Below are 57,671 nucleotides of genomic sequence, written 5' to 3'. Positions count from 1 at the left end.
TGCAGCTTTCATAAATGTGGCATTCAAATTATTATAATGCTGCTGCAGTAACACAATTAAGCCTGTGATTGCGGGAGCGGCCATTGAAGTACCACTTAACGTTTCATAGGTATTATCATTTGGTCCGTTGCACGAATATACTCCTACTCCTTTAGCACTGATGTCTGGCTTTATCCTGCCATCATCAGTAGGGCCGTAATTACTAAACGAACTCATTGTCACGCTCCCTGGACCTGTATAATTTAAAACTGAATTAACAGCCGCAACGACAATTGTATTTTTAGATATGGTGGCTCCTGTAAGCATATCGAAACCACCTTTAGCATTTATTTGTGGGTGGTCACTATTTCGCGAATTACCTGCTGCAACAACAATTTGATAGTACGGAAAAACCTCTGAAATTTTATCAAAATCAGACGAGGTTTGATCATAATAACCAAATCTGGCACTTGCGAAAGAATTTGAAATACTATAACCATATGAGTGATTTGAGACTAAATACCCCTCACCACCAAAACTTGTCATTTCTTCAACATCACTATCCCAAAAAAAAGTTTTTGCTTTTGCTTGATATGCTAGACCTCTAGCTCTAGCAACAACACCTGATCCAATTATGGTACCAGTCACATGCGTAGAATGAGCGCTAGGAGATACTGCTCCGTCACCAAAAGAAACCTTTGACCCAGACAACTCCTGATGTGTTCCCCTAACTTTCCCGCCATCCCAAACTCCAGCAGTAATGCCATTACCAGTTAAATTAAGACCTAAAACACCGTTAGGTTGCAATGAATTTGCTCGAATGGTAGCAGCAGAAGCGTCATTTTCAATTGTGTAAAAAATAGGTACACCATCATAAATACGCTGGAGCGAACTTGTTTCCGAACCTAGCAACCTATACTGAAGCTTATAATTGTGAACTTTTCTTTTTTGCTCCTTTTGTGCTTCTGATAATTTAACAATAAAACTATTGATTTTTTCATTGTCATAGGACTGTGTAATTTTCTTTCGTTCTTCTATGGTCTGTGCAATAGAAATTTGAAAAATCAGTATGCAAAATAATATTTTTTTCATTTATAAAAATTAAGTATTGACTTTAGTATACTATTATTTATTAAAAAACTTGAAACAAAAAACCTCCCAAATGGTTAAAAAAGGGAGGTTGTTTGAAAATACTAGATTTATAAATTAGTATCCAGGATTTTGCTGTAAATTACTATTCAAATCTCTTTGAAATTGGGGAATAGGAAGTTGCCATTTAAAACTACCTGCCGGAATTGTTAGAGCAGTAGCTTCAACTTTAGTTCCGAGACCACTAGCATAATCACCCTCCACAGCATTTCTCACCATTGCTGAACCTAATCTTTTCAATGTAAAGAAACGATCCATTTCAAAAGCTAGCTCTAATCTGCGTTCCAACAAAATAGAATTTAATAACGCAGCTCCAGATTCATTTCCAGAAACGAAAGCCGAATATCTTTGTGCTCTTACTGCATCAAGGAATGCTAAACCTCCACCATTGATTCGGTACTGAGCCTCAGCCATATTTAAATACACTTCCTCTACACGCAACACTTTTATATCAACAATAGCTGGATTACCAGTTAAACGACTAAGATATTTAATAACATGATTATAAGGTATCCCATTAAAAGGACTTGTAGAGATGTATGCAGCCTTTCTAATATCGGTTGTTTGGAACAAATCAGAAAAACTCTTAGGCACAACAAACTCAGAACGAACACCACTTGCAACTGTCTGGTTATATACAACACCAGGAGTTACGCCATCGACTTGATCAATTCTAAGTTTAAACAAAACACCGGAAGAGTTTACATCTTTCCACAAATTTACAAAATTAGCTCTTGGACAAACTGTATTTCCCGCTATAGCAAGATTTCCATATTGAATAACCTTAGGAAAATCACCTAAATAAAGATACACTCGAGATAACAAAGCATAGACAGCCGACTTTGATGCTTTTCCAGAAGCAATCGCATTAGTTGTACCAATTTTATCAGCAGCTATAAGTAAATCATCTACTACTTTTTTATAAGTAGCTTCTACAGTTGGCCTTGATGGTTTAGAAAAAGGTTCAACAACATCTAAGTAATACATCCCTAAAGAAGCGTTAGCATCAGGTGCCTGAGTAGGAATTTTAGAATAAATCCTAACCAAATCAAAATTATTTAATGCTCTAATAAAACGAGCCTGTCCTTCTATATTATCTCTAGCAGCATTTTGAGGAATGATATTAATATTATCAATCACTCTAGTTGCAGTTTCGGCAGCTCTGTAGGCACTAATATAATAATTAAAATGAGAACTATTTGGCACTGAAAGCAATCTGAAACCATCTGCATTAGACTGACGTCCTTCTACTTTAAGGATTAGATTATCAGTCATCACTTCAGAATCGATAACAAACTCAGAGCCGTAACCTCCGTCACCTCCATTTTTTATCATGTAGCTGTAAGCTCCGGTTAACATATTCTCAAAATCAGCAGCGTTACGTAAAACAATGGACTCACTGATGGCATTGTAAGGTGCGAATGTGATATCTTCATCGTCGCATGAATTTAATGCGAAAGACAAAGCAACAAGGTAAATTATTTTTTTCATAATTATTTTAATTATAAATTAATTGATACTCCAAAAAGGAATGTTTGAACATTAGGATAAGAATACAATGCAAATTGTCCAGGTACTAATAAAGTTGTTTGATTCTCCGCACTACCTATTCCTACTTCAGGATCTCCATTGAACTTAGACCAAGTGAATAAATTTTGCATCTGAGTGTAAATTCTAAACTCATCTAATGGTAAATTAGGGAACGCTTTCTTTGTGAATTTATAGCCAATATTTAGATTTCTAAATCTAATATAACTTGCATCCTCAAGAAAACGATCTGATTCAAGATTAGAATTTATACCTGACAATTGTCTTGGTGCAGGTAAAGAAGCTGTAGTATTAGTTGCAGTCCAATAATCAAAAGCAGCAACAGCCTGATTTCTATTTGGTGCAGCACCATCAGCAACCATATTTTGCCACATGTAATTATACGTGTAGTTACCTTGTTTAAATACAAAGTCAGTTGAGATGTCAAAACCTTTGTAGGCAAATTGCATCCCAAAACCACCTTCATATTTTGCATAAGGGGTTTTACCAGTAAAAGCTCTGTCACCAGCACTATAAACGTCCGTTACAGTACCATCTAACTTTGTATACGTTGCACGACCATTTGTAGGATTGACACCTGCATAAGGTACAAGAAAGAAATCATCTGGTGAACGACCCACTTTATTCCATGTTAAACCTCTTGAAAGTTGATTATTAGGATCACCAGGACGGTTTAGCTCATTAATTTTTCTATCAAAAACAGCTGCATTAACATAAAAAGACAAAGTTGTATTTTCGTTTTTGATAGCAAATGCTTTCAATTCAACTTCGGCTCCTTTTGAAGTCCAGTCCCCTGCATTAATAAGTGTTGAAAATGCTGTCCCTACAGTCGTATTATCGCTGTAGATGAAATCATTTCTTTTATCTTGAAATATTGAGCTTGAGAATGTCAACCAATTATTAAAAGCAGCAGCTTCAATACCAACTTCATATTTCTCTGCTTTTTCAAACTTTAAATTATTATTTCCAACTGTACTTCCTGTTAAAACAGTTCCTATATTACCTCCATATTGACTGGTACTAAATAAACTTTGAGCTGTATAACTTCCTATACCATTAGTTGAATTTAGCTCTCCGTAAGAGGCTCTCAATTTTAAATTGTTTAGCCAAGTAACATTACTCATGAATGATTCTCTAGTAACATTCCATCCTACAGAAGCTCCTTTTGCAAATTCATATTTATTGTTACTTCCCAGTACAGATGAACCATCTCGTCTACCATACAACGAAACTAAATACTTACCATCAAAATCATAATCAACATTTGCAAACATACTTACTGTAGCATTTTCAGTTCTTCCAGTGAAAGGAACGCCAACTACTGCAGTACCTGCTGTAGGCAAATCTCCGTTTACATATCCTTTTCTAGTTAATGAGTATGACCTAAAATTTGACTTAAAATACTCATACATTACAGTAGACTCAAAGTTATGCTTATTATTGATACTGTATTTGTAACTCAAACTATTTGTCAACTGATATTCTAATGAATCCCAACCGTTATCAGTTTTTTGACCTCTAGCTGTAGGATCACCCACAATTAAATCTAAGAATGACGAAGGCTTAATAAAAGATTCACGTTGGTATCTTTCATAATTCATATTCATCTGAGTCTTGAATTTTAAATCTTTTATAATTCCTAATTCAACATACGGACGACCATACAACCTAAAGAAACGACGTTGCTCAGTATTATTAACTATTGCTTCTTGAATAGGAAAACCAGCAAGTAAACTTGTATTGTAAACCGGGTTTCCTAAAATATCATTAACTACATTTCCATTAACATCTCTGGCAAAAAAAGGCTCGTAAGGATTGTAATCATACATTGCTCTAATAGGGCTTTGTGCATTATTACGGTCTCTTGAATCATTAAATTTCTCATAAGAACCACCAATATTAAAACCAATTTTAACATTAGGATTTGCAGTATATTCACTATTATACCTTGCGGTAATTCTATTAAAACCCTTCAGTTTATCAATAATTCCTGAATCTTCAGTGTAACCAACAGACATAAAATTAGTAAACTGTTCATTACCACCTGAGTAAGAAATATTACTATTTTGAATAAATCCTTTTCTTAGCAAATCATCTTGCCAATTGTGATCGTATGACCTTAGTAATGCCACTTGAGCAGGTGTTTTACCAATAGACCCTCCTTGACCAATTAATCCTTCATATCGGATTTTTTCATCTGCATTCATCATGTCAAATGGATCCGCGATTTTTTGAGTAAAACCAAGAGAATTATTAAATTGGAATTTAGCTTTTGCATTTTTACCTTTCTTAGTAGTAATTACAACAACTCCATTTCCACCACGAACTCCATAGATAGCAGCAGAAGCACCATCTTTCAGAATCGAAACAGATTCAACGTCATTTGAACTTAAAGCGGAAGCTTCAGCCCCACTCACAAAAGCACCATCCACTACATAAATAGCCTCAGCTGTACCACCTGTAATACTGACAGCTCCACGCACAGTTACAAAGGCAGCAGCACCCGGTTTTCCATTAGCGGCAGTTACTTGTACTCCAGCTGCTTGACCTTGCAAGGCATTTTGAATAGTTAAGGCAGGAGACTGCTTAGCAATTTCGTCTGCTGAAACCGTTGAAATAGAAGATGATAATTTTCTTGAATCTCTAGAATAATATCCTAAATTTGTTTGAACAATTACCTCATTCAAACTTACTCCATCTTGCATAGCAACATTTAAATTGTTTGACGAACCAACTGTTTTTGAAGTTTCAGTCATTCCAACAAAAGAAAAAACTAATACGTCTCCAGTTTTTGCTCTGATAGAATATTTTCCATCTAAATCTGTTTGAACTCCTGCCTTGGAACCTTTTACCGAAACATTCACACCAGGTAAAGGGCCCGTTGCATCAGAAACTACTCCAGATACCGTTTTCTCCTGAGCAAACGATAACTGCATCGATAACGCTAAAAATAGCGTGATAATCCATTTGTACTTTGATCTCATATTAATTTATTAAATTAGTTATTCGACAAAAATCATAATAATTTCTTAAAGAAACAAATTTATTTTACAAATAACGAAACGAACATTTGTTAAAGTTTCTACTCAAAATAATAGATTACCTCATTATTTTTTGACATTTACTACATATCATGTGCTTATAAGACTTCTCAAAGCTATATTTTTGTCAAAATTAATTTAATGTTAAGCCCCTTCTTTTTAACACCACATTTAGAAACAGGAACTGACGAAGCTGGTCGAGGTTGCCTTGCTGGGCCTGTTACTGCAGCCGCCGTAATATTACCATCTGATTTCCAAAATGAGTTTTTAAATGACAGCAAGCAGTTATCTGAAAAAGTTAGAGAAAAATTAAGACCTATTATAGAACAGCAGTGCATTTCATTTGCGGTAACACATTTAGAGCCTTTAATTATTGATGAAATCAATATTTTAAACGCATCTATAAAAGCGATGCAAGAAAGCATTTTAAAATTAGATCCAAAACCTGTTCATATTATAGTCGACGGAAACAGTCCATTCATACCCAAAGGAGGAATTAAAAACCGTGGAGGGAAAATTTTCACTGATGCGGAAATTGAAATTCTAAATTCAATTCCTAATACCAGTATCATAAAGGGAGATTCAAAATTTATGAGTATTGCTGCCGCTTCCGTATTAGCTAAGACTTACAGAGATGAGTATATGAACCGGATACATGAAGAATTCCCGATGTATAATTGGAAACAAAACAAAGGATATCCCACCAAAGAACACCGTGAAGCAATTCGGAAATTTGGGACCACTAAATACCACCGAATGACATTTCGATTGATACCAGAACAATTAAAATTAGAAATTTAGATTTTTAATTGCTGTTTAACGATTTCAGATTTCTCAAAAGTCGCTTCAAAAAGAATGGAGAAATGTTTCAGGATTTTTTCTTTCACTTCTGTTTCATTTACTCTTTCAACGCCAAGTTCTACGTTTAAAGAGGTTACGGCTTTGCCACGAATCCCGCACGGAATAATATTGTCAAAATAACCCAAATCAGCATTCACGTTTAGCGCAAATCCATGCATCGTTACCCAACGGGACGCGCGAACGCCCATAGCGCAAATTTTTCTGGCAAATGGAGTTCCTGCACCCAACCAGACTCCGGTTTCGCCTTCACTTCTGCCGCAAACTATTCCATATTCCTGAAGGGTAAGAATAATAGCTTCTTCCAGAAAACGCAAGTATTTATGAATATCAGTAAAGAAATTTTCTAAGTCAATAATTGGATAACCTACAATTTGTCCTGGCCCGTGGTAGGTAATATCACCGCCACGATTGATTTTATAGAAAGTCGCTCCTTTGGCTTCGAGTTGTTTTTCAGATAAGAGCAAATTGCTTAAATCTCCACTTTTCCCCAAAGTATAAACATGAGGGTGCTCCACAAAAAGAAAGTAATTGGGCGTTTCCAAATTAGTTTCTTCTCTCCTATTTTTAATTTTTAAGTCAACGATTCCTTTAAACAATTCTTCTTGGTATTCCCAAGTTTCTTTATAATCTTTACTTCTTAAATCTTTAAGTTGGATGATTTTGTTCATTTTTTTTTTGAGATGCCAAAGGTTTTAAGAAACAAAGGTACAAAGGTTTGAAATATGAATTTTGAAAAGTAGATCACAATTTATATGACAAGAACAATAAATGGATATTAATAACCTATTTTCATAGAACTATTAATATCCATTTATTACTCCATGGAATCGAGCAAAAAGGTGTTAGGACTTCCTTTCCAGTTTGTACTTACTGCAATAAACAATTAAATAATTTATAATTTTTTACCCATAACCATCTCTGGTTTAAGGATCACTTTTGTCCATCCATTGTCACGGGCATCAAAATGTTTGTATGCATCAGGAGCCTCGTCTAATGAAAGTTCATGCGAAACAATTAATGATGGTTTTGCTTTACCCACAGAAATCAATGTAGAAAGTTGGCGGTTATACGATTTTACATTCGCCTGTCCCGTGGCAATTTTTTGCCCTTTCATCCAAAACTGACCAAAGTCAAAATCCATGTGTCCTTCTTTTTGTAACTCTTCTTTAGATTTCGGGTCTTTTGGCACAAAAACCCCTACGACTCCGATACAACCTGTTGCTTTTACGGCTTGGACGAGTTCGTTCATCGTTATATTAGAATGCTCCGTACCATGTTTGTCACAACATTGATAACCGACACATTCGCAACCTTTATCCGCACCCATTCCTTTGGTTAGTTCCAGCACTTGTTCCACAGCAGAACCTTTCGAAAAATCAATTGCAATAGCACCCAGTTCTTCAGCAAGTTTCAACCGGTCAGGATGATTATCAACCACCATTATTTGGCTAGCGCCTTTTATACTTGCTGAATGTGCCGCCATAAGTCCTACTGGACCTGCGCCATAGATAACTACTGAATCACCAGGTTGTACACATGCCAATTCCGTGGCGTGATATCCAGTAGGGAAAATATCCGATAACATTACATAGTCATTTTCCTTTTCAACAGCGTCTTCCGGTAATTTGAGACAATTAAAATCGCCATGAGGAACGCGCAAATATTCAGCCTGCCCGCCACTAAAAGGCCCCATTCCGGCAAAACCATAAGCAGCACCTGCAAATCCTGGGTTCATTGTAAGGCAATAACCTGTTAAACCACTTTCGCAATTGCGGCAATGACCGCATCCAATATTAAATGGAAGACAAACCATATCCCCAATTTTAATTTGAGTTACGGCTTTGCCCACTTCCACAACTCTACCCATGTTCTCATGTCCAAATATCCTTCCGGATTCCATATCGGTGCGGCCTTGGTACATGTGCAAATCCGACCCACAAATATTAGTTGCGGTTATTTTTACCAATACATCCGTCGGTTGCTCAATTACGGCATCCGGCATTTCTGTGACCCTTACATCGAGCGGGCCGTAATAAACAATTGCTTTCATACTATCTATATTTAAATCGTTATACTTATTGATTAAGGTATTTATTCCTTTTCATTTCAATACATTTTTGGAATTTAATAAAAATTTAAAGATATAGTTATTTTTTTAAGTTATTGTAAATCAATTAGTTAATATAGTGTTATAGTTTTAGGAAGCGAAAATATGAGTGAAAATAAATGGGATCTTTTAATGGTTCCTTTTTTATAAGAAAGTACAGTACTAATATTACTCTAAAAGCACCTCTAACGAAGTGATTTCAGGATTTTGTAAACAATCAGTTAAAGAAAATTGTAGTTCCAAGGATTTGCGGTCTTCACTAATATTTGCTTTTGAATTTGAAACCGATTTTATTTTTTTTGGAAAATAATATTTTAAAACATAGTCTTGCGTAATTTTGAATTTAGAAACTTGCGATTTATAATTTTCAATCTTGCCTTGCTGTTTTTTTAATTCAATTCCATCTGTAATTTTGACTATCCTATTAAAAACACTTCCGTTAAAAGTGTAGTTCACACTGTAATAATGCTCCTCGGCAACCAATGCATAATTATTTTCTATATCATCTGCGTATTCTTCGGTTTTGTGTAAATCGGCAACCTCCTCTATTTTAGTAAAATTCTGAGTGATTGTTGTGCGAAATTCTTTCTCAAAAGAACTTTTCTTGACATGCACTTTTACAGTATTAAATTTTTCAAAAATGGCTTTTTCAAAAGCTGGCAATCTGGAAAACGTTTCGGAATGTTTTGTTATCAAATCCTTAAAAACATAAGTAGTATCCTTAAAAACATCTTCTTTGGAATATTCCTCTCCCACCAATTGCATGTAACTTTGTTCCTCACGCAGTTTGCTAATTTCTATATTCCCGGTTCCGTCCTGGTTTAAATGCATGGTTTCTGTGACTTGGCAATTTGTTAAGAATACTGATAATAATAATGTGATGTATTTTTTCATTGGATTTTTGCGAAATGATTTGATTTCAAATATACATGATTTGTACTATTTTTCATGTTTTTTTGAAAAATAAAAGTCGTTGCATAGCCCCGATAACAGCGGCATCCTTTTTTTCTTGTTTTTTTCGAACAAGAAAAAAAGATAGAGCGAATAGCGGGACAAATCGTCTTGAAAAAACGAAATATTGTGCTTCAAAAAACGATACATTTTAAACTTTAAATTTAAAAACTTATATAGTATCTTTGCGCTCTTAAAATCAGAATAAAATGGCATTATCCGAACAAGAAATATTACGTAGAGAAGCACTTACCGAATTACGCAATTTAGGCATTGAGCCTTATCCGGCAGCTGAATTCATTACAACTGCCTATTCCAGCGAAATCTTAGCCAATTTCGAAAAGTACGAGGGAAAAGAAGTTGTTTTAGCAGGACGTTTGATGGGGAAGCGTATCATGGGAAAGGCGTCATTTGCGGAATTGAAAGATGCTGAAGGACGTATTCAAATCTATGTTTCGAGAGATGACATTTCGACTGATGAAGAGAAGACAATGTACAATGTAGTTTTCAAAAAACTATTAGATATTGGTGATTTTATTGGGATTCGCGGAACGGTTTTCAAAACACAAGTTGGTGAAATCTCAGTTCATGTTTATGGATTGACGGTTTTGGCAAAAGCCTTAAAACCACTTCCTGTGGTAAAAACGGATGCTGATGGGAAAACGTACGATGCTTTTGCTGATCCCGAACAAAGATACCGTCGTCGTTACGTGGATTTAACCGTAAACGATTACGTGAAGGAAACGTTTATCAAAAGAACTAAATTGTTCAATGCAATGCGTTCTTTCTTTAATGACAAAGGATATCTTGAGGTAGAAACGCCTGTTTTACAACCAATTCCTGGTGGTGCTGCGGCGCGTCCATTTATCACGCACCACAACGCGCTTGACATGCCTCTGTACATGCGTATTGCCAATGAATTATACTTAAAAAGATTGATTGTTGGTGGTTTTGATGGAGTGTATGAGTTTTCGAAAAACTTCCGTAACGAAGGAATGGACCGAACTCATAACCCAGAGTTTACCGCCATGGAAATATATGTAGCTTACAAAGACTACAACTGGATGATGAAATTCACTGAAAACTTGTTGGAACATTGCGCCATAAGTGTAAACGGAACTTCAGAAGCGACTTTTGGGGAACACACTGTGAACTTCAAAGCGCCTTATGCTAGAGTTACAATGACTGATTCTATCAAACAATTTACTGGTTTTGATATTTCAGGAAAAAGTGAAGTTGAATTATTTGATGCAGCAACAGGAATGGGTATTATTGTGGATGCAACCATGGGTAAAGGGAAATTGATTGATGAAATCTTCGGTGCTAAATGCGAAGGAAATTATATTCAACCAACTTTTATTACTGATTATCCAAAAGAAATGTCTCCGCTGTGCAAACAACACCGTGATAATCCGGAATTAACGGAACGTTTTGAATTAATGGTTTGTGGTAAAGAAGTAGCGAACGCTTATTCTGAATTGAATGACCCGATTGACCAAAGAGAACGTTTTGAAGAGCAGATGAGATTATCTGAAAAAGGAGATGATGAAGCTACTGGAATTATCGATGAAGATTTCTTGAGAGCGTTAGAATATGGAATGCCACCAACTTCCGGATTAGGAATTGGAATGGACCGTTTGATGATGTTCCTGACCAATAATGCTTCTATTCAAGAAGTATTGTTGTTTCCACAAATGCGACCAGAGAAAAAACAGGTGAAAATTGAATTGGAAGAGGATGAAAAATTAATTGTCACGCTGTTACAAGAAAATGAAAACCAAATGGAGTTCGGTCTGCTAAAAATCAAATCAGAATTAAGTGGTAAAAAATGGGACAAAGCCATGAAAAATTTATCTTCTTTAGGATTGACCGAAGTTGTCGTAAATGGTGATGTAAAAGCTTGTAGATTGAAAGAATAAGTTTATTCGAAAAATATATTTGTAAAAAGGAGCTTCAACTGGAGCTCCTTTTTTTTATAGAATATTATCTTTATATTTGAGTAAAATTAATCGAGATGGAAAATCTAATTTCACGAATTACAATAAACCCCGATGTTTGCCACGGAAAGCCAACCGTAAGAAATATGAGATGGCCCGTGGAAGTAATATTAGATATGTTAGGTTCTGGTATGGAAACCAGTGAAATCTTAGACGATCATCCTGAATTAGAGAGAGAAGATATTTTAGCATCGTTATATTATGCGAAATTATCGATTTCAGGAGATATTCTAAAAGAAGTAAGTTAATGAAATTTCTATGTGATGTACATATTTCAATTAAACTTACAAAACACATCAACAATCAAGGATTTGAATGCACTCATATCAATACTATTTTAGATAAATGGTTTACAACAGATAGTACTATTGCTAAATTTTCCGACCTAAACGATTTTATATTAATCACGAAAGATTTTGATTTTAAAAACTCGTTCCTAGTACAAAAAAGTCCAAAAAAATTAATAAAGATAAATTTAGGCAATATCTCAAATGCTCAATTAATTAAGGTCTTTGATAATTTTATCAGTGAAATAGAAACGATTAACAAAACCCATAATCAATACATGATTGAAATTGACAGCCATTTTATCAAGGTGACCACTATTTAATAAACTGATGCAAAACTTAAAAAATTGTCTAATTTGAACTTTTTGTAGTTTTTTTGAAATTTGGTTTGATAGTTTGGTGATTCATTCTTAAAAAAAACACGAAAAAAGGAGCTTCAATTGAAGCTCCTTTTTTGTTCCAAACTATAAATCTGATACTTTCTAAAACCCAAAACTAATATTCAAAAAGAAACTCCTTCCTTTACGAGGAATATTGTTCCAATCTGAAAAAGTAGAATAATATGTATCTAAAACATTCTCTACTCCTGCTTTTACATTCCATTTGCATTTATCAATCTGAAATGAATAACTCGATGCAAAATTTAAAATAGCATAATCCGGCGTTCTGTCTTCTCCGTAAAAAGGACTAAATTGTGTTTGAACTGCATTTCCCTGAACCGCGATTTCAGAAGAGAATTTATTTAGTCTATAGATCAAAGTTGACGAATACCGCAACGGGCTTATAAAAGGTAAATTCTCTTTTTTATAATCCTGTCCATAGCTGTAAACCAATTGCCCTGACCACTTAAGGTTCGTGTCAAATTGGTATTCAATATTCAAATCAGTATTAAAAATAGTAGCATAATCCAGTGCTGTGTAGATTTTTATTCCGCTTGCGCCAATAGTCATCGGAATCAAATTCTCAGCTGGTTTACCAACAATATAATTTGAGATGTGAAAATAGGAAGACGAGATTTTAGTGCTGATTTTTTTGGTTTTGTAACCAAAAAAAGCATTCGCTTCTGCTGATTTTTCGTTACTTAATTCCGGGTTTCCAATATAATCGTATCTATCAAAACTATTGAATAAATAAAATCCATAGCCCTCAGAAACAGATGGAGCACGCTCACCATAAGCAAGTCCAAATCCGTATTGATATCCATTTTTATCGTATGCATAATTTGAAGAAATGCTTTTTAAAATTCTATTTTTACCTTCTTTCATATTTGGATAAAAAATCTGCAAACTTTCCAGTCCCAACACATCGGCAACTTTATTAAAATGATTCGCAACGCTAGCTGAAAACCTCAAACTGGATTGACTGTTCAAAATTACATTATCTTCCAGAAACACCGCATTATAAAGTGTTCGCACATCCGGCCAGGTAAACATAAACATCAAACTTTCTTTTGGATCGCTCGGATACATCGTCATTTCAGCAATGGAACGGTTGTAAAACGAATTTAAATCGACCAGAAAATGATGGCTTTTAAAAACTCCTTTAACTTTTGAATAGAATCCGTACGTATCGCTCCAACCCGGCATATCCATGCGAATTGGTACAAAAGGTCGTTTGGTGTCATCCATTATGTGTGTAATCGTGTTGTAATAAATTTTGGTTTCCCAATTTTCAATTTTTGATGACTTTGGTACATATTCAAATTTCAATGAAGTGATTAAAGCTTCCGCCAAAGAAACATCCATCGGAAGTGCCGGATACCCCACATCAGTTGCTTTATCATAGATTAATGAAGCTTCCAACATTTTATTTCCATCAAAAGAAAAACCAGAAGTGGCAGAAATATTATATTTTCTAAACTGTGAATACAAAACTTCTTGATTGTTTCCTGCTGAATAATTTTCGGCATCGCGATACATGAAATCAGTATCAATATAAAAACGATTGTTTGCGTAATTGACTGCCGATCCAATAATTTTTTGATTGCCGTTACTTTCAAAACCGGAATGCAATGAAACATCCCAACCGGAATTCATAAATCTGCTGCGATTTCTTTTTAAATCAATAGCTCCGCCAATGGTTGCTCCATGACAACCGCCCAGCTGTCCCGATGTGATTGTGGCTTCCGATAAATTGGAAACCTCAACATAAGACGTTATCGGGTCCATTTTGTCCGTACAAGCCCCAAAAACGCGCATTCCGTCGATAGTAATCAACGTTCTTTCGGTAGCCATACTATTAATAATTGGCTCCCATGCGTAACCGCCTCTTTTAATCATTCCAACTTTTCCAGACTGTTGCAAATACTCCTCCACCGTAGCCAGAGGTTTGGTTTGTTTTTGATATAATTGGGTTTTTTTTCCAATGACAATCACTTCATTTAGTTTTTTTGCAACGACCGTATCTGTAACTTGGTCTTGTGCATAGAGAGTTATCGAAGTGAAACATAAGAGTACAAAACCGTATAATTTCTTTTTCATCATAGAAAAATTAAAAAAAAGGCCAAAAGAACAGCTGTAATTACATTTGGTTTTTTTGACCCTTTTTAGTTAAAAAAATGGAATAGAATTAAAATTCTATCTCAAAGTAAATACTGCTTGCTGGAACTAAATCCGTAATGGTTTCGCCTTTCAAAACAACGTCAGATGCGGTCAAAAGCTGCAAGTCAATTTTCCATAAACCGGTCATGGTCAATGATAATTTTCCATGATATAATTTGTCCAAAGTAGACTGCGTTAAATCAACATTGTTTGGAGAACCATGATTCCCCATGCTTGGCATTCTTGGATCAATTTTAACTTTAAAATTATCAACTACTGGAAAACTCATCATCGATTCCATTTTATAAACACCAACGGTAATATCGTTCAGCGCCACTTTTGGATGATGTGGTTCAATGTAAGCCACAATATATTTTACATTATCAGAACCTGTAAAAGTAGTCACTCTTTGTTTAGCAGAAGCCGGAACATCAATTACTGAAGTTGCCGTATAAGCGGCTCCATTAATCGTATAATCAATTTTTAAATCCCAATATTCCGTGGCGTTTTGAGGCATTTGAAAAACAATATTTCCTTTGTATAAAGTTCCATCAGCCGTTATTTTTTCCACTCCCGATTTTGGACAAGAATGCGTCATCATAGTCATGTGCATCAATGGAATCCAACTAACAGTCGCATTTTTTTCATAATTGCCACTTGTTTTGTCTTTAATTCTTAAACTGATTTCGTTATAACCTTGTTCTAAAGCTCCCGAATGAGCGTACAATTCGATAGTATGGGTCGTGTTTGTTATTTCTTTGAATTTGGTCAGTTCTGCCAATTCATTTACGGCCGGAGTTTCGCTGTCTGAAGAACAGGAGGGAAAAGCAAGTATTACAGCCATTACAGCCAGTATATTTTTTAATTGAAATTTCATTTCTTTAGATTTTATTTTAAATATTAGGTATTGATTTGCAGGCCATTTTTGGATTATTTATTTCCAAAAAAAGCAAGCAGAATCTCATCCGTTGCGGAAAACGGATTAATAAAAGCACATTACATGCCTAAAAAATTTAAGAAATGAAAGTGGGTGGGTGAAATACAGAAGCAATATTCAAGTAAAAGTATAAATTAGAATAGTACTGGTTTGTTTTTTCTTTGGTACCAAAACAAACGGGTACAATTTCGAAAGATTTGATTTCCTCAAAAATGAGTACATCAAGTATTGGAGTAGTTCCTTTTTTATCTGAAGAAAGCGGTTTTTTACCATCAGAAGCCTTAGCCAATTCTTTCATCAAATGACATTTCCCGTTACATTGCATTTTAGGTTTATCCCTGTTGATACAAAGTACTTTTGAAATATATTCATAATTGACAACATACTCTAAAACCGGAAGAATCGGCTTTACAAGCATGATTAATACAATTATGAATATGCTTTTTTTCACAGTGCAAAAGTAATATGTTTTTTAAATTCTACAGCGATTAAACAAATCAGTTACAAAAGAATATTTTTAGAATTTATTTTTAAAAATCTCTGATTATTTATATGCTTACCCAGAGGAAATACACATTATAATCCTTAGTTGCTTATTCACCAAAATTCATGAAAACTTATACCTAAGAACACGAAACGAGATAACTAATTCTCGTTTTAATCGCGATATCAGCATTATTTTAAACTAAATAATCTAGGACTAAATGAGACCATTACCCAAGCCCAATTATTGGTATTGGCGGCATCAGTAACATTTTTTAATCTTTCTAAAGTTCCAGAACCAAACATTTGAGAGTATCCCGCTGAAGCCACAATATCCTTCTGAATGATGTAACTGGCAGTAAAATCGAGTTCTGTTCCTAAATAGCTGTCCATTTCATTATTGGAAGCATCCAAAACAGTATTCGGCGCGTTAAAAACATGTGGCATCAACGTAAATTGCCATTTATTTGACATATAATTTAACTTTAAATAGGCATCTTGCAATCCCACACTATTTTGATGATTTCCTACATAAAAATAATCCATGAAGCCATTAAAACCATGATTGGTTCCAAAAATTGGGTTAAACGATTTTATGTCGGAACTGTTATCGTTTTGGTTTTTACCCGAAAGATATTCATATCCTAATCCCGCTTTGAATGTATTGGTCACCGCATAACCAACAAACGCTCCTGCATACCAGGCGTTAACCTTTTTACCGGCGCTTTTTCCAGTTTGTCCGTAAGCACCAAAATTAGTATCCCATTTTTTTTCCTTGAAAGAAAGATACGTACCAAAAGTTTGTTTGTAATCTGTTTCTAAATTGCCAATGGATTTTTCAAATTGATATCCGGTATTTAACAGCAGCAAACTCAAATTTAATTTGCTAAACTGGGTATGATACCATGCATATTGCAAGTTTTTGTAGTTCGTCGTGTAAGCGATTTTCGGCTCCAATAAATTTTCTGCATTGGCATTCAAAGCAAAACCTAAATCCAATTGATGATTCTTAGGATGAAATGTAATTACTGCAGCATCATGACTTTGTCCTTGTTGCGCCCAATCGATTTCTCCAAAAATACGCTGATTGTCATACGAAATCACTTGGCGGCCTATACGTGCATTCCATTTGGTATCAAAATCATATTGCGCCCAAGCTTCAAATAAAGCAATTCCGTTTTTATCAACCGATGTTGTTGTCGCCACATCTCCCCAGGTACGAATGTTCTGAAAAGTCAATTTGGTTTTTAATTTTTCTTGCTTGTAATTAAAATTTAATCGGGAACGTTGCGATACAAATGAGGTTGCTATTTCGCCGTTTGGCATAGGGCTTTTAAAACCGTTTCGGTATTCATAACGCGGTCTCAGTTGCAGATTTACATCCAACTCTTGGGCATAAGTTCCCATGCTTACCATTCCTAAAAATGACAAACCAATTATTTTAAATAGTTTCATGTTTAATTTATTTTTTGAGCTTCCTCAGTAATGTTTTGAATGGTTTGGTCTGAATTGACACCTAAACCTTCTTGCTGATAGGCTAATTCGCCGTCAGCATTGAATACAGTTATGATATTGGAATGGGAGAATTCCAATGGCGCTATTTTTTTATAATTCACAGCTAAAACTGCTGCAAATTCTCTTGTATTTTCTTCTGATGAGCGCAAGAAAACCCATTGTGGGCCGTCCATTTTATTTTCAATTGCAAATGCTTTCAAACGTTTGGGCGTATCTACAGCTGGATCGATACTCACTAAAACCAATGTCACATTATCCTTTAGGTTATTCGGCAATTTTTGTTCAATGTTACGCATGTCAGCCACTAATCTTGGGCAAGCAGACTTACAAGAAGTGTAAATCATTACCATAACCAGCACTTTTCCTTTCAAATTTTTCATTTCTAGATTTTCACCTTCTTCATTGGTCCATTTTGAAGGAAGATTATAAATGGATAAATCCGAAATAGGTTTGTCTATTGTTTCTACTTTTGATTTATTTACACAGGATTGAAGTGATAAAAGAATTAAAACCAATCCTAAAAAAAGCGTTTTACAAGTATTTTTTTTAATTTTCATTTTTGAAAGATTTACCTATTCTGATAAGCTGGGGTTATGACTATTTGATTTCATTTCTGTTGTCATTTGAGTTGATATTGAGCGCTACTTTTTATCTATCGCACATCGAAAACCGAGGTTTTTAGTAGTAAATCGTGCTTTAAGACTTCCTCTAAAAGCATAACGCATAAAAGCGGCATAATTCATTAAATCTGTTGCGTTGACAGAACCGCTTCCGCAAAATAGATTCCGATCCGTATCCTTATCTTTTCTGGATTCCCCGGAAAGAAAAACACTGTTGAAATCGGCTGTCCACTCCCAAACTAATCCATGCATATCATAAACGCCCCAATAATTTTTGAAAGTACGACCTACCGGATTTGCATAGGTTTTTGGCTTTTCATACCACGACAAAATGTAATTATTAAAGTTTTCTTTGGTACGTGCGTCAATTCTTTTCTCATCGGCCATGGCAACATATTCCCATTCGTCCATAGTCGGTAATCGTTTTCCTTGACACTCACAATATTTTTTGGCTGTAAACCAAGAAATATTCGTTACCGGAGCAGTACTTAAATTGGCAGAGCCATAATTAAAATCACTTTCCCAATGCGACAAATAGCTTTTATCGGCAAAAACACCTTTCATTCTGGAGCGACTGTTTTCTGGATATTTCTTTAAAAATTCCAAAAACTGGGCATTGGTCACCGGATAAATGTCAAGTTTAAAAGCTTCAACTTGCACTGGTTTTTTACTTGTAGCTCCATAAAGAGGGACAAAAGTCCCTCTTTCAATAGAAGCCATTTTAACAACTTGAGACGATAGCGATGCTGTAATAAGAAACAAAAATAGTGGCAAAAATTTTTTCAAATTTAACATGGCTAATTTCTTTTAAGTTGTACGAATTATTTTCTTTGGGCTTTTACCATTGCTGGTGTAACCTTGGTTTTATTATTTCCCCAACTGGCGTAAACATACGTCATGGCATCTGCTATCTGTTGATCGCTTAATGCTTGTGCGGGCATGGCGCTATTAAATTTTTTACCATTTACAGTAATCGGTCCCTTTAATCCTTTTACGACTCCTTTTATGGCGCGATTCACATCTTTATTTAAGTAATCTGATTTCGCTAAAGGAGGGAAAGCACCCGGAATTCCTTGCCCGGCAGCTTGGTGACAAGCGATACACGTTTTCGCATAGATTCCTTTTCCTTTATCAGCGCTTTGACTGTATCCTTGTAAAGCCAGTCCCATCATTCCGATGCATAAAATATACTTTTTCATTTTATTGTAATTAAAGTTAAATACTTATTTCAATTTGGATTAATTCCCATTTTTATTCATGAATATCTTTTACTTTTGGCGCCACTTTTCCTCTCAATGTTTTAACCATTGCCGGCGTTACAACCGTTTTATTATTTCCCCAACTATCGTAGACATAAGTCAACACACTAGCTACTTCATCGTCGGTCAAATTTTGACTGGTCATAACATTATTGAATTTTTTACCATTTACAGTAACTTCTCCGCTCAGTCCGTGTAAAACCGCATTTATTGCTCTATCAGAATTAGCGTTTAAGAAATCTGATTTGGCTAAAGGAGGAAACGCGTTCGGAATTCCTTGCCCTTCTGATTGGTGACAGGCGAGACAGGTTCTTCCGTATAATTGTTTCCCTGCTTTTATATGTTCGGCTACAGTTTTTACCGCAACACTTTTAGTTGCTCCTTTTACTTTTGGCATATTTTGTATCGTACCACCCTCTGGTAAATAAATTCCTTCTTGAGTAGTTCCGGAATAGACGTTTTTAGTATCATCTCCTTCTACTTTTAACATTCCTAACGCCCCTTTGTTGAAAGCTCTAAAAATAGAGTGATCTACCAGAATAAATGTACCGGGAACTTCAACTTTAAATTCAACTATTGCAGCGCCACCGGCTGGTATCAAAGTTGTTTGGACATTTTTGTTAATCAAATCCCCACCTTCTACATGAACTTTGTCAAATATTTCACCAATTGCATGAAACGAAGAGACTAAGTTAGGTCCACCGTTACCCATATAAATACGTACTGTTTCCCCTTTTTTGGCTGTTAAGGCTTTATCTCCTGTTAATGCCCCTACTTTTCCATTAAACACAACGTAATCAGGTTGTTCTTTAATCGCTTTATTCATATCAAATGGTTGAGAGCCTTGTTCTCCATAATTTCCTTTGGTATAAAAATCGCCTTGCATGATGTAGTATTCTTTGTCAACTGGAGGCAAACCACCTTCAGGTTCCACTAAAATCAAACCATACATACCGTTTGCAATGTGCATTCCAACGGGAGCTGTGGCACAATGGTAGACATACAAGCCAGGATTCAACGTTTTGAAATTGAATACTTTTTCATGTCCCGGTGCCACTAATGAAGATGTTGCTCCTCCACCTGGTCCAGTTACCGCATGTAAATCAATATTATGTGGCATTTTATTATCGGGGTGATTTTTTAAATGAAATTCTACCTCATCACCAACTCGAGTTCTTATAAAACTTCCAGGAACTGATCCTCCAAACGTCCAATAGGTATATTTAACACCATCTACCATTTCGCCCTCTTGTTCTTTAATTTCCATGTTCACAACCAATTTCGTAGCGGCACGATCGCCCACTGGTTTAGGAACAAAAGGAGGTGCCGTCAGTTCTGCTGTCTTTTGACCATCTATCGTAATACTTTCATAATATTTTGAGTCTTTTTCCTCATTTTTAGAACAAGAATACAGACCAAGGGCTACAAAAAAAGCAATGGCCAATACCCTACTCTGTTTGTTGAAATTAAATGTAATTTCCATAATAATTTAGGTGTTAAATTAAGCGTTATTTTATAGTGTAAAAATAAAAGATAACTTTATCCTTTATCATGACATTTGTCATGTATTTAACTTTTATTTAAGAAATGTTTCTACAAAATAATACCTAAAACAATCAATCCTAAAACTGAAATTAAACTCACTTTCCAAAAAGCATTTGCCTTTTTAAGTTCCATGAATTTGAAAGAAATCAAGAGAAATTTCACTGCTGATAAGCCTATAATTAAAATAATAGTAAGGCGAGAAACAGACATTGAATTCGAAATCAAAGCGGTCGAAGCCGTCAATAAGATCAGTAACCCATACGTGATAAAAAGTGTTTTTTTCATTTTCTAAAAAATTAAGTAGAGAACAGGAAACAAAAGAAGCCAGATTAAATCGCACATGTGCCAGAAAGCGGCGCAAGCCTCGATGTCTTCAACTCCTGTATCCGATTTTTTTTTCATCATTCCATAGTTGGTCCAGATTAAAATAACCAAACCCATAATTACATGAATAAGATGAAAAGCGGTTAGCAACCAATAAAAAGTAAAAAAAACGTTGGTTTCCGGTGTAATATCAGCTTCAATTTTATGGTAATACTCAACGCTTTTTAGTATTAAAAATAACAGTCCGCCAAGCATGGTTAATTTAAAATATAAAGAGGACTTTTTTAAGTTATTCTCTTTAAACTCATGAACAGCATTGGCCATAAAAAAACCACTTGTAAACAAAAAAACAGTATTAATTGCTCCTAAAGTACTGTTGAGTTGCAACCGTGACTGATGAAACAATTCAGGTTGCTCTTTTCCATAATAAACAAATACCACAAGTGCCATCCCGAAGGTAAGAAGTTCCAGAAAAATAATAATCCACATCAAAATACCTCCTGGAGGGTAGTAGATGTTTTTGTAATCAATTTTGTGTGTGTTCATTTTAATCTGTATTTAAATATAATTTAATCCCAGTCCAACAATCGTTTTTCGCCTTCTATTTTCTTGATATCAGTAATATCCTGTGACATTTCGATAACGCCTTTATAATTTTTATCAGCATCCCTTACCGCGAAATAGTTAATGTAAATAAGACGTTCTTTATAATTAATCCAAAATGAGGATTCGTTTTTTGTTCCTTTTCTAAATTCGTCCAGAATTTTAAGAACGGTTCCTACACTTTTTGGTGGATGGCAAAACTTGACTTCACGACCAATAATACCGGCACTTCTTGGAAATACGCGTTCTTCTCCCCGATTATAGAAAATCACTTTGTCGTTTTCATCAACATAAGTCAAATCTAACGGCATCGTTTTAAAAAGTAAATTCACCTGCTCCACCGTCATATATCCTTCATCGTAATGAGCCGTATTTTCGAGCGAAAAAGACATTTCTCTTTTGGTATAATCTTCACTTGGGTGAATGTATTCTTGTTTTGGATAAGGAGCAGGAGCTTCTGGCAGCATCCAGCCAATTTCTTCTTCGCCTTTGCGCATTTCAATCCAGTCGGCTTCAGTAAGCAGTTCTAAGGCATTTGGAAACAAAACCGCTTCTTCCATTTGCATCAATCGGTCGATTCCATTCACCAAAAAGGGAGTATTGATACTAATTTTTTCTGGATTATTCATTTTAAGATAGTACTGAATTAAACGGAATTGCTCTCTTAAATTATCATGAAAGGACCACATTCCCTGAGAAGGACCGTTCCATTCTTTTTTTTCTAAAAACGGAAAAAGCTGATTTTCCTTACGGGCAAATCGTTTCTCGATGGTATGAAGCTGATTGAATATATTAGTATATTTCTGCAAATCATCCTCAGGATTTACAGCTGATAATTCTTCTAAAAGTGCCTGAATAATTTCCTTTTCCTGAAAGTAAATCTGAACCGGATGTCCTTCGGGAAGTATTGTGGTATTTGAAATATCGTTCATTATAGTATTTATTTTTGATGTTTAATTTTTTCGTACAATTGCACTAAGGATCGCAATAGTTCTACTGGTGTAGTTAGAATTTGATAATGATTTTGCCCGAACATTTGCGGCAGATAATATTTTGCCTGAGCTTCAATAGCCAAAGCATAGGAATTAATATTCCTGTTGTTGAGTTCCCGAAGTGCTTGTTTCACATCATTGATGCCGTATTTTCCTTCGTATTTATCGTAATCATTGGGTTTTCCGTCAGAAATCAGGATGACCCATTTATTTTTTGTGTTTCTTTTATCAAGTCTTGCGCCGGCGTGACGTAAAGCGGCTCCAATTCTGGTGTAGCCATTCGGTTCCATCGCTCCAATTTTATGTTTGGCGATGTTCCAGTTTTCATCAAAATCCTTTACCGTTAAATAGGTCGAAAAATTGCGGGTTTTGGAGTAAAAACTGTCAATGGAAAAATCGATATTGAACTCGTTTAAGATTTCTCCAAAAAGAATAGAAACTTCTTTCTCCACATCAATCACACGATTTCCTGCGGCATATCCATCACTGGAAAGACTGATATCCAAAAGGATTAATATCGATAAATCTTTTTCTTTTTTTCGATTTGAAATGTATATATTTTCCGAAGGTGTCCGTTTCGAATGAACATCAATATACAAATCCGTAATGGCATCAATATCAAATTCATCTCCTTGTGTCTGGCGTTTTTGCTGCTGCATTCTGTTATTGACATTGGTCAGCATTTTTCGCAAACCCAATAAAGTCGAAGCATTTTTTGCAATGGTCTTTTTATAGTAATTAGGATCCGTTTTCTGTTGTGATTTCGGATATACTTTACAGAAATTCTCCTTATAAATACGCTTGCTAAAATCCCATTCGTTATACGTAAGATGGAATCCTTTAGCATCAATTTCGGCACTTTCGGAGATAGAAGTATTCTCAATAAAATCAGATTGATATACGGAATGTGCCGTATCATCTACCCGAACCGTGTATTTCATATTCAACTCTTCCAATGCTTCCTGATGCTCTTCCAATTCGTCAGAACCATCAAAGTCACGCCAGGTTCCATTGAATTCTTCGGCAGTTTCCACTTTTTCGAAATTGTGAAGCAGAACATAATCTTCCTGTTGTTTTTTATCGATCTCAACAGTAATCACTTCTTCTACCGCTTTTGTTTTTAAAGTAGTTAAAGCCTGATTTTCATTTGCTTTTTTAGTTTTATAGGAGAAATTTTCGAGAGTGGAATTGCTGTTTTTTTCTATTTCATTTTGCATCCATTTGCCATACAGCCAAGAAAAATCAGGAGCATTTTTTCCATTTTCCTTTTGAATTAAATGCAGTTTTGTTTCGGTATGAAATTTTTTATCGATAGAATATTCTTCAAACAAAATGGCTAAAATAGCTTCTGATGTTTCAAATGCTTTTTGTTGAGAAAGTGCTAATGGCTGGTCTTTTTCTTCAAAAGTCCAATTCAAATTCAACCGCTGCTGTACGCTCAGGTATAAAATTCTAAAAAGATAAAAAGTAAGGTTCTCTTTTTTTGTTGACAATTTGGAAAAAGAAATAGGAAGAAAAAAATTATTATTTTTATATCCTCCTTCTCTTTCGGCAGGGAAAATTTCGATTGGTTTCCCCGTCAAAGCACGAGCCAAAATAGTCAGTCGAGGTTTTATTTCATTAAGCGTTACAGTTCTTGCAATAATTTCGGGATGAATCTTTTTACTTTTTTTTAAGTGTCTGAATAACTTCCCAACTATATATTCGTCTATTTCGAAACCCATCTTTTCTTAGTGTTCAGTGATCAGTTTTTAGTGATCAGTTATATTAGTGAACCATAATTAAATCGTCAGTACTCAGTAATAGTATTCATTTTTAGTCTTTATTTTCATTTTGATTAAAGTAAAAGCAGCTTTCTCATCAATGGAACACTTATTTAATCATTTATGCAACTGAACATTAAAAAACTGAACACTGACCTCTTTTTTCTATATCATTAGATCACACAAATCTTTCAATGCTTCGACCGTTTGTAAATCATCTGTTAACGGTTCTACAATCGCCACATGAACCGACAATCGTTTTGGAAGACCAGAATGAATAATTTTGGCGGCATCCACTAAAAGTCGGGTCGAAACGGTTTCTGTCAACCCCAATTCGGTTAAGTTTCTGATTTTGTTTCCAATGGCTACCAGTTTTTTGGCAACATCAGGATCCACATTCGATTCTTTTACCAAAATTTCAGTTTCAATTTTCGTTTCCGGATATTCAAAAGAAACGGCAATAAATCGCTGCCGAGTCGATGGTTTTAGTTCTTTAAAACCTCTTTGATAACCGGGATTAAAAGAAGCAACCAACATAAAATCGTCATGCGCTTTTACGGTTTCGCCTAATTTGTCTATGAATAATTCCCTTCTGTGATCCGTCAGGGAGTGAATGGCTACAATAACATCTGGTCGCGCTTCGGCGATTTCATCCAAATAAATAATCGCTCCTTCTTTTACGGCAGTGGTCAATGGTCCATCCAGCCAAACTGTTTCGGCACCTTTAATGATAAATCGTCCAATTAAATCCGTTGATGACGTTTCTTCGTGACAACTAATCGTGATGATTTTTTTATCCAATTGATGTGCCATGTATTCCACAAAACGAGATTTTCCGGTTCCGGTTGGTCCTTTCAACAGGAAAGGAATTTTGTTTTTATAGGCGTGTTCAAAGACCTCTTTTTCTTTGCCTACCGCGTGATAATATGGGATATTTACTAACATTTTTATTATTTTAGAAAAAAACCAGAACACGATAACTATTGTTTTTTTCGGAAATGCAATTCTAAAAAACGGTGGTTAAAGCATTCTGGAAATTTTATTTTAAGTATTCCGTTACACAAAAAAGGTTTCAGTTTTAAATCACTGTTTTTCCTTTTTTCTCACTTGTTCCTGTTAGATTTTCAATTATATGACCATCGATTTTATATCCATCTACTTTATGCCCTTGATTGTCTGCTTCAAGAGCTTCATCTGTAGGTCTTCCGTATTTAATAAAATCAAAAATAAATAGACCAATTCCTATTGTAAACATGGTAGCACAAATAAGAAGCACTACAAAATGGATGCTGATTTCGCTTTGAACAACCATGAAATCCATTTTCATTTTTCGTTCCATATACACTTGAGCAACTCCGGCAACACCAAAGGCTACGGTCATTCCCAAGATTCCAATGTTAGACAGCCAAAAAGCCATCATCCCTTGCGAACTTTCGTAACGTTTACGTCCCGTAAGATTGGGTAAAGCATAACTAATCATCGCAAGAACAATCATAGCATAAGCGCCCCAGAATGCATAATGAGCGTGCATTGCTGTTACTAAAGTTCCATGAGTATACAAGTTTGTTTGTGGCAAAGTATGTGCAAAACCAAGTAATCCCGCACCCACAAAAGAAACAATAGCCGAACCGATCGTCCAAAATAAAGCAATTTTGTTCGGATGGCTTTTTTCCCCTTTTCTGTACATGTTCACGGCAAATAATGCCATCGCTAAGAAAGCTAAAGGTTCCAAGGCAGAGAAAATACCACCAACGATCAACCAAATTTTATTTACTCCAATGTAGTAGTAGTGATGCCCAGTTCCCAAAACTCCAGAAAGAAACGTAAGACCAACAATTACATACAACCATTTTTCGATAACTTCTCTGTCCACTCCAGTCAACTTAATCAATAAGAAAGATAAAATACCTCCCATAATTAATTCCCAAACACCTTCAACCCACAAGTGAACCACCCACCAACGGAAAAAAGAGTCCATTACCTGGCTGTCAAACCAAATCATTCCGGGTATGTAAAGCAGGGCTGCAAAAAACAATCCCATTGTTAGTACCAAAGCCGTGGTAGTTTGTCGTTTTCCTTTATAAAGTGTACCCAAAATTATGAATAAGAACAACAGTACATTTATGACTACCAAATAGTCTAATTCTCTTGGAATTTCAAGAAATTTTCTTCCTTCCCAATGGTTGAAATGAAAACCAATTATAGTAACAACGCCAACAATAGCTAAGGAAATCAGTTGTACATAAGCCCATTTCACGCTTATTAATTCACGTTGCGCTTCTTCGGGAATAATGTAATATGCCGCACCCATAAAACCGGTTAACAACCATACCACCAACAAATTAGTATGCACCGCTCGTGCCACGTTAAAAGGAATAATTTCATGCAATCCTTGAATTCCTATTCGGTCAAAGCCCATGATAAAGCCATAGACAATTTGCAGCGAGAATAAAAGCATGCACAATGCAAAAAACCAGTAGGCTACTTTCTGTGATTTATATTTCATTTTTAAAAATTTTAATTATTTTCTTTAGCTAAAGGGGAAACGATGCGGTCGAAACCATTTAAATCTAATTTTCCAATCCATTCGAAATAGGCAACCATAGCATTGGCATCCGCTTCATTCATTTTATAAGCCACCATTTTCCGCCCGTTTGGTGCCCAAGGAATTGGCGACATCAAAACCGCTTTGATGTACCCTTCGCCGCGACGCTCCACTACTTTTGTTAACTCGGGAGCATAATAGCCTCCTTCGCCCATAATAGTATGACAGCCCATACAATTGTTGGTCTCCCAAAGTTCTTTTCCTCTCACTACTTCTTTAGTAATCTTACTGTAGTTTGTTTGATCATTCCTTGGCATGAACGAATAAATAGTCAGTCCTATAAAGATTAAAAAGGTGACTAATGTTCCTCCTAAAAAAAATGCTCTTGCCTGTGATTTTGAAAGCATAAGTATTTGTTTTTATTTGTTAATAAATTTACTCTAATTCTAATAAAAGACAAAAGTGTCTTTTATTTGTTTGTTGCAAATTAATAACTTTAAAAAAAGCTAAAACATGATATAAATCATCTTTTTATTATTTTTTAAATTATAACATTAATATTCATTAAAAATGATTTTTAAAAAATACATACGCCTTATAATTAACACTTTATAAATAAAATTACATTAAAAAATTAATTAAGGATAAATTTGTCTTTTATTAAAAATAATGATTATTTTTGTATAAATAAATTTTAATCGAAAACAGATCTCATGGAAACTTTAGAGAAAATAACAATTGGAGAATACGTTGCAAAAGATTTTAGAACCGCAGCAATATTTTCAAAATACGGAATAGATTTCTGTTGCAAAGGCAATAGAACAATCGAGGAAGCTTGCGAAAAAAAAGGCGTCGATACGGATCAATTAATGGACCAGATAAATACGGTTTTGGCAACCAAAAATGACAGTGCCATTGATTTCAAAACATGGCCTTTGGACTTATTGGCAGATTATATTGAGAAAACGCATCACCGTTATGTAGAAGAAAAAACGCAAATTTTACTACCTTTTTTAGATAAACTGTGCAAAGTACATGGCGCTAATCATCCTGAATTATTTGAAATCAATGAACTCTTTATTGGTTGTGCAGGCGAATTAGCGCAACACATGAAAAAAGAAGAACTGATGTTGTTTCCTTTTATCAAAAAAATGGCAAAAGCAGCGCTTACCGAGGAACAAATTGCGAAACCACAATTTGGAACCGTAAAAAACCCCATTGCCATGATGATGGAAGAGCATGAAACCGAAGGCGATCGTTTTGTTAAAATAGCAGCATTAACCAATAATTACACGCCACCGGCCGATGGGTGCAGTACGTTCCGCGTGACTTATGCGATGCTAGCTGATTTTGAGCAGGATTTACACAAACACATTCATTTGGAAAACAATATTTTGTTTCCAAGCGCGATGCTTTTAGAAAAAAAATTCTCCGAACAAGAATAAAATACACTCCAATTCTAAAATTTAAAATCATCACGTGCTATGGAAAAATATGTTATCAAAAGAAACGGCGAATACAAACCTTTTGTGCCTTTCAAAATAAAAGACGCAATTGAAAAAAGCTTTCAGAGTGTTTCCATAGCATTTGATGAAATTCTTTTCGAAAAAATTATTCAGGATTTACAATCCAAAGAAACCTGGGCCGTTGAGGAAATCCAGGATTTAATCGAGAAAAACCTTTTTGAAAAACAATATTTCGAAGTCATGCGTTCCTTTATGTTGTTTAGACATACTCGCAAATTGCAACGCGAACATGTGAATGGGTTAAACGAGGACACCACTTATGTTGACAGCACGCAAACCATCGAAGAATACATTGAACAAACGGATTGGCGCATTAATGCCAATGCCAATACCTCCTACTCTAATGCGGGATTGGTCAACAATGTTGCCGGCAAAATTATTGCGAATTATTGGCTCGACAAAGTATATACAAAAGAAGAGGGTTATGCGCATCGCAATGGCGATATTCATATTCACGATTTGGATTGTTTGACCGGCTATTGCGCCGGCTGGAGCCTGCGGGTGCTGCTCAACGATGGTTTTAATGGCGTTCGCGGACGCGTGGAAAGTAAAGCGCCTTCACATTTTAGAGAGGCTTTGGGGCAAATGGCAAATTTCCTTGGGATTTTACAAAGCGAATGGGCCGGAGCGCAAGCCTTCAGTTCGTTTGATACCTATTTGGCGCCTTATGTTTTTAAAGATGATTTGTCTTTTGAGGATGTCTTGAAAGCCGTTCGCAGTTTTGTTTACAATTTGAATGTTCCGGCGCGTTGGGGACAATCGCCTTTCACAAATATTACTTTGGACTGGGTTGTTCCCGATGATTTGAAAACCCAAATTCCGACGAAAAATGATTTTCATTTTTACGAAAATAATTTTGATTATGATCTCTTATTGCGAGCCAGGGAAAGAGGCGTTACAAAAGTAACCGAATTGCGTTACGAGCATTTTCAAAAGGAAATGAACCTCATCAACAAAGCGTATTACACCGTAATGACCGAAGGCGACGCTAACGGACAGCCGTTCACCTTCCCTATACCAACGGTAAACATTACCGAAGAATTTGATTGGGATGGCGAAAATACCGATTTGCTTTTTGAAAACACAGCCAAAATAGGTTCATCCTATTTCCAGAACTTCATTGGAAGTCAATATATTTTGGATGAAAATGGCAATAAAACAGAAAACGAAAATGCGTATAAACCGAATGCCGTTCGCAGCATGTGCTGTCGTTTACAATTGGATTTAAGAGAACTGTTAAAACGAGGAAACGGACTTTTTGGAAGTGCGGAAATGACGGGAAGCATTGGTGTCGTGACCATTAATATGGCGCGTTTGGGTTATTTATTCAAAGGAAACAAACAAGAATTATTCAAACAATTAGATCGGTTATTATATATTTCTAAATCTACTTTAGAGAAAAAAAGAGTATTTATCCAAGAAATGTACGACCGAGGTTTGTATCCGTACACCAAACGGTATTTACAACATTTCAGAAATCATTTTTCGACAATTGGTGTAAACGGAATGAACGAAATGATTGCGAATTTTACCGGAAAACAAGACGCTATTACTTCATCGTCAGGAATCGAATTTGCATCAGAAATCTTGGAACATATTCGGAATCGAATGAAAGAATTCCAAGAGGAAACCGGGAATTTATACAATCTGGAAGCCACACCAGCCGAAGGAACTACCTACCGATTTGCCAAGGAAGACAAAAAACGTTTTCCAAACATTATACAAGCCGGACAGGGCGACAATATTTATTACACCAACAGTTCCCAGATTCCGGTAGATCACACCGAAGACCCTTTTGAAGCGTTATTTTCACAGGACGAATTGCAATGTAAATATACCGGTGGAACGGTTTTACACTTATACATGAATGAAAAAATCAGCTCGCCGGAAGCCTGTAAACAGTTTGTGAAGAAAGTAATATCTAATTTCAAATTGCCATACATTACCGTTACGCCCGTGTTTAGTGTGTGTCCTGTTCATGGATATTTAAATGGTGAACACGAATATTGCCCAAAATGCGATGACGCTTTAATTGAAGAAAAAAGTTTAAAGCTGAGTAACTCAGGGCAAACGTTTTAAAATAAATTGAAGTTTAAACCACATAGAAACATAGTGTTTATTTCTGTAAAAATAAATTTTGACGGTGATAAGAGTTTACAATAGGAAAAAAAGCATTTGCTTTTTTCTATGTCACCTAAATTTCGACTGTTCGGAAACCATTTAAATCAAAAATTAAATTCTATGTTTCTATGTGGTTCAGATATTTAATGCGTTTGACCTGTTGAGAAACCAACTTGAAATTTATAGCCTATAACTTTTTTGACTTTACACAATTTTAACTTTAAACCTTTAAAAATATGAAAACAGAAACCAACCCGATTTTACAACAAAACCAAAATTTGAGAACCAAATGTTTAGTGTACACAAGAGTAATGGGCTATCACAGACCCGTAGAAAGTTTCAATATTGGAAAAAAAGGAGAACACAAACAGCGAACTCATTTCAGTGAAGGAAAATGTTAGTAACCCCATTTACAGCATAACGCCTTTTACTTTATTAGATTATGCCCATAAATCAGCTTGCATTCTTTGGTTTGCAGGCTGTAATATGCGTTGTTTGTATTGCTACAATCCTGAAATCGTAATGGGAAAAGGAACAATTTCATTCGAAAAAGCGCTCACTTTTCTTCATTCCAGAAAAAATTTGCTGGACGCGGTAGTTTTTAGCGGAGGCGAATGTTTATTGCATAAAAACAGCATTCAACTCATAACCGAAGTTAAAAAAATGGGCTTTTTAGTAAAAATTGACACCAATGGCTCACGACCTGAAGTTTTGCAACAATTACTTAAAAATCAATTGATCGATTATGTGGCGCTGGATTTTAAAGCCATGCCCGCTCATTTTGAAAAAATAACGCAGTCTAATCTTTTTCTGCCTTTTGAAAAATCGTTGCATTTATTATTAGAAAGTGGGTTTCCGTTTGAAGTTCGCACCACGGTACATTCGGATTTGACAGATACGAATCACATGCAAGCCATGATACGATATTTACAACAGCAAAACTATCAGGGAAATTATTACATCCAGCATTTTGTAAATGGCGCAACAACGTTAGAAAAATTGGGCTATTCTGTTAGGGAATTGGAAAAGGAAAATCTTTCTACCGCATGCATTAAAGTACATTTTAGAGGTTGATTCTAAAGTAAAGTTGCTGACAAAAACGTATCTTTAAAAATAAATAAAATTTTACATGAATCATCATTTTTTGTTAATTATCCATCTTTTAAGTGCTACAGTTTGGGTGGGCGGCCATTTGTTGCTGGTCTTTGGTCATTTGCCACAAGCCCTTAAAGAGAAAGACCCGAGCATTATTTTAAATTACGAAAAAAAGTATGAGCCTGCAGGAATGACAGCATTGGTTTTACTGGTCGTTACAGGAATTTTAATGGCGTACAAATATGGCGTTAGCATCGCATATTGGTTCCAGTTTGACACTCCTGTTGAGAAAGTAGTTTCAACAAAATTACTTTTATTGTTTTTGACAGTAGCCTTCGCCTTGAGCGCACAGTTTAGGGTAATTCCCAAACTTAAAAATAATCCAGACAAGTTGCCTGAAATGGCTTTTCACATACTATCCGTTACGACAATTGGTGTATTGATGCTCATTTTTGGCTCTTACATCCGTTTTGGCGGGTTTTAAATTTATACCTTATGATGTCAAATAAACCATTAAAAAGAGCTCCGGAATTACAACCTTTAAGTCACGATCATCACCATGGCTTGCAATTGTGTTGGAAAATACGAACGGGTTTTTCAAAGCAAATTGAACCCGATCGCATCAAAAAATATTCACATTGGTTTTACAAAACACATTTAAAACCGCATTTCGAATTGGAAGAAAAGTACGTCTTTCCTATTTTAAATGCAGAAAATGACCTTGTAAAACGATCGTTGACGGAACATCGTCGTTTGAAACGCTTATTCAAGCAAACTACCAATGTAGAAAAGTCTTTAGTACTCATTGAGGAAGAATTGGAAGCACACATTCGTTTTGAGGAACGCATTTTATTTGTTGAAATTCAAAAAATAGCCACCCAAGACCAATTGGCTAAAATTAAAGAAATTCATACTGAAGAATCTTTTACAGAGAATAACGATGATCCTTTTTGGATTTAAAAAAATAGCCAACCCAAAAAATAAAGGATATTCAAAAGGAATAGCAAGTATTTCTCTAAATTTGTAAAAAAACAACTATGTTTTCTAAAACCTGTGAATACGGAATTCGGGCCACCATTTTTATAGCATCCGAATCCTATCAAAATAATAGAGTTGGGCTTAGAGATATTGCAAAAAAAATAGATTCTCCCGAGGCTTTTACTGCCAAAATTTTACAGATATTATCCAAGGCTAATATCATCCGTTCTATAAAAGGTGTTGGTGGCGGATTTGAAATCCCAAAAGAAACCATGAGCCAAATAAAACTATCCCAAATTGTAACGTCATTAGATGGAGATCGCGTTTTTACCGGTTGCGGTTTAGGATTAAGTCACTGCTCCGAAGATCACCCTTGTCCGGTTCACGATAAATTCAAGTCTATCAAAAATGAATTGGCTTTCATGCTCGAAAACACCAACCTGGAAGAATTAGCAATGGGAATAAAATCAGGTGATACTTTTTTGCGGTATTAACCAAAAGTAATTTTTTTATAAAAATGTTTTATGGCAGGAAGCCATCCAAAAACGGGTGGATTGGAGCCATTTTATGGCTGGTATATAATAATTGTGCGTCATTTTGGACAAACGAAAACGAGAAACAAAAGTTTAATAAGCAATAGATGAATTTCGAAGAAATTGAAAAGATTCAAATTGGAAAGAAAGCAGAATTCACATCTGAGTTGAAAAATAATTTAAAAGATTATTCCTTTCACTGTAAAAATTGTGATAACATTTTAAAAATGAATTATGAAAAGCAAATAGATAATTGCTGGACTGGACACTCAAATAAAATAGAAAAAGAATTATATGAAGAATTAAAAAAATTCTATAATATCGGATTATTTAATAAATCTATCGACGGTGGATTTCCTGTTTTCGATAAAATAAAATGTGAAAAATGCAAAATTGAATACATAACTTACTCTGGTGTAAATGAATATTATAATTCACTATATTATGTAATTCTAAATGGAATTTTGAAAGAAAATAAAACGATAGTTGAGCAACACTAAAAAATAAAATAATGAGAAAAGTATCTATCAAAACTTCAAAGTCGATCTTTCTTGCTCTAACTCTACTATTTACAACTCAAAGTTGTAATGAAAATAAAACGATCAAATATTCAAAACCAAATGATAACCAAACATTAAAAAAAGGAGAATGGATAAGTTCATCTGACTCATTAGCAGGAATAAGTATTAGAGGGAAAAAGATAGCTTTTTTTAAAAAAATGGTATTTAATTCAAAGGACATTTATGAATTTTCAATTATTGACTCAATACATAAAAATGACAATTCAGAAAAGAACATTGGCACGTTTTTGTTAGTTGTCAAAAATAAAGACTCAACAAAATTTAAAATATTAAAAAGAAGCAAGAAATTACTTGTAATAGAAAATAAAAACAAAACAGAAACTTATAAATTCTGGAGATAAAAACGAACGAACAACAGCTGTTTCAATATACTTGCGGATTTAGTGGAATTACGTGCTATTATCATAAATCTGCATAACCAAAACTACTCTGCTATTAAGTCCGCATACTTCTTGAAGCAGCAAAACGTTGGCGGTCAGTTTAGCCGAACGACATTCACAAGTTAATCAAGAATTATAAATCAAACTCAATGGATAACCAAAAAACATTAGAAGATATTAGAGATGTTTTTTCCATTTTTCACGACGGAACTATTGAAACTTGGAATGGAAATCGTGAATCACTAAAACTTAAAATTGATTGTGAATATTTGGCGAATAAAATCGATAAATCATACAGAATATTTTATGTGGAATTTGAACAAATTGATAAACTTGAATTCATTCCGTGGATGAACCCAATGAAAAATTCTCAAATATTAGATACAAATATTGAGACAATTTTTCAAACAAGTTTAGAAATTTTATCAGCTGAAATCGAAAATAAAATTGTTAAGATTACTTGTAACCAAAGTAATAACGACTTTGATTATTGGGGCGGGATTTTACTTGTAAATAGCAAAAGCGTGAAAGTATTTGACGAAAAAAATAACGAATTGACGATTGATAAATTAGATGAAATCTGCAATGAATATTGGAACGAAATTAAAGAACAAACTGAAAAAAGCATAATCGAAAAAGAACGTAAATAAAAAACCGAACCGCCAACAGTTACTACAACGGATTTGGCCAATAGGCTCACTGGAAAGTTGGTTTTGTGTTTGGGATGATTTGGCAAATCCGCTCCGTAAAAGTTCCCTTCTAAATAGTTTTCTCGTTAAGGCTGCAAATATCTCTGACTTTGCGTAATTTCATGAATCCACACTATCAAAATTACGCTCATAAACTTTCTATTTTTTAAAACCAAAACCTAACATTTATCATATTTTCTGATTTTTTTAGCATATAGCTTTGGTAAAAATAGTAATCATGCAATTCTGGAAAAAAATCTCCCCAACAGAAAGGCAAATTCGCATTCAAAAAGCATTAGGCGAGAATGTGAATTTTTCTCATGATGCCTCGTTGGGGTATCCTGCATCCAAGTTAGATGGAAAAGTATTTAATGAAGAAGCTCAATTCCTAAAGGATGCGCCCATTTTACAAACCTATGTTGCCAATCCCAATCATATTGGCTGCCATACTTTTGGCACTTCTGAAAAAGCTTTTAGAGGAACACAGGAAATAGAACGAGAAGTTTTGAATGTGCTCGCCGTTGATGTTTTTAAAGCCGAAGCCAATTCCTTTGACGGTTATATTGCTCCTGGTGGCACCGAAGCGAATATCCAGGCCATTTGGATGTATCGCAACTATTTCATGAACAAACTGAATACCAATCTGTCCGAAATTGCTATAATAGCTTCAGAAGACACCCATTATTCCATTCCGAAAGCAGCCAATGTATTGATGCTGGATTGGTTAAAAATTCCTGTTGATTTTGAAACCCGCACCATTGACATATTCGCGTTAGAAAACAGTATTGTCAATGCTAAAAAACGAGGGAAAAAATATTTTATCGTAGTCGCTAATATGGGAACGACGATGTTTGGCGCGATCGATAACCCGAATGATTATATTGAAATCCTCGAAAAACACGACTTAAAATACAAATTACATATTGATGCCGCTTATGGTGGTTTTGTATATCCGTTTAGCAACAAAGCCTCCGAAATCAATTTTGAAAACCCAAAAATCAGTTCCATAACCATCGATGCGCACAAAATGCTTCAGGCTCCTTATGGAACGGGAGTTTTTATTTGCCGAAAAGGATTAATCGAAAATGTTTTGACAAAAGAAGCTGAATATGTCGAAGGAATGGATTTGACGCTCTGCGGAAGCCGTTCCGGTGCAAATGCAGTAGCGGTTTGGATGATTTTATTTACGTATGGCCCTTTTGGATGGTGTGAAAAAATTCGGATTTTACAAATGAGAACAGAGTGGTTGTGTGAACAGTTGGATGCATTACACGTGAACTATTTCAGAGAACCTTTTATGAATATTGCAACCATTCAAGCCGAATATATTACACCAGAATTGGTAAAAAAATTCGATTTGGTTCCCCAAAAACACGACGAAAATAATCAATGGTACAAAATTGTAATCATGGATCATGTCGAAATAGACCATTTAATGGCTTTTATAACAGACTTAAAAACAACACTTCAACAGAAAAACGAAATTGTTTCAGTGTAATGAACTATAAAATCTGCTTCCTAAATTTGAAGTGTAAATTCATGACAAATGATGTTTTTTTTTAAAACTTAACTAATGAAAAATCTTAAAGAGCGCATATTGGAATTGAAAAAAGAGAAAAATGCGGTTATTTTAGCCCATTACTATCAAGAAGCCGATATTCAGGATATTGCGGATTATGTGGGTGACAGCTTGGGATTATCACAAGAAGCAATGAAAGTGGATGCCGATATTATCCTTTTTGCCGGCGTACATTTTATGGCCGAAACTGCCAAAATATTAAACCCGACAAAGAAAGTAATTCTGCCCGATTTGAAAGCAGGTTGCTCATTGGCAGAATCGTGTCCACCAGATTTATTCAAAAAATTCATTGATAAACATCCCGATCACATTGTCATCACTTACGTGAATTGTTCTGCCGAAATAAAAGCGTTGAGTGATATTGTATGCACCTCATCAAATGCTTTAAAAATAGTAGAATCCATTCCCAAAGAAACGTCCATTATTTTTGCCCCGGATAAGAATTTAGGAAAATACATTATCAGCAAAACAGGAAGAGACATGCTGCTATGGGACGGTTCCTGTGTGGTACATGAAGCTTTTTCGCTAGATAAATTAATCGAAGTCCATAAACAATATCCTGATGCAAAGATAATTGCACATCCAGAATCAGAAACACATATTCTGCAAACAGCAAGCTATATTGGTTCAACAGCCGGGATGATTAATTATGTAAAAACAAATCCGAACAATCAATTTATTGTGGCTACCGAAGCGGGAATTTTACATAAAATGCAACAGGAAGTACCGCATAAAATTTTGATTCCGGCTCCTTCAAAAGAAGATAATACCTGCGCTTGCAGCGAATGCGGCTACATGAAAATGAATACATTACAAAAAGTATATGATTGCTTGATTAATGAAAGTCCGGAAATTAATATCCCTGAAAATATTAGAAAAAAAGCCTTAGTTCCCATCGAACGAATGCTTGAATTATCAAAATAATGATTGCAACAAATTACTTAATCATTGGTTCTGGCGTGGCAGGATTGACTTTTGCCATAAAAATTGCAGAACGATTTCCCGATAGAAAAATCACCATAATTACCAAGTCGAACGAAGATGAATCCAATACAAAATATGCTCAAGGCGGGATTGCGATTGTCACTGACGAAACCGAGGATTCTTATCAAAAACACATTGACGACACCCTCATTTGTGGAGACGGTTTGTGTGATGTTGATGTCGTCAAAATGGTAGTCACCGAAGGCCCGAAACGATTGAAAGAACTTATAGCGTGGGGTGCCAAATTTGATAAAACGGCAAAAGGAAGTTTTGATTTAGGCAAAGAAGGCGGCCATTCACGCAACAGAGTGGTACATCATAAAGACCAAACGGGTTATGAAATTGAGCGTGCCATTTTAGAGCAAGTGCATCAAAAAGAAAACATAACCGTTCTGAACCATTATTTTGCACTTGATTTGATAACCCAAAACAATCACTGTTTTGGCGCTTATGCATTGCATGAAAAAACAAAAGAAGTTATCACATTCCAATCTGATTTTACAGTGCTGGCCACAGGTGGAATAGGTCATCTTTACGGTCATACGACCAATCCGGTTATAGCAACCGGAGATGGTATTGCCATGGCTTTTCGTGCAAATGCCGCCATCAAAGACATGGAGTTTATTCAATTTCATCCTACCGCTTTATATGATGCTTCAGCAGGATCTAAATTTTTAATTTCGGAGGCGGTTCGAGGTTTTGGAGCGTATTTGCGTACCCAAAAAGGACTTCGGTTTATGCTGAATTATGATGAAAGAGGCGAATTAGCATCCAGAGATATCGTTTCGCAAAGCATTGATTTGGAACTAAAAAAATCAGGAGACGATTGCGTTTATTTAGATTGTACCCATCTGGATTTAGACGCTTTTATCAAGCACTTTCCCATGATTTATGAGCGTTGCAAAAGCATTGGGATTGATATAGCAAAAGACTGGATTCCCGTTGTTCCCGCACAGCATTATTTGTGTGGCGGAATTACAGTTGATAAAAACGGTAAAACATCTATAGAAAATTTATTTGCCTGTGGCGAATGTTCCCGAACCGGCTTGCATGGCGCCAATAGATTAGCCTCCAATTCCTTGTTGGAAGCGCTCGTATATTCCGACAAAATTTATGCTTATTTGTCCCATGTTTCTATTGAAAATAGTCCATTTAATAGGATCATTTCAAATTGGAAATCCGCTGAAAAACCTGAAATCACTTCAAATTATCTGGCTAAAATGAAAGCCAAATTACAGCTTTTGACGCGTCAGAATGCAGGAATTGTGCGAAATGAATTGGATTTACCGAAAGCCAAAGTACAGCTTTTACATTGGAAAAATGAAATGGAAGAAATTTGTAAAACCCATCAAATTAGTGTCGCGCTGTACGAATTACTAAACATGATTACAATTGGGCATTTAATTGTGCAGCACTCCATTGAACGCGAGGATAACCGTGGTGGTTTTATGAAAATCAATGCTTTATAAGAAATATAGAAATCATTTTTTCAACTCTAAAAAGCAGAAACATTCTAAAAAAATTATTCCAAACTAACAGCTATTTTAAATTTTAAACAGGCTACTAAAAATAAAAAAATCGGCTTGAAAATTAGTCAAGCCGATTTTTTATTATGCCAATTTTAATTCTGGGATCTCAAAAGCAATCAGTTCGTTTTTATAAATATCGAATTGATTGAAAATCTCATTTTTAGTACTTTCGAAAAAAGGAGTTGTTGAAAATAAATCTTCATAATATCCGATTCCTAGCAGCAAATTATTTTTGAACGAATTCCATTTTTTAATTTGTCCCACAGTGATTTCTTCCGTAACCGCTGAGATTTCATTTTTCAGATAATCCAAATACATTTTTAACTCTTTCACAAATAGATTTGGTCGATTGGTAACCGTCAACACCGATGCGTTTCCATAAATATGCTGCACCATTTTCGAGAGTGAAACTTCTTTATCAAAATAAGCCATATTGGGTCCAGGGCAAATGATTACACCCTGCGCCTGACCTTTTATTTCAATGTCATTTTCAAGATACGAAGCATTGGCTAAACCCACACAAAGACAGGCTTTCTCCGTAATACTAGTTTTCTTTTTTTCGAAAACTTCAGCAGTTAAAATATCTTTTTCAAGCAGCAATTCATCCAGTTTCAAGTCTTGGTATTTCTTCGAAGACGTACAAATTCCTTTCGCATCATATTCCTTACTTAACGCCAAAAATCGTTTTGGACACGAACTTCCTGCTTTGCTTTCCTCTATTCGTTTCAATTTCAATTTTTCATTTGTCGTTCCACGCAATGTGTTGAAAGGAACTCCCAAAGGCGAAATATGGCTTAAATATAAATCATTTTCTTTGGCTCCCGCCAATAATGCTCTCGTGTGTTTATCTACCGATGTGGCTTCAGGAACCAATAAAAAAGGAGAACCCCAACCCACAGAATCCACATCATAATGATCCAATAGAAAATCGTGTTCCTCAGCAGTGCCTACGCCGCCTTGAACCGTGATTTTTAAATCCAAAGGCTTTTCTGGAACATGCATTTCTTTTTGTCCCAACGCTTTCACCATCAACTCATGTGCAGATTGAATCAATTGCTCTTTTTTCTGTTTGAATTCTTCTAGAATCGGTCCTAACAAATAGCCATCGGTTGCAAAAGCATGTCCGCCACAATTCAGTCCGGATTCGATTCGATATTCAGAAACCCAAAGTCCTTTTTTAGCTAAAAAATTTCCTTGAATCATCGCCGAACGAAAGTCACTCACTTTCAGCGTAATTTTCTTTTTCAGAGAGTTATTCGAATCAGGGAAGAAAGCCGAAAAACTTTCGAAATAACTGTATAATCTTGGATTCATCCCTGCCGATAAAACTACTGAAGATTCTAATGTACTGTTGACAAACCCACGAAGCGCAGCATGTGCATCATTAAAAATAATTGGCAACTGTTCATCTTTGATGAAATTTTCCTTATCCAATTTGGTCATAATATTGACATCAATTTCGCCTGGATAAAGATTCTTCTCCAGATAATTTTTGATATTTTCTTTGAAAGCAAAACCGTCCTCCAACAAGTTTTGCAAGCCTGCTTTAATCTCTGATTTGTTGGGCAGCATAGCGATGTAATTTTCCAAAGCTGATTTACTTCCTGATAATTCCGCTTTGAAATTATCGAATTTTTCCTTTACGATTTTGTCTACCAGATTCAGATAAGAAGTAATGCGTTCTGCGCGATAATCATGTATTTTTTGGGTAATTTCCTGGTATGGCAAATCAAATTTTTTGCTGTAAAAAGCATTCATTTTTTCGATAAGTTCATCGTCCATAATTGAAATCACAGACGAAATTCCATACTTCGCAACTCGTACCGGACTATCAATCGTATACGCAAGTCCCATCACCGGAATATGAAATGTATGGAGTGGTTTAAATGTTGTCATGCTAAATGATTTAAATAAATAAACCACAAAAGTCGAGAAAACAAACCGCATAAAAACTGATAAATATCATGCGATACAATACATTCTTGCAATACCTTAGCCATTCTGGATACTATTCAAAATTATTTTAAATTCAATAAATTTTACAGTTTCCTATTATTTTTTTTGTTAATTTTATAAAAGCTTTACTGACACAAAACGGCAATAATCAACACATTATCTGTAAAATAGAACATTCCTAATTTCTCTTTAATTATGCAAATTGACATAGACTTACTTTTTTCCTGGGGTGCTGTTGCTAAAAAATACAAAAAAAACGAAGTCGTTTTTAATGAAGATGAAGTGGCTCATTTTTATTATCAGATTATTGATGGAAGCGTGAGAATGTTTAACTCAAATGAAGAAGGAAAAGAGTTTACACAAGGACTTTTTTGTAAAGGAGAGAGTTTTGGTGAACCTCCATTATTTATTGACCAACCGTATCCGTCAAAAGCAGTTTGCATTCAGGATTGTACTATCATGAAGTTATCAAAAGATAAATTTTTAAAAATTCTTGATGAATATCCTTTGATTCAAAAATCATTTCTGATTTTACTTGCCAATAAAATTCACTCAAAATCCAATACTTCAAAAGAGATTATCAACCAGAAACCGGAGTTTCGAATTCTTGCCTTTTTGAACACACACAAAAGAAAATCAGAATGTAAGGGAAGTAGAGTATTAATTCCATACACGCGACAGGAAATTGCAAATTTTACCGGTTTGAGAGTCGAAACGGTGATTCGGGTTTTTTCAAAAATGAATGAGTGCAACAAAGTTGACATTATCAATCACAAAATATTTTATTAAAAAAAAATGAAATTAAACATCCAATTTTGGCTTAAATTTTCCTTGTTAAATCTTTGTATTGTTGCCGCTCTTGGCGTTTTAATGCGTTATAAAATTGGTTTTGAATTTCCATATTTCAATCAAAAAAACATATTACATTCCCATTCCCATTTTGCATTTTCAGGATGGATCACCCACACTTTGATGACATTGATGGTGTATTATCTTCAAAATAAAACCGCAGACTTTCAAGTAAACAAATACCGAAAAATACTCATAGCCAATCTAATTTGTTCTTACGGGATGCTAATTTTCTTTATTTTTCAGGGATATGGAATGATTTCCATATTTTTCTCAACGGCATCGATTTTGGTTTCCTATGTTTTTGGCTATTATTACATCAAAGACTTGAGAAAAATCGATGCTGATTTTGCTGCGATAAACTGGTTTAAGGCCGCCTTATTTTTTAATATTATTTCCTCTTTCGGGACTTTTTACTTGGCGTATATGATGGCCAGTAAAAATGTCATTCAGGATTTGTATTTAGCATCCATTTATTATTTTCTCCATTTTCAATATAACGGTTGGTTTTTCTTTGGTTGTATGGGTTTATTTTTTGGCTTTTTAAATCTAAAAAAATCAGAACATTCCTTTTACGAAACTTCCTTTAAGCTGTTTGCTGTTTCTTGTATTCCTGCCTATTTTTTGTCCACACTTTGGTTGGATTTACCCGTTTGGCTTTACGCAATCTCTGTCTTTGCAGCAATAATTCAGGTTTTTACATGGTTTAAACTTCTTGTCATTTTAATGCAAACGAAAAAAGAGTATTTGAAAAATTTCGCTCCTTTGTTACGCTATATTTTGCTCTTTTCCTGTCTGGCATTAAGCATAAAATTCATTCTGCAATTGGGTTCAACAATACCATCTTTGAGCCAGCTTGCTTTTGGTTTCAGGCCAATTATAATTGCTTATTTACACCTAGTTTTATTGGCGGTAATCACATTGTTCCTGTTATTTTATATCTATGCCAGCCATTTGATTTTCATTAGTAAAAAGATAAAAATTGGCTTGGTTCTATTTTCCATTGGTGTTCTATTAAACGAGTTGGTTCTCGCCATTCAAGGTCTTGCATCGTTCACTTATACTATTATTCCGTATGTGAATGAACTTCTTTTCGTTGTCGCCTTACTTTTGCTTTTAGGAATAGGATTTACTACTTATTTTTCCATCAAAAAAGTTAAAAACAATCCGCCTTTATGATTGAACGCATATAATAAACAATTGATAATGAAGTACTTTGCTATGTAAAACCAAAGTAATCTTTATTATGAAAAAATCAATTCAATTAGTAGCCGTCGTTTGTGTCTTAACCTTTTTGGGCTGTAAACAAAATAGTGAAGTATCTCCTGAAACAACAACAGAAAACTCAGTAACACAAGGTCTTGGACAGTCTGCAGTAGTTGACGAAGCTTCCAGTCCAAATATCGTTCAGACAGCCTCAGCAAGTAAAGATCACTCAACTCTTGTAACAGCCGTAAAAGCAGCAGGATTAGTGGATGTATTGAGCAATGCCGGACCGTTTACCGTTTTTGCACCAACAAATGCTGCCTTTGATAAACTTCCAAAGGGAACCGTTGAAGGATTATTAGCACCTGGAAAAAAAGATGATTTGAAAAACATATTAGAATACCACACATACGTTGGAAATCTAAAAACAGAGTACATGCAAGACGGTCAGGAATATGAACAAGTGAATGCCGGAAAAATAAAAATCACCAAAGTAGGTGATAAAGTATTTGTAAACGGCTCAGAAATAATCGCTTCTATCCCAACATCAAACGGAATTATACATGTAATAAATGATGTTTTACTTCCGAAATAATATTATTAATTCATTTTGCCAGATTGAAAAAAGCGTAAACTTAAATAGTTTACGCTTTTTTTATGCTTCTCATCCTATGGTTTTGTACATCAATACTGCCGAAATATTCATGGCTCTTTGTTTGATTTCTTCTGCTTTTTCTCCTGTGAATAACTCATCAACAGTTTCATTGAACAAGGCATTCCAATGGTGGAAATGAGCTTCTTTCATTTCGCTTTTTTGATGCAACTCTTTGTGCTTAGTCATCGGATTTCCTGTATAATTTCCTTTTGAAAACATAATATTTTCCCAGAAATCATACATTTTTGGCAAGTGATCATCCCAATTCACCTTGGCAATATCCGTAAAAAAATAACCGATTTTAGTATCTGTTTTTATTTTACCATAAAAAGTGTTTATCAGTTTCTCAATGTCGTTTTTGTTCTTAATATCTGTTTTCATTTCTAGATTTTTTAGCCTTTAAACAATAAACACAAACTGTCTTCCAAAGCTTCTACGGAATGCAAAACTGCTACCGGAATTTCTTGTTCGTCATAAAGAAAGAGTTCGTTTTGTTGATTCTCCTCTTTATAAATCACCTTTCCTTTTATCACTAATAATTTAGCAGGAACATCCGTTTTATGCTCCTTAAGAATCATTCCTTTTTTGAAAGCAATTACCATTACTTTACTGCAAGAAGTATTTTGAACCACTTGCGCCACTGGATTAGCAGCATTTTCTAGTTTTTGAAGTATCTCTTTAAACATTATAAATCTTTGTTTTTAAATTTAATTAATGAAATGAAAAATGGGATAATAATCCACAAACACAGCAACGAGAAAGAAAGCAGCAACCCCAAAGATGTCCCGAAAAAATTTTTGAAAATTGCTCCGGTATATCCCATCATCGCCGAAACATCCAGATGCAACAAGATTTGAATTCTCGCTAAATCTATTGGACTGAACGCAGTAACAACAATCATTGCTTTTTCAATTGGATAATCCGAAAATTGAAACAACAAATACAAAATTATTCCATCAAAAAGCAGTGCAAAATACAACCAGCCCATGATGGCAATCCCTATTCCTTTTGCTTTGTCTCTGGTCAGTATAGAACTTAAAAATGCCAAAGCCACGAAGACCAACGTAATCATACAACCTATAACGAGCATCATAATGCCTACGCTATCCGGCGCATTGATTAAAAGCGGAATTCCGGCACCAATAAAAAAGGATAAAACCATTGCTAACGAAAGTCCGAGAAACAGACTCAACCATATTTTCTTGCGCTTAATGGGCTGGCTTAATAAAAGCTCAATAAACTCCGTACTGTTGTACAAATAAATCGTGGCAAAAAGAATGGAAACCAACGGAACCGTGAATAAAATTATATTCAAAATGGTAAGCAATCCTTTAGCAGAATTATCTTCAAGCCCGAATGAACTCCATGAAAGAATAGCTAAAATAAGGGTGTACGCCAGTATAATTTTGTTCTTCAGAATGTCTAGAAAAATGATTTTAATGATTCTGTTCATTGCTTTTGTTTTTTAAGATTTTAGCAATTGCTTTGGATATTTTTTGCTCGTTTGTTGATTCCAATAAATCCGCGATAGTTTGATGAAAATGTACTGTTCCGTCTTGCATGTAAATAATTTCAGTAATCAAATCATCCAATTCGCTCAAAAGATGGGAAGTAATCAAGATTAGTTTTCCCTTTTCTTTTTCTTTTATAATTTTTTCTTTCAATATTTCGGAAGCCAATGGATCTAAACCTGCTGTAGGTTCGTCTAAAATCAACACCTCAGGATTAAACAAAAAAGCCAATGTTGCACTTACTTTTTGGGTTGTGCCGCCCGAAAGCGTCCGCATTTGTTTGTTAACTATTTTTTCGAGTTCAAATGCATGGACTAAATCCTCATCTAAAACCTGATCCGAATTTCGAATTTTTTTTATCATTTCGATGATTTGTCCTACTGTCATATAATCCGGATAACGACCTATTTGCGGCATGTATCCTATTTGTTCCCTGTATTTAAATTCCTTTAAAATTGATTTTTCATTGAATAAAATATCGCCTTTAGAAGGAATAACCATTCCCAAAATACTTTTTATCAAAGTCGTTTTTCCACAACCATTCGGACCAATTAAAGCAATGCATTCTCCTTTAGTAAAGGAAAGATTAATGTTGTTTAAAACCTCTAATTTTCCAAATTTTTTATATATATTTTTTATTTCAATCATAATGGTAATGAATGCATTAGAGGTGAATTGTCTATAAAATTATCTGGAGTTATGCTGGGCAAAACTTTTTCGGATTTATCCAAAAGTGTGATCATGAAACTCCGAAACAACAACATCGCCGAGGGATTATTTTCGACTAAAACCGCGAATAAACTCAACGGATGATACGGCACATCGCCGACACCATTTTTGTCTAAATCATATCCTTCGTACTTATCCCAATAATTGGTATCAAACTTGTTTAAAACTAAACTTCCGTTAGTTCCCATATCAAAAGTATTTCCAATAAAATTATTATTCACGATTTCATTGTCTACGCAACTGGCCTGAATTTTCATCGCCCAACCGTTGGCTTCAAATACGTTTTTTTCAACCCGAATCCTATTGGTTCCTTCCATGTGAATTCCAGAAGTGTTTTTAGAAAATTTATTTCCAATGATATGACTGTCCGTGATTTCCTTAAGGAATAATCCATAAGCGCCATCGCCCCAATTTTCTTCGAAATAATTATTGAACATCTTGACATTTTTGGTAAACATTACCGCAACGCCCGCACCGTTATTCTTAAAAACATTGGTAATATACGCGTCGTCATTAGAGAACATAAAATGCAAGCCATAACGAATATTGTTAGTTGAAATATTCCTCCAGATAACGGAATTGGTAACAAATTCAAAATAAATCCCATCCCGATGACCAGAAATGGTGTTAGCGATAATTTGGAGATTCTCACTTTTCCAACAATGAATTCCGTTACCTATTTGCTGTTCTTCTTTGCCATAAGCTACAATTGTATTATTTTTTATCAGGCAGTTTTTACCATTTTGGATGTAAATTCCAAAAAAATTATCATCTAAAATATTGTTCTGTATAACAACATGATTTTTATTGTACACTTTAATTGCGCAGGGATCTTCGAGTGAGGCATACCCTGATTTTATCACTTTGAAACCTTGCACAACCACACTATCTGCTTTAATGGAAAGTACTTCATACTTTTTTTGTCCATCTAAAACCGGATATCCTATACCCAGAAAAACAATTCTTTTGTCAATAACAATATTGCCTTCACGATACACACCTTTATGCACTAAAACCGTGTCACCTATTTTAGCCAGATTAATGGCTTTTTTTATTGATTTTATCGGTTTGTTATCGCCAACTTCAATCACATGAGCATGAAGGAATGAAGAATAAAACAGAAATATGTAGAGAATTTTTTTCATTATTTTTAAAATTAAACCATCAGAATTTAATTAAGAGAACACATTGTTCTTAATTCCATACTGATTTAAAAAACGACTGGTTTATTTTGTAATTACTGCTTCCCAAGTAACTGGTTTTGCTTTTAATTTTATTCCAAATTCCTTTGCTTCATTTTCAGAAGAAAAAGCAATAACGCCGCCTCTCATCGGGCTTTGAATGGTTCCTCCGGAAAGGAAGAAAGCAGTTTCGGCAGGAATTAAAACATTATCTTGGGTATAATTATTCACATAATGAGCGGTCATTTTTGTGTTGGCATTTTCTTTTTCATAATGCATCATACACATGATATCGTCAAATTTGAAAACTCTTCCTTTTTCAGTAATCACTTCGGCCGCATATTTACCATCGGCGATAGTCATTTTACAAAAATCGCACGTATCAACGTTCAATTTAATGGGAACCACTTCCGTTTTGGCGCAGGAAAAAAAAGAAAAAGATAAAAAGACAAACAAAGCTGCCGTTGTATTTGATTTTTTAAATTTATTCAATAGATTAGTTTCTTTGATAACCAATAAAAACAATAAAAATCCCGAAGCAATTAACATCCATCCTCCAATATCCGGAATAGAATACGCTCCAAAATTCAGGAGTTGTTTGTATCCTATTAATGGCGGCTGATACGACATCCCCGGTACTCTAATTGCCGCATTCGGATCCAGATTATGCCCGTATTCATAATTCCATCGGTAAAAATCGACTCCTGCTAATATTCCAAAAAGAATAAATGAAATGAACAAGGCATAGAGTCCTTTTTTCTTTGCAATTATCGCAACTGCCAAAGCACAAAATGCAAAAAAACCAATGATATAAGGCAATACAGTAAACTCTATAAAATCTTCTTTATGCAGGGTTTTCATGCCAATATAATGGTTCAATCCATTAATAATCTCGACATCGCCACCTATTTTATTAGCATGCAACTGCAATACTAAACCTTCGGGATATTGAGGAGCTGACAATTCAATTCTCCACATTGGAACAAAAACAGATGACACTAATAGCACCATCACCAACAAAAGCATCACCTTTGAAAGCGTTGAAATTTTTGGATTATTCATGATTTTTTTATTAAAAAAGGGAACAAACTAAATAATTTGTTCCCTCTTGAATTTGAAGTGATTCTTATTTAGCCGGCATATTTGTTCCTAAGCTAAACGTTAGGGGAACACTACTTCCCGCTGGAGAAACTCTTAGATATCCTGACATTTCCTGATGCAGCGCACTACAAAAATCAGTACAATAGAAAGGAAATATGCCTACTTTTTTCGGTATCCATTTTAAAGTGGCTGTTTCACCCGGCATGATTAACAACTCGGCATTATCAGCACCTTTTATAGCAAATCCATGGGGTACATCCCAATCTTGTTCTAAATTAGTGACATGGAAATACACCTCATCCCCTACTTTTACTCCTTCGATATTATCAGAAGCGAAGTGAGAACGTATGGAAGTCATGTAAACATGAACTTGGTTTCCTTGTCTGATAACTTTGGCTTCTTTTTCTCCTTTGGCAACATAGGAGTGATTGTTTTCTTCGATTTTATAAAATTTTAACTGACCATTGTTTCTGATTAAATCAGCGGGAGCAGATTGAGCGTAATGTGGTTCCCCAATAGTTGGATAATCCAACAAAAGCTTCATTTTATCACCACTAATGTCAAATAACTGGGCAGCTTGTGCTAATTCCGGTCCTGTTGGCAAGTATCTGTCTTTGGTGATTTTGTTGTAAACTACCATGTATTTACCGAATGGTTTTTTACTGTCTCCACCAGGAATAGAAAGATGTCCAGGAGAATAATAAACAGGCACTCTGCCTAAAATTTTTAATGATTTAATGTCCCATTTCACCACTTCTGAAGAAACAAAGAAAGTCGTATACGCATTTCCTTTTCCATCAAACTCAGTATGCAAGGGTCCTAATCCCGGTTTTTTAACTTCCCCGTATAACGCTGCTTCATATTTGATGACCGGAATACCTTCATATTCGCCATCAAATTGTTTTTTAGCAATCGCATTTTTCATTTTGTCAAAACTAAAAACAGGAATTAAAGCCGCCAATTTTCCACTACCCACAATGTATTCTCCCGTAGGATCAATATCACATCCATGAGGTGATTTTGGACATGGAATCATGTAGCAAATGTCTTTTAATATTTTAGAATCCAATACTAATACTTCCGTTCTCATTTCAGACTTTGCCGTATGCGTTTTTTCATCCCACGTATTGTGTACATATTTAGCTTTTACCTTTTTTCCTTTTCCGGCTTTAATGTACTCTTCGGCTTTTTTCCAGTTCACCGCCATAATATAATCTTTGTCATTTTGTGAAGCATTCACTTCCAGCAAAGTATTGGCTTGCTCTGTATTGTAACAAGAAAAGAAAAACCAACCGTGAGATTTGCCTTTACCGGCGTGACTTAAGTCGAAATTTACTCCCGGCGCTTCAATTTGGAAAGCAATATCCATCTCACCTGCTTTCCCTACTTTTACAAAACTCAAATAGGCTTTAAAATTTTTTTTGTAGGTATTAATAGGCACATCACCGTTAGCATTATCAGTAGGTACGCTAAATCGGGTTCCAGCTACCACATATTCCGTATTTTCGGTAATAAATGGAGAAGAGTGATTTCCAGCACTATTCGGTAATTCAATTATTTCAACTGTTTTGAACGTTTTCAAATCCACACGGGCAATTCTGGGCGTATTATTGGCATTGGCAAAAATCCAACGACCATCGACCTCACCGTTAGTTTGAGACAATTCCAAATGATGCTGATCGTCCCAAGGCACATAACCGTGAGAGGTATTCAACATTGGTTTTGTTTCTTCACTGTATCCATACCCACTTTGCGGATCTTGAGAAAATATTGGAACTACTCTCAATAATCGTGCACTTGGCAAACCATATACGCTCATTTGTCCGCTAAAACCTCCAGAAACGAAATTATAGAATTCGTCATATTTTCCCGGAGCAACATAGACTTTTTGAGCTGCGTCACCTCCTACGGCATCTGCAGTATCTTTAGGTCTGCAAGAACCAAAAAATGCACTGACCAAGACTATGGAAAGACTTGTTTTTATAAAAATATTGTTCATGTTATTTTGAGTTAAATTATTTTACTCCGTCATTTTTACGCATATATTCCAACAAGTTTCTGGCATCGGTATCCGTCAAAGCTTGATTTGGCATACGAACCAAACAAAGTTCCAGTTGCGCTTGAAGTGCTGGATCTTTATCAATCATTGGATCTGGATTAGTGATGAAGTTCATAATCCATTCTGGTTTTTGTCGCTGAGTAACGCCTTTCCATCCTGGACCAACTAATTTTTCATCGGTCAACTTATGGCAAGAAGAACATTTAACGGATTGTATTTTTTCGCCTTCGGCAGCCATTGCCTCATCCAATTTATCGCCTAGATCTACTGAGGTGTGTTTTCCGATACCTCTGTTTGGATCATACGCAACCGCATCGGTTGGGTTTGTTGCAGATTCTTCAGAAGGTGCAGCAGTATCTTTTGAAAAATCATCGTTGGTTTTGGTTTTATCACCACATGAAGTCAACATTACGAATGCAACTACAAAAAAAGTTAATTTGTACATAAATTTGTTTTTAGAATTGTTTAACAAATTTGCGATTAGATTAGCGCATTAATTATGACTGGAATCATACTTAATTCGGTATTTCTTTCCGTTTTTTTAACTGAACTTGGTAAACCAAACGATAAACTTTTGTTAACGATTAAACTTTTTAAACCGACCCTTGTCTTATATCTATAAAACTTAAAACAACACAAATTGAAAAAATTATTTATCGCTGCATTATTAGCTGTCGGAATGACAAGCTTTGCACAAGAAAGAAAAGTAGTTACAGAAAGAGCTCCAAAGGAGCAAATGTCATTGGAGCAAAGAAACCAATTGCAATTAAAAAAGATGACTTTGGAATTAGATTTGAATGCTTCTCAGCAAAAAGAAATGAGTACAGTTATTGCTGAACAAAGTACCAAAAGAGATGCTAGAATGGCGGAGAGAAAAGCGAGCAAAGATTCGGCTAATAAACAACTTACTGCTGCCGAGCTTTTTGCTAAGAAAAATCAAATGTTAGACGAGCAAATTGTGATGAAAGAAAGAATGAAAAAAATTCTTTCAGCTGACCAATACAAAAAATGGGAGGACATTAAAGGGAAAAGACATCACGCAATGAAAAAAAGAATGGTGCACCATAAAGACGGAAAACCAGCAAGAATGATTGATAAAAAATAATCTGTCCACTTGCAATATTTCATCTTATTTTATAAAAAAGCCCCAAAATTGGGGCTTTTTTGCGTTTAAAATGTTTTCGAAACTTTATCTATCGCTCTGATGGTAAAATCTAAATCCTCATACGTTAACGCATCGGTAATAAACCACGTTTCATAAGCGGAAGGCGCGATATAAATTCCTTCCTGCAACAATCCGTGGAAGAATTTCTTGAACGTTTCGTTATCTCCTTTTGCTGCTGTATGAAAATCAACCACCGGAGCAGCATCAAAATGAACCGAAATCATCGAGCCAATGCTGTTGATTGTAAATGTAACGTTATTTGCTTTCAACACTTTATCAATCCCTGCAGCCAAATACGCTGTTTTCTCTTCTAATCTTTGAAAAATAGCACGATCACTATCTAATGCTTGTAACATCGCTAATCCTGCAGCCATTGCCAACGGATTTCCAGACAATGTTCCTGCTTGGTAAACGGGACCGATCGGAGACAAATAATTCATGATTTCCGCACGAGCGGCAAAAGCACCGACAGGCAATCCTCCACCGATTACTTTGCCGAAGCAAACGATATCAGCCGCTATATTAAACAATTCCTGAACCCCACCAGCGGCGAGTCTGAAACCGGTCATTACCTCATCAAAAATCAATAGAATTCCGTTATCGGTACACAATTGGCGTAAGCCTTCCAAAAAGCCTTTATTAGGCGGTATACAACCCATATTGCCCGCAACAGGTTCTACGATTATGGCAGCAATTTCATTTTTATTTGCTTCGATTAAAGTGGCTACGTTTTCTAAATCATTGTATTGTGCCAGCAAAGTATCCTTGGCCGTTCCTACAGTTACTCCCGGACTATTTGGTGAACCAAAAGTAATTGCTCCGCTTCCCGCCTGTATTAAGAACGAATCCGAATGACCGTGATAACAGCCTGCAAATTTTATTATTTTATCTCTTTTGGTAAAACCGCGAGCCAGTCTTACAGCACTCATACAAGCTTCGGTACCGGAGTTTACAAATCTGATTTTATCGATATTTGGGACCATCGACACAGCCAAAGCTGCAATTTGTGTTTCCAATTCTGTTGGCATTCCAAACGAGGTTCCTAACTTCGCTTTCTCAATCACAGCTTGTACAACTGGTTCGTAAGCATGTCCTAAAATCATTGGTCCCCATGAATTGATATAGTCAATCAAACGGTTTCCGTCTTCATCGTACAAATATGCGCCTTTGGCACTTTTGACAAAAATTGGCGTTCCGCCTACTGCTTTAAATGCTCTTACCGGCGAGTTCACGCCTCCTGGAATTACTTTTTCTGCCTCAGCAAAAAGCTGACTACTTCTTTGATATAACATTTAAAATTTGGATTTTATATTTGATACATTTCAAAGAATAAAACTATTGGTAAATTTCCAACTGTTGTCCAATTGAAAGCGCATTCTCTACCAGATTGTTTTTTTCTTTTAACTCTTTTATCTCTAAATTAAATCTTTTTGAAATAGAATATAACGTGTCTCCTTTTTGCACCACGTATGAAATCAGATTCTTATCTCTATTTATTTTTGAATTTTTTGGTTCAATTTTCAAGTCTTCAATCATTTGATTGGATTTCAAAACATAATCCACCTCTAAAACCTGATCATCATATTGATGCAATTTGTATCGTTGGATATATGATATTAGCTTATCCGGGTATTTTGGGTCCGTTGCATAACCGGCTGCTTTAAGTCCTCTCGCCCAAGCTTTATAGTCGCCTTTTGAGCAATCAAATAATTTAGAATATCGACTTCTGCCAGTCAAAAACAGTGCGTGATCTTTGTAAGACTCCGATACATTATCGTACTTCCTAAAGCATTCCTGAGCAGCATCGTCATCGTGTTTTACACTTTCGCCGGTCCAGCCTTCATGGCATTTTATACCAAAGTGATTATTAGCGGTTACTGCTAAATCTCCCCGTCCCGCACCAGATTCCAATATTCCCTGAGCTAAAACAATACTTGCAGGAATACCATAAACTTTCATGTTATCCATTGCAATATCTTTAAATTTAGTAATATAATTAGCCACAACATCGCTGCTAACCACTGTTTGTGAAGTGGATACAATTACTTCCGTTACCTGATTTGTGTATACTTGTTTGGGTGGATTTGTTGTAATCGGCTGTTTTACAGGCACCTTTAAAACTGATGCTTTTGTACCGATTGTCTTTTTAACTTTACGAACTATTTCCGTTTTTGGTTTTAACGGCGCTTTTTTTGTTGTTGTAATAACTGGTTTTGAGGCATTACAGCCTACCATCGTTATCGTTATAAAAATTAGTAGGATTTTTTTAAACATAGATATCTAGTGTTGGTAATTGTTTGTTTTTTAATTTCATATTCATTCCCTGAATTCCTTGAATTCCACCAGTATGAATAAGTAAAATTTTTGATTTTGCAGGAAAATAATTCTTTTTTATCAAATCTACAACGCCGAAAACCATCTTTCCAGTATAAATAGGATCTAAAGGAATTTGATTTTCTAGATAAAAGTGATTGATAAACACAATTAATTCTGCAGTAACTTTCGCGTATCCACCAAAATGATAGTCCGTTACTAACTCCCAATTGTCATTTTGGACAAAATTACGAATTTCCTCTTTTAAAAAATCACCTTTTAAAGCAGGAAATCCTAAAACTTTTTGGTGCGGTAAAACACTATTAATAATTCCCGAAATAGTTCCGCCAGTCCCTACTGAACAACAAATGTAATCAAAATCCGCATCTTCCGAAGTTAGTATTTCCTCACATCCTTTGATGGCTAAATCATTTGTTCCGCCTTCTGGAATGTGATAAAAACCCCCAAATTTTTGTTTTAAGTTTTCCAAAAAAGAACCTTCACTTTTTAAGCGGTAATCTTCTCTTGAAATAAATTCCAATTGCATGCCACAATTTTGCGCAAATAATAAAGTGGGATTTTCAGAAACTTTACCCGATAATTCATCTCCGCGAATAATCCCGATAGTTTTAAATCCTTTTTCATTTCCGGCAAAAGCTACCGCGGCAATGTGATTCGAAAAAGCTCCTCCAAAAGTCAACAGCGTTTCTTGATTTTCTACTTTCGCCTGAAGCAAATTATACTTCAATTTTCTAAACTTATTACCCGAAACAAATGGATGGATCAAATCCTCCCTTTTGATTTGCACTGAAATAAAGTTCGGAAACACCGTAATTAACTTTTGATTCAAACTGTTTTATTTTTTACAAAGATAAAATTAATCTATTATAAAAAGTGCAACCTCCATGGATTGCATTTCTGTGTTTCTCATTTCTGAATTTTAGTTTTTAATAATCACTTTTTTACCAACCGCTAATTTGTCTTTCGTGGTCAATTTTACAATGTAAATTCCATCCCCTAAACCTGAAGTTGAAAATTTGTACGAAGTATCCACCCCTAAATCTTTTTTAACAAAAATTAATTTACCCGCTACATCGTATAAACCGCAGGTCTCAAGATCCATCAATAAAGGATTATCTATTGTTAAATTTTTCGTTAAATTATTTTGAAAAATCATAAAACTCTCCTTGGCTGCCTCTTCGACTCCCAAAGTTGAGTTGCTTTTGAAGGTAATTTCGAACTGAGTATTATTCTCTCCAGCCGGCAAATCTAATTCATGAAAGTCATTTTTAATATCATAAAATAAATCTTTTACTTTGTCGTGTAAGTAAACCGTACTTACTCCCGTAAAGTTAACTATTTCTTTTACTGTAATTTTATAATTAGCGGCTCTATCATTTCTAAAACCAATGGGGATTTTTTTATCAATGTCAAAATTTATTGCATTAATAACAAAATCCCCGCCTTCTAAAACAAAGTAAACATCTGCCGGTGTACTATCACTCGAAGACATGGCATCCATACCACGATCAATTCCATCAGTCGCTTCAGGAATTAAGGTTAAAGCCAATTGCCGCACTCCTTGATTGTTCATCAACGTATTGAATTTTATTTGTGGAGTGGGTGCTAAACTTACTGTTGTGTAATCAAATCCTGATAAAGATTGTGTTTTAGCCATGTAACCAGTATTGATTTTTGGTGTAGTAATATTCCCCGCCAACTTGGCTAATGAACTGTTTAATTCTTCTTTGACAAATACTCTATAACTGTTTTTCATTTGAACAAAACCGTTTGCTTTTCCATCGATTAAGAAACCTTGACCAATTGGCGAAAAACGTTTTTCATAATTTTTTCCTGATCCGCCTGCTGATCCTTCATTTCCGGAACCATCATACGAATAAAAAGTAGCAGGAGTATAAACCCCGGCACTTCCCAAATTACCTGGAGCAAAAGCCCCATAGCCCCCTTTGTAATCCGCTATAAAGTGAGAATTAACTGTTGGATCTTGCTCCCAAAAATAAGCAATCCCGGTGCAATTTGTTTCGCCAATTAAAAAGGCGGATAAGTCAATTGCTGACGGATACGGATTTCCTGTCAAAGTAAATTGCTCAATTGCAACGGATATTGCAATAACGCCATCATTCGGTTTTCCTCTAAAATCATAGCGCTGTTTACTTCCCGGATTGTTCTGAACTCCATTTACTGTTGTAGCATTAGTTCCCGAAGTTCCTTTCATTGTAAATCCTTCTCCAGCATTCAAACTGGAACTAGATCCTACCTGAATCCAACTGGAGTAATTTGATGAAATGGTTAATTTATTTATCCAATATGGGGCTATCGACAAAGGACTCGCTGCACCATTATAATTATTCATTGGTAGTATTGATGGCTCATTAAAGGTAATCAAACTGGCAACATCTTTAAGTTGAGTCACTCCAAAAGGAGAATTTCCCTGAGTAATATTCGTTGCTCCCACTGGAGAACACCAGTAATTATATTGAAAATTATTAGTTGTTCCTTCCTGAAAAACAGATAAACTACCCAATCCTTTATTTGTACCGATGGAAGTTAATCCTTGCAAAAGCTGTCCATTTTCCCTCAAATAAAAATTGCTGGTAGCTGCATTTAGTTCTAATTGTTGGTTGATAAAAACAACTTCGTTACTGGAAAAAATATAACTGTTAGGACTTATATACATCTGGGCACAGACATTGTTTTGAATTAAAATTCCAGTCACAATAAGCAGTGATTTTTTAAGTATTTTTGAGTTCATAAACATATGAATTAAGTTAATTTATAAATATTATTTATTATTTTAACACGGTATGGCTTTAAATTAAATCAAAGAGTTTTACGACTTAAAATGAAACTATTAAGCTTAAAAATTAATTATTTGTAGTCTTTTTATTTATTTATATTTATAAAAGGATGTAATGATTAATATTTTCATATAAAATTACAAAAAAAAGACAATAGCACAGAGCAATATTACCGACAAAAAGTATAAAAAATCGTTTAAATACATCTTTTTAAATTTATATTGTATAATTTCTTACATAATTAAATTTACAAGAAAGGTGAAATAATGACAAAGCACAGTAAAAAAATTTTCAACAAAAAAAGAGTTAATTGATGGAGATTGATACTTTTTATGGCGTTAAAAGTCCTAGCGAAAAGAAATCAGAATGACAACTAAAAGCAAAGTGTAAAAATCTTAATGCAGTATAATTTGTTTTTAAATAAACACTATTTTTCCAAAAACAAATAGTTAAAAAAACTAAAAAAAGGTCTCTTTTTTAAATATTCTAAATTAGATTCATTCGCATAAGCTTCCCTTTCAAAACTAATGTTTCTGTACGCTAAGTCAGAATTTTTATATTGAGCTAAACGAACAAGATATTCTGTCAAATAGAAAACAAAAAAAGGAATTATTAAAAGTTCCATTTGTTGTTGAAGATGAATTTTTTCATGATTTAAAAAAACCATATTTTCTTTATCCGCACTATTTTTTATAAATACAAAAGGAAATACGGCCAATCCATGATAGCCCTTGGGAATTAAATGTTTAGTAACAATTAGAAACATTGTGTGCTCAGATTATCAATGTAAACCTATTATTTAGCAAATAACTAAAATTAAATTGAAAAGTTGAAATATTATCAGGCAATTTAATTATCCTAAAAAAATTAATATTCATATATAGAACAATTATTTAAGGATAATAAGACCAGTGAAATTTCTAAAAAATACAAAATTTAATAAAATTTATTTTAAATTTTATTCTTAACTAGATTCAACTAATTAATGCAACTTTTAGGGGGGAGATAAAGACATTTTTTCAAAAGAAAGGACTTTTAAAAAGCCCTCTCTCTCGAATGGAATAAATGTTCTTTATTTGCTCCTGA

At 34.9% G+C, this 57,671-nt stretch carries 55 protein-coding genes and 1 pseudogene (1 of these 56 running past the window's edge); 21 read left to right on the top strand and 35 right to left on the bottom strand.

Going from position 1 to position 57,671, the window contains the following annotated elements; translation table 11 throughout:
- From ACP7AQ_RS14090 to ACP7AQ_RS14080, 3 genes are all read right to left on the bottom strand, one after another.
- Window positions 1-1,071, bottom strand: partial view of a S8 family serine peptidase gene (locus ACP7AQ_RS14090; RefSeq protein WP_426095922.1) — the 5' portion only. Its footprint begins 795 nt before the window's first position; 1,071 of the gene's 1,866 nt are visible here — the first part of the coding sequence; the start codon lies at window positions 1,069-1,071; the stop codon falls past the left edge of the window.
- A gap of 114 nt (window positions 1,072-1,185) precedes the next feature.
- Entirely contained in the window at window positions 1,186-2,592 is a 1,407-nt protein-coding gene (locus ACP7AQ_RS14085) for a RagB/SusD family nutrient uptake outer membrane protein (RefSeq protein WP_426095921.1), read from the bottom strand.
- A gap of 38 nt (window positions 2,593-2,630) precedes the next feature.
- Window positions 2,631-5,660, bottom strand: coding sequence for a SusC/RagA family TonB-linked outer membrane protein (locus tag ACP7AQ_RS14080; RefSeq protein WP_426095920.1), 3,030 nt, complete (start codon window positions 5,658-5,660; stop codon window positions 2,631-2,633).
- Between the two features lie 198 nt (window positions 5,661-5,858).
- On the opposite strand from ACP7AQ_RS14080, the gene ACP7AQ_RS14075 reads away from it, so the two are divergent.
- Window positions 5,859-6,518, top strand: a complete 660-nt coding sequence (locus ACP7AQ_RS14075; protein WP_426095919.1) for a ribonuclease HII — start codon at window positions 5,859-5,861, stop codon at window positions 6,516-6,518.
- On the opposite strand, the gene lipB is transcribed toward ACP7AQ_RS14075, so the two are convergent.
- The 3 genes from lipB to ACP7AQ_RS14060 form a co-directional block, all read right to left on the bottom strand.
- Entirely contained in the window at window positions 6,515-7,246 is a 732-nt protein-coding gene (gene lipB / locus ACP7AQ_RS14070; protein ID WP_426095918.1) for a lipoyl(octanoyl) transferase LipB, read from the bottom strand. The two genes, ACP7AQ_RS14075 and lipB, sit on opposite strands and share 4 nt — an antisense overlap.
- Window positions 7,247-7,470: 224 nt before the next feature.
- Window positions 7,471-8,628 carry a glutathione-independent formaldehyde dehydrogenase gene (locus ACP7AQ_RS14065; RefSeq protein WP_426095917.1) on the bottom strand — a complete coding sequence of 386 codons (1,158 nt, stop codon included), beginning with the start codon at window positions 8,626-8,628 and terminating at the stop codon, window positions 7,471-7,473.
- 225 nt (window positions 8,629-8,853) lie between these two features.
- Entirely contained in the window at window positions 8,854-9,579 is a 726-nt protein-coding gene (locus tag ACP7AQ_RS14060) for a hypothetical protein (RefSeq protein ID WP_426095916.1), read from the bottom strand.
- Between the two features lie 266 nt (window positions 9,580-9,845).
- On the opposite strand from ACP7AQ_RS14060, the gene lysS reads away from it, so the two are divergent.
- From lysS to ACP7AQ_RS14045, 3 genes are all read left to right on the top strand, one after another.
- On the top strand, window positions 9,846-11,555 hold the full coding sequence (lysS, locus tag ACP7AQ_RS14055) for a lysine--tRNA ligase (RefSeq protein ID WP_426095915.1): 1,710 nt from the start codon (window positions 9,846-9,848) through the stop codon (window positions 11,553-11,555).
- A 95-nt stretch (window positions 11,556-11,650) separates the two neighbouring features.
- Window positions 11,651-11,881, top strand: coding sequence for a DUF433 domain-containing protein (locus tag ACP7AQ_RS14050; RefSeq protein WP_091202359.1), 231 nt, complete (start codon window positions 11,651-11,653; stop codon window positions 11,879-11,881).
- Complete coding sequence (locus ACP7AQ_RS14045; RefSeq protein WP_426095914.1) at window positions 11,881-12,243, top strand: DUF5615 family PIN-like protein; 363 nt, start codon at window positions 11,881-11,883, stop codon at window positions 12,241-12,243. The genes ACP7AQ_RS14050 and ACP7AQ_RS14045 overlap by 1 nt, the downstream gene beginning before the upstream one ends.
- A 159-nt stretch (window positions 12,244-12,402) precedes the next feature.
- Here the strand turns inward: ACP7AQ_RS14045 and ACP7AQ_RS14040 are convergent, their stop codons facing one another.
- The 15 genes and pseudogenes from ACP7AQ_RS14040 to ACP7AQ_RS13970 form a co-directional block, all read right to left on the bottom strand.
- Window positions 12,403-14,400 (bottom strand): TonB-dependent receptor, encoded by a 1,998-nt coding sequence (locus ACP7AQ_RS14040; protein ID WP_426095913.1) that lies wholly within the window; start codon window positions 14,398-14,400, stop codon window positions 12,403-12,405.
- Between the two features lie 88 nt (window positions 14,401-14,488).
- The gene (locus tag ACP7AQ_RS14035) at window positions 14,489-15,337 is read right to left on the bottom strand and encodes a hypothetical protein (RefSeq protein WP_426095912.1); all 849 of its coding nucleotides are present in this window, start codon (window positions 15,335-15,337) and stop codon (window positions 14,489-14,491) included.
- Between the two features lie 136 nt (window positions 15,338-15,473).
- Window positions 15,474-15,815, bottom strand: coding sequence for a hypothetical protein (locus ACP7AQ_RS14030; RefSeq protein WP_426095911.1), 342 nt, complete (start codon window positions 15,813-15,815; stop codon window positions 15,474-15,476).
- 257 nt (window positions 15,816-16,072) lie between these two features.
- Window positions 16,073-17,335 (bottom strand): alginate export family protein, encoded by a 1,263-nt coding sequence (locus ACP7AQ_RS14025; RefSeq protein ID WP_426095910.1) that lies wholly within the window; start codon window positions 17,333-17,335, stop codon window positions 16,073-16,075.
- Between the two features lie 2 nt (window positions 17,336-17,337).
- Window positions 17,338-17,952 carry an SCO family protein gene (locus tag ACP7AQ_RS14020; RefSeq protein ID WP_426095909.1) on the bottom strand — a complete coding sequence of 205 codons (615 nt, stop codon included), beginning with the start codon at window positions 17,950-17,952 and terminating at the stop codon, window positions 17,338-17,340.
- 84 nt (window positions 17,953-18,036) lie between these two features.
- Entirely contained in the window at window positions 18,037-18,735 is a 699-nt protein-coding gene (locus ACP7AQ_RS14015; RefSeq protein ID WP_426095930.1) for a formylglycine-generating enzyme family protein, read from the bottom strand.
- A 101-nt stretch (window positions 18,736-18,836) separates the two neighbouring features.
- Window positions 18,837-19,142 (bottom strand): annotated as a pseudogene (locus ACP7AQ_RS14010) (c-type cytochrome); the annotation flags it as partial.
- Between the two features lie 124 nt (window positions 19,143-19,266).
- Window positions 19,267-20,757: a copper-containing nitrite reductase gene (gene nirK / locus ACP7AQ_RS14005; RefSeq protein ID WP_426095908.1), complete on the bottom strand. Its 1,491-nt coding sequence runs from the start codon at window positions 20,755-20,757 to the stop codon at window positions 19,267-19,269.
- Window positions 20,758-20,867: 110 nt separating this feature from the next.
- Window positions 20,868-21,104: a cytochrome C oxidase subunit IV family protein gene (locus ACP7AQ_RS14000; RefSeq protein ID WP_426064074.1), complete on the bottom strand. Its 237-nt coding sequence runs from the start codon at window positions 21,102-21,104 to the stop codon at window positions 20,868-20,870.
- A 3-nt stretch (window positions 21,105-21,107) separates the two neighbouring features.
- On the bottom strand, window positions 21,108-21,689 hold the full coding sequence (locus tag ACP7AQ_RS13995) for a cytochrome c oxidase subunit 3 (RefSeq protein WP_426095907.1): 582 nt from the start codon (window positions 21,687-21,689) through the stop codon (window positions 21,108-21,110).
- A gap of 23 nt (window positions 21,690-21,712) precedes the next feature.
- Window positions 21,713-22,678, bottom strand: coding sequence for a DUF438 domain-containing protein (locus tag ACP7AQ_RS13990; protein ID WP_426095906.1), 966 nt, complete (start codon window positions 22,676-22,678; stop codon window positions 21,713-21,715).
- An 8-nt stretch (window positions 22,679-22,686) separates the two neighbouring features.
- On the bottom strand, window positions 22,687-24,462 hold the full coding sequence (locus ACP7AQ_RS13985; protein WP_426095905.1) for a nitric oxide reductase activation protein NorD: 1,776 nt from the start codon (window positions 24,460-24,462) through the stop codon (window positions 22,687-22,689).
- A 204-nt stretch (window positions 24,463-24,666) separates the two neighbouring features.
- Window positions 24,667-25,446, bottom strand: coding sequence for a CbbQ/NirQ/NorQ/GpvN family protein (locus ACP7AQ_RS13980; protein ID WP_426095904.1), 780 nt, complete (start codon window positions 25,444-25,446; stop codon window positions 24,667-24,669).
- 133 nt (window positions 25,447-25,579) lie between these two features.
- Window positions 25,580-27,007 carry a cbb3-type cytochrome c oxidase subunit I gene (locus tag ACP7AQ_RS13975; protein WP_426095903.1) on the bottom strand — a complete coding sequence of 476 codons (1,428 nt, stop codon included), beginning with the start codon at window positions 27,005-27,007 and terminating at the stop codon, window positions 25,580-25,582.
- An 11-nt stretch (window positions 27,008-27,018) separates the two neighbouring features.
- Window positions 27,019-27,453, bottom strand: a complete 435-nt coding sequence (locus ACP7AQ_RS13970; RefSeq protein ID WP_426095902.1) for a c-type cytochrome — start codon at window positions 27,451-27,453, stop codon at window positions 27,019-27,021.
- A 306-nt stretch (window positions 27,454-27,759) separates the two neighbouring features.
- On the opposite strand from ACP7AQ_RS13970, the gene ric reads away from it, so the two are divergent.
- The 13 genes from ric to nadB all read left to right on the top strand — a co-directional run bounded on the left by ric (window position 27,760) and on the right by nadB (window position 38,981).
- Complete coding sequence (gene ric, locus ACP7AQ_RS13965; RefSeq protein WP_091204656.1) at window positions 27,760-28,491, top strand: iron-sulfur cluster repair di-iron protein; 732 nt, start codon at window positions 27,760-27,762, stop codon at window positions 28,489-28,491.
- 39 nt (window positions 28,492-28,530) lie between these two features.
- The gene (locus ACP7AQ_RS13960; RefSeq protein WP_426095901.1) at window positions 28,531-30,651 is read left to right on the top strand and encodes a ribonucleoside triphosphate reductase; all 2,121 of its coding nucleotides are present in this window, start codon (window positions 28,531-28,533) and stop codon (window positions 30,649-30,651) included.
- Between the two features lie 278 nt (window positions 30,652-30,929).
- A complete protein-coding gene (nrdD, locus tag ACP7AQ_RS13955; RefSeq protein WP_426095900.1) occupies window positions 30,930-31,094 on the top strand; it encodes an anaerobic ribonucleoside-triphosphate reductase in 165 nt (54 codons plus the stop codon).
- Window positions 31,078-31,767, top strand: coding sequence for an anaerobic ribonucleoside-triphosphate reductase activating protein (locus ACP7AQ_RS13950; RefSeq protein WP_426095899.1), 690 nt, complete (start codon window positions 31,078-31,080; stop codon window positions 31,765-31,767). The genes nrdD and ACP7AQ_RS13950 overlap by 17 nt, the downstream gene beginning before the upstream one ends.
- 55 nt (window positions 31,768-31,822) lie before the next feature.
- Window positions 31,823-32,272 carry a CopD family protein gene (locus ACP7AQ_RS13945; RefSeq protein WP_426095898.1) on the top strand — a complete coding sequence of 150 codons (450 nt, stop codon included), beginning with the start codon at window positions 31,823-31,825 and terminating at the stop codon, window positions 32,270-32,272.
- Between the two features lie 11 nt (window positions 32,273-32,283).
- The gene (locus tag ACP7AQ_RS13940) at window positions 32,284-32,748 is read left to right on the top strand and encodes a hemerythrin domain-containing protein (RefSeq protein WP_426064085.1); all 465 of its coding nucleotides are present in this window, start codon (window positions 32,284-32,286) and stop codon (window positions 32,746-32,748) included.
- A 77-nt stretch (window positions 32,749-32,825) separates the two neighbouring features.
- Window positions 32,826-33,260, top strand: a complete 435-nt coding sequence (locus ACP7AQ_RS13935; RefSeq protein ID WP_426064086.1) for an RrF2 family transcriptional regulator — start codon at window positions 32,826-32,828, stop codon at window positions 33,258-33,260.
- Between the two features lie 146 nt (window positions 33,261-33,406).
- Window positions 33,407-33,799: a hypothetical protein gene (locus ACP7AQ_RS13930; protein WP_426095897.1), complete on the top strand. Its 393-nt coding sequence runs from the start codon at window positions 33,407-33,409 to the stop codon at window positions 33,797-33,799.
- Window positions 33,800-33,810: 11 nt separating this feature from the next.
- Window positions 33,811-34,221 carry a hypothetical protein gene (locus ACP7AQ_RS13925; protein ID WP_426095896.1) on the top strand — a complete coding sequence of 137 codons (411 nt, stop codon included), beginning with the start codon at window positions 33,811-33,813 and terminating at the stop codon, window positions 34,219-34,221.
- A gap of 188 nt (window positions 34,222-34,409) precedes the next feature.
- Window positions 34,410-34,910 (top strand): hypothetical protein, encoded by a 501-nt coding sequence (locus tag ACP7AQ_RS13920; protein ID WP_426095895.1) that lies wholly within the window; start codon window positions 34,410-34,412, stop codon window positions 34,908-34,910.
- A gap of 277 nt (window positions 34,911-35,187) precedes the next feature.
- Window positions 35,188-36,447 carry a pyridoxal phosphate-dependent decarboxylase family protein gene (locus ACP7AQ_RS13915; protein ID WP_426095894.1) on the top strand — a complete coding sequence of 420 codons (1,260 nt, stop codon included), beginning with the start codon at window positions 35,188-35,190 and terminating at the stop codon, window positions 36,445-36,447.
- 75 nt (window positions 36,448-36,522) lie between these two features.
- The gene (gene nadA / locus ACP7AQ_RS13910; RefSeq protein ID WP_426091056.1) at window positions 36,523-37,452 is read left to right on the top strand and encodes a quinolinate synthase NadA; all 930 of its coding nucleotides are present in this window, start codon (window positions 36,523-36,525) and stop codon (window positions 37,450-37,452) included.
- Window positions 37,452-38,981 carry an L-aspartate oxidase gene (nadB, locus tag ACP7AQ_RS13905; RefSeq protein WP_426095893.1) on the top strand — a complete coding sequence of 510 codons (1,530 nt, stop codon included), beginning with the start codon at window positions 37,452-37,454 and terminating at the stop codon, window positions 38,979-38,981. Before nadA ends, nadB begins: the two co-directional genes overlap by 1 nt.
- Window positions 38,982-39,122: 141 nt before the next feature.
- Here nadB and ACP7AQ_RS13900 read toward each other — a convergent pair whose 3' ends face one another.
- A complete protein-coding gene (locus tag ACP7AQ_RS13900; RefSeq protein ID WP_426095892.1) occupies window positions 39,123-40,937 on the bottom strand; it encodes a hypothetical protein in 1,815 nt (604 codons plus the stop codon).
- A gap of 255 nt (window positions 40,938-41,192) precedes the next feature.
- Between ACP7AQ_RS13900 and ACP7AQ_RS13895 the strand changes: the two genes are divergently transcribed.
- The 3 genes from ACP7AQ_RS13895 to ACP7AQ_RS13885 all read left to right on the top strand — a co-directional run bounded on the left by ACP7AQ_RS13895 (window position 41,193) and on the right by ACP7AQ_RS13885 (window position 43,647).
- A complete protein-coding gene (locus ACP7AQ_RS13895; RefSeq protein ID WP_426095891.1) occupies window positions 41,193-41,786 on the top strand; it encodes a Crp/Fnr family transcriptional regulator in 594 nt (197 codons plus the stop codon).
- Between the two features lie 6 nt (window positions 41,787-41,792).
- Window positions 41,793-43,025: a hypothetical protein gene (locus tag ACP7AQ_RS13890; protein WP_426095890.1), complete on the top strand. Its 1,233-nt coding sequence runs from the start codon at window positions 41,793-41,795 to the stop codon at window positions 43,023-43,025.
- 67 nt (window positions 43,026-43,092) lie between these two features.
- Window positions 43,093-43,647, top strand: coding sequence for a fasciclin domain-containing protein (locus tag ACP7AQ_RS13885; RefSeq protein WP_426095889.1), 555 nt, complete (start codon window positions 43,093-43,095; stop codon window positions 43,645-43,647).
- 69 nt (window positions 43,648-43,716) lie between these two features.
- Here the strand turns inward: ACP7AQ_RS13885 and ACP7AQ_RS13880 are convergent, their stop codons facing one another.
- From ACP7AQ_RS13880 to ACP7AQ_RS13845, 8 genes are all read right to left on the bottom strand, one after another.
- The gene (locus ACP7AQ_RS13880) at window positions 43,717-44,088 is read right to left on the bottom strand and encodes a group III truncated hemoglobin (protein WP_426091050.1); all 372 of its coding nucleotides are present in this window, start codon (window positions 44,086-44,088) and stop codon (window positions 43,717-43,719) included.
- Window positions 44,089-44,099: 11 nt separating this feature from the next.
- Window positions 44,100-44,393, bottom strand: a complete 294-nt coding sequence (locus ACP7AQ_RS13875; RefSeq protein ID WP_426095888.1) for a hypothetical protein — start codon at window positions 44,391-44,393, stop codon at window positions 44,100-44,102.
- The gene (locus ACP7AQ_RS13870; protein ID WP_426095887.1) at window positions 44,393-45,160 is read right to left on the bottom strand and encodes an ABC transporter permease subunit; all 768 of its coding nucleotides are present in this window, start codon (window positions 45,158-45,160) and stop codon (window positions 44,393-44,395) included. Before ACP7AQ_RS13870 ends, ACP7AQ_RS13875 begins: the two co-directional genes overlap by 1 nt.
- Window positions 45,144-45,866, bottom strand: coding sequence for an ABC transporter ATP-binding protein (locus tag ACP7AQ_RS13865; RefSeq protein WP_426091047.1), 723 nt, complete (start codon window positions 45,864-45,866; stop codon window positions 45,144-45,146). Before ACP7AQ_RS13865 ends, ACP7AQ_RS13870 begins: the two co-directional genes overlap by 17 nt.
- Window positions 45,863-47,092: a nitrous oxide reductase family maturation protein NosD gene (locus ACP7AQ_RS13860; RefSeq protein WP_426095886.1), complete on the bottom strand. Its 1,230-nt coding sequence runs from the start codon at window positions 47,090-47,092 to the stop codon at window positions 45,863-45,865. Before ACP7AQ_RS13860 ends, ACP7AQ_RS13865 begins: the two co-directional genes overlap by 4 nt.
- A gap of 81 nt (window positions 47,093-47,173) precedes the next feature.
- Complete coding sequence (locus ACP7AQ_RS13855; RefSeq protein WP_426095885.1) at window positions 47,174-48,190, bottom strand: nitrous oxide reductase accessory protein NosL; 1,017 nt, start codon at window positions 48,188-48,190, stop codon at window positions 47,174-47,176.
- 64 nt (window positions 48,191-48,254) lie between these two features.
- Window positions 48,255-50,228, bottom strand: a complete 1,974-nt coding sequence (gene nosZ, locus ACP7AQ_RS13850) for a Sec-dependent nitrous-oxide reductase (protein WP_426095884.1) — start codon at window positions 50,226-50,228, stop codon at window positions 48,255-48,257.
- Between the two features lie 16 nt (window positions 50,229-50,244).
- Window positions 50,245-50,733 carry a c-type cytochrome gene (locus ACP7AQ_RS13845; protein ID WP_426064101.1) on the bottom strand — a complete coding sequence of 163 codons (489 nt, stop codon included), beginning with the start codon at window positions 50,731-50,733 and terminating at the stop codon, window positions 50,245-50,247.
- 195 nt (window positions 50,734-50,928) lie between these two features.
- Here ACP7AQ_RS13845 and ACP7AQ_RS13840 point away from each other — a divergent pair, with 195 nt between their 5' ends.
- Window positions 50,929-51,393: a hypothetical protein gene (locus ACP7AQ_RS13840; protein WP_426095883.1), complete on the top strand. Its 465-nt coding sequence runs from the start codon at window positions 50,929-50,931 to the stop codon at window positions 51,391-51,393.
- Between the two features lie 65 nt (window positions 51,394-51,458).
- Here ACP7AQ_RS13840 and hemL read toward each other — a convergent pair whose 3' ends face one another.
- The 5 genes from hemL to ACP7AQ_RS13815 form a co-directional block, all read right to left on the bottom strand.
- Window positions 51,459-52,745: a glutamate-1-semialdehyde 2,1-aminomutase gene (gene hemL / locus ACP7AQ_RS13835; RefSeq protein ID WP_426095882.1), complete on the bottom strand. Its 1,287-nt coding sequence runs from the start codon at window positions 52,743-52,745 to the stop codon at window positions 51,459-51,461.
- 43 nt (window positions 52,746-52,788) lie between these two features.
- Window positions 52,789-53,727 (bottom strand): glucosaminidase domain-containing protein, encoded by a 939-nt coding sequence (locus ACP7AQ_RS13830; RefSeq protein WP_426091041.1) that lies wholly within the window; start codon window positions 53,725-53,727, stop codon window positions 52,789-52,791.
- A complete protein-coding gene (locus ACP7AQ_RS13825) occupies window positions 53,720-54,616 on the bottom strand; it encodes a 1-aminocyclopropane-1-carboxylate deaminase/D-cysteine desulfhydrase (protein WP_426095881.1) in 897 nt (298 codons plus the stop codon). Before ACP7AQ_RS13825 ends, ACP7AQ_RS13830 begins: the two co-directional genes overlap by 8 nt.
- Window positions 54,617-54,706: 90 nt before the next feature.
- Complete coding sequence (locus tag ACP7AQ_RS13820; protein ID WP_426095880.1) at window positions 54,707-56,539, bottom strand: T9SS type A sorting domain-containing protein; 1,833 nt, start codon at window positions 56,537-56,539, stop codon at window positions 54,707-54,709.
- A 473-nt stretch (window positions 56,540-57,012) separates the two neighbouring features.
- On the bottom strand, window positions 57,013-57,351 hold the full coding sequence (locus ACP7AQ_RS13815; protein ID WP_426095879.1) for a hypothetical protein: 339 nt from the start codon (window positions 57,349-57,351) through the stop codon (window positions 57,013-57,015).
- Window positions 57,352-57,671 lie beyond the last annotated feature (320 nt).

Origin of the sequence: Flavobacterium sp. DSR2-3-3 (assembly GCF_049896585.1) — a bacterium.
In the GTDB taxonomy this organism is placed as follows: domain Bacteria; phylum Bacteroidota; class Bacteroidia; order Flavobacteriales; family Flavobacteriaceae; genus Flavobacterium.
Note: the sequence above shows the minus strand (reverse complement) of the source record. Positions and strands in the feature narration are given on the sequence as shown.

Excerpts from the sequence above, each read along its gene's own strand:
- ACP7AQ_RS14080 (WP_426095920.1), bottom strand. The coding sequence starts at position 5,660 with ATGAGATCAAAGTACAAATGGATTATCACGCTATTTTTAGCGTTATCG.
- ACP7AQ_RS14075 (WP_426095919.1), top strand. The coding sequence starts at position 5,859 with ATGTTAAGCCCCTTCTTTTTAACACCACATTTAGAAACAGGAACTGAC.
- lipB (WP_426095918.1), bottom strand. The coding sequence starts at position 7,246 with ATGAACAAAATCATCCAACTTAAAGATTTAAGAAGTAAAGATTATAAA.
- ACP7AQ_RS14065 (WP_426095917.1), bottom strand. The coding sequence starts at position 8,628 with ATGAAAGCAATTGTTTATTACGGCCCGCTCGATGTAAGGGTCACAGAA.
- ACP7AQ_RS14060 (WP_426095916.1), bottom strand. The coding sequence starts at position 9,579 with ATGAAAAAATACATCACATTATTATTATCAGTATTCTTAACAAATTGC.
- lysS (WP_426095915.1), top strand. The coding sequence starts at position 9,846 with ATGGCATTATCCGAACAAGAAATATTACGTAGAGAAGCACTTACCGAA.
- ACP7AQ_RS14050 (WP_091202359.1), top strand. The coding sequence starts at position 11,651 with ATGGAAAATCTAATTTCACGAATTACAATAAACCCCGATGTTTGCCAC.
- ACP7AQ_RS14045 (WP_426095914.1), top strand. The coding sequence starts at position 11,881 with ATGAAATTTCTATGTGATGTACATATTTCAATTAAACTTACAAAACAC.
- ACP7AQ_RS14040 (WP_426095913.1), bottom strand. The coding sequence starts at position 14,400 with ATGAAAAAGAAATTATACGGTTTTGTACTCTTATGTTTCACTTCGATA.
- ACP7AQ_RS14035 (WP_426095912.1), bottom strand. The coding sequence starts at position 15,337 with ATGAAATTTCAATTAAAAAATATACTGGCTGTAATGGCTGTAATACTT.
- ACP7AQ_RS14030 (WP_426095911.1), bottom strand. The coding sequence starts at position 15,815 with ATGCTTGTAAAGCCGATTCTTCCGGTTTTAGAGTATGTTGTCAATTAT.
- ACP7AQ_RS14025 (WP_426095910.1), bottom strand. The coding sequence starts at position 17,335 with ATGAAACTATTTAAAATAATTGGTTTGTCATTTTTAGGAATGGTAAGC.
- ACP7AQ_RS14020 (WP_426095909.1), bottom strand. The coding sequence starts at position 17,952 with ATGAAAATTAAAAAAAATACTTGTAAAACGCTTTTTTTAGGATTGGTT.
- ACP7AQ_RS14015 (WP_426095930.1), bottom strand. The coding sequence starts at position 18,735 with ATGGCTTCTATTGAAAGAGGGACTTTTGTCCCTCTTTATGGAGCTACA.
- nirK (WP_426095908.1), bottom strand. The coding sequence starts at position 20,757 with ATGGAAATTACATTTAATTTCAACAAACAGAGTAGGGTATTGGCCATT.
- ACP7AQ_RS14000 (WP_426064074.1), bottom strand. The coding sequence starts at position 21,104 with ATGAAAAAAACACTTTTTATCACGTATGGGTTACTGATCTTATTGACG.
- ACP7AQ_RS13995 (WP_426095907.1), bottom strand. The coding sequence starts at position 21,689 with ATGAACACACACAAAATTGATTACAAAAACATCTACTACCCTCCAGGA.
- ACP7AQ_RS13990 (WP_426095906.1), bottom strand. The coding sequence starts at position 22,678 with ATGAACGATATTTCAAATACCACAATACTTCCCGAAGGACATCCGGTT.
- ACP7AQ_RS13985 (WP_426095905.1), bottom strand. The coding sequence starts at position 24,462 with ATGGGTTTCGAAATAGACGAATATATAGTTGGGAAGTTATTCAGACAC.
- ACP7AQ_RS13980 (WP_426095904.1), bottom strand. The coding sequence starts at position 25,446 with ATGTTAGTAAATATCCCATATTATCACGCGGTAGGCAAAGAAAAAGAG.
- ACP7AQ_RS13975 (WP_426095903.1), bottom strand. The coding sequence starts at position 27,007 with ATGAAATATAAATCACAGAAAGTAGCCTACTGGTTTTTTGCATTGTGC.
- ACP7AQ_RS13970 (WP_426095902.1), bottom strand. The coding sequence starts at position 27,453 with ATGCTTTCAAAATCACAGGCAAGAGCATTTTTTTTAGGAGGAACATTA.
- ric (WP_091204656.1), top strand. The coding sequence starts at position 27,760 with ATGGAAACTTTAGAGAAAATAACAATTGGAGAATACGTTGCAAAAGAT.
- ACP7AQ_RS13960 (WP_426095901.1), top strand. The coding sequence starts at position 28,531 with ATGGAAAAATATGTTATCAAAAGAAACGGCGAATACAAACCTTTTGTG.
- nrdD (WP_426095900.1), top strand. The coding sequence starts at position 30,930 with ATGAAAACAGAAACCAACCCGATTTTACAACAAAACCAAAATTTGAGA.
- ACP7AQ_RS13945 (WP_426095898.1), top strand. The coding sequence starts at position 31,823 with ATGAATCATCATTTTTTGTTAATTATCCATCTTTTAAGTGCTACAGTT.
- ACP7AQ_RS13940 (WP_426064085.1), top strand. The coding sequence starts at position 32,284 with ATGATGTCAAATAAACCATTAAAAAGAGCTCCGGAATTACAACCTTTA.
- ACP7AQ_RS13935 (WP_426064086.1), top strand. The coding sequence starts at position 32,826 with ATGTTTTCTAAAACCTGTGAATACGGAATTCGGGCCACCATTTTTATA.
- ACP7AQ_RS13930 (WP_426095897.1), top strand. The coding sequence starts at position 33,407 with ATGAATTTCGAAGAAATTGAAAAGATTCAAATTGGAAAGAAAGCAGAA.
- ACP7AQ_RS13925 (WP_426095896.1), top strand. The coding sequence starts at position 33,811 with ATGAGAAAAGTATCTATCAAAACTTCAAAGTCGATCTTTCTTGCTCTA.
- ACP7AQ_RS13920 (WP_426095895.1), top strand. The coding sequence starts at position 34,410 with ATGGATAACCAAAAAACATTAGAAGATATTAGAGATGTTTTTTCCATT.
- ACP7AQ_RS13915 (WP_426095894.1), top strand. The coding sequence starts at position 35,188 with ATGCAATTCTGGAAAAAAATCTCCCCAACAGAAAGGCAAATTCGCATT.
- nadA (WP_426091056.1), top strand. The coding sequence starts at position 36,523 with ATGAAAAATCTTAAAGAGCGCATATTGGAATTGAAAAAAGAGAAAAAT.
- nadB (WP_426095893.1), top strand. The coding sequence starts at position 37,452 with ATGATTGCAACAAATTACTTAATCATTGGTTCTGGCGTGGCAGGATTG.
- ACP7AQ_RS13900 (WP_426095892.1), bottom strand. The coding sequence starts at position 40,937 with ATGACAACATTTAAACCACTCCATACATTTCATATTCCGGTGATGGGA.
- ACP7AQ_RS13895 (WP_426095891.1), top strand. The coding sequence starts at position 41,193 with ATGCAAATTGACATAGACTTACTTTTTTCCTGGGGTGCTGTTGCTAAA.
- ACP7AQ_RS13890 (WP_426095890.1), top strand. The coding sequence starts at position 41,793 with ATGAAATTAAACATCCAATTTTGGCTTAAATTTTCCTTGTTAAATCTT.
- ACP7AQ_RS13885 (WP_426095889.1), top strand. The coding sequence starts at position 43,093 with ATGAAAAAATCAATTCAATTAGTAGCCGTCGTTTGTGTCTTAACCTTT.
- ACP7AQ_RS13880 (WP_426091050.1), bottom strand. The coding sequence starts at position 44,088 with ATGAAAACAGATATTAAGAACAAAAACGACATTGAGAAACTGATAAAC.
- ACP7AQ_RS13875 (WP_426095888.1), bottom strand. The coding sequence starts at position 44,393 with ATGTTTAAAGAGATACTTCAAAAACTAGAAAATGCTGCTAATCCAGTG.
- ACP7AQ_RS13870 (WP_426095887.1), bottom strand. The coding sequence starts at position 45,160 with ATGAACAGAATCATTAAAATCATTTTTCTAGACATTCTGAAGAACAAA.
- ACP7AQ_RS13865 (WP_426091047.1), bottom strand. The coding sequence starts at position 45,866 with ATGATTGAAATAAAAAATATATATAAAAAATTTGGAAAATTAGAGGTT.
- ACP7AQ_RS13860 (WP_426095886.1), bottom strand. The coding sequence starts at position 47,092 with ATGAAAAAAATTCTCTACATATTTCTGTTTTATTCTTCATTCCTTCAT.
- ACP7AQ_RS13855 (WP_426095885.1), bottom strand. The coding sequence starts at position 48,190 with ATGAATAATCCAAAAATTTCAACGCTTTCAAAGGTGATGCTTTTGTTG.
- nosZ (WP_426095884.1), bottom strand. The coding sequence starts at position 50,228 with ATGAACAATATTTTTATAAAAACAAGTCTTTCCATAGTCTTGGTCAGT.
- ACP7AQ_RS13845 (WP_426064101.1), bottom strand. The coding sequence starts at position 50,733 with ATGTACAAATTAACTTTTTTTGTAGTTGCATTCGTAATGTTGACTTCA.
- hemL (WP_426095882.1), bottom strand. The coding sequence starts at position 52,745 with ATGTTATATCAAAGAAGTAGTCAGCTTTTTGCTGAGGCAGAAAAAGTA.
- ACP7AQ_RS13830 (WP_426091041.1), bottom strand. The coding sequence starts at position 53,727 with ATGTTTAAAAAAATCCTACTAATTTTTATAACGATAACGATGGTAGGC.
- ACP7AQ_RS13820 (WP_426095880.1), bottom strand. The coding sequence starts at position 56,539 with ATGAACTCAAAAATACTTAAAAAATCACTGCTTATTGTGACTGGAATT.
- ACP7AQ_RS13815 (WP_426095879.1), bottom strand. The coding sequence starts at position 57,351 with ATGTTTCTAATTGTTACTAAACATTTAATTCCCAAGGGCTATCATGGA.